This is a genomic window from Cryptosporangium minutisporangium (assembly GCF_039536245.1).
In the GTDB taxonomy this organism is placed as follows: Bacteria; Actinomycetota; Actinomycetes; order Mycobacteriales; family Cryptosporangiaceae; genus Cryptosporangium; species Cryptosporangium minutisporangium.
In genome coordinates this window covers 1-56,699 of the sequence record NZ_BAAAYN010000048.1, presented here as the reverse complement: position 1 = coordinate 56,699, position 56,699 = coordinate 1, and the positions used below count along the sequence as shown (strand labels likewise).

General features: G+C 70.9%; 54 protein-coding genes. 25 read left to right on the top strand and 29 right to left on the bottom strand.

Features of this window, described 5'->3' with window-relative positions:
- Nucleotide 1 precedes the first annotated feature (1 nt).
- Nucleotides 2-700 carry an HAD-IA family hydrolase gene (locus tag ABEB28_RS34225; protein WP_345732408.1) on the top strand — a complete coding sequence of 233 codons (699 nt, stop codon included), beginning with the start codon at nucleotides 2-4 and terminating at the stop codon, nucleotides 698-700.
- Between the two features lie 186 nt (nucleotides 701-886).
- Here ABEB28_RS34225 and ABEB28_RS34220 read toward each other — a convergent pair whose 3' ends face one another.
- The 5 genes from ABEB28_RS34220 to mshA all read right to left on the bottom strand — a co-directional run bounded on the left by ABEB28_RS34220 (nucleotide 887) and on the right by mshA (nucleotide 9,394).
- A complete protein-coding gene (locus ABEB28_RS34220) occupies nucleotides 887-1,642 on the bottom strand; it encodes a phosphoglyceromutase (RefSeq protein ID WP_345732407.1) in 756 nt (251 codons plus the stop codon).
- A gap of 23 nt (nucleotides 1,643-1,665) precedes the next feature.
- Nucleotides 1,666-3,909: a galactose-binding domain-containing protein gene (locus tag ABEB28_RS34215; protein ID WP_345732406.1), complete on the bottom strand. Its 2,244-nt coding sequence runs from the start codon at nucleotides 3,907-3,909 to the stop codon at nucleotides 1,666-1,668.
- A 1,211-nt stretch (nucleotides 3,910-5,120) separates the two neighbouring features.
- Complete coding sequence (locus ABEB28_RS34210) at nucleotides 5,121-6,902, bottom strand: MFS transporter (protein ID WP_345732405.1); 1,782 nt, start codon at nucleotides 6,900-6,902, stop codon at nucleotides 5,121-5,123.
- A gap of 642 nt (nucleotides 6,903-7,544) precedes the next feature.
- Entirely contained in the window at nucleotides 7,545-8,069 is a 525-nt protein-coding gene (locus ABEB28_RS34205) for a type III secretion system chaperone family protein (RefSeq protein WP_345732404.1), read from the bottom strand.
- 17 nt (nucleotides 8,070-8,086) lie between these two features.
- On the bottom strand, nucleotides 8,087-9,394 hold the full coding sequence (mshA, locus tag ABEB28_RS34200; RefSeq protein WP_376981586.1) for a D-inositol-3-phosphate glycosyltransferase: 1,308 nt from the start codon (nucleotides 9,392-9,394) through the stop codon (nucleotides 8,087-8,089).
- A gap of 167 nt (nucleotides 9,395-9,561) precedes the next feature.
- On the opposite strand from mshA, the gene ABEB28_RS34195 reads away from it, so the two are divergent.
- Nucleotides 9,562-10,320, top strand: coding sequence for an SDR family NAD(P)-dependent oxidoreductase (locus ABEB28_RS34195; protein ID WP_345732403.1), 759 nt, complete (start codon nucleotides 9,562-9,564; stop codon nucleotides 10,318-10,320).
- Nucleotides 10,317-11,120: a class I SAM-dependent methyltransferase gene (locus ABEB28_RS34190; protein WP_345732402.1), complete on the top strand. Its 804-nt coding sequence runs from the start codon at nucleotides 10,317-10,319 to the stop codon at nucleotides 11,118-11,120. Before ABEB28_RS34195 ends, ABEB28_RS34190 begins: the two co-directional genes overlap by 4 nt.
- A 198-nt stretch (nucleotides 11,121-11,318) precedes the next feature.
- On the opposite strand, the gene ABEB28_RS34185 is transcribed toward ABEB28_RS34190, so the two are convergent.
- On the bottom strand, nucleotides 11,319-12,368 hold the full coding sequence (locus ABEB28_RS34185) for a UDP-N-acetylmuramate dehydrogenase (protein ID WP_345732401.1): 1,050 nt from the start codon (nucleotides 12,366-12,368) through the stop codon (nucleotides 11,319-11,321).
- 230 nt (nucleotides 12,369-12,598) lie between these two features.
- Here ABEB28_RS34185 and ABEB28_RS34180 point away from each other — a divergent pair, with 230 nt between their 5' ends.
- The gene (locus tag ABEB28_RS34180; RefSeq protein WP_345732400.1) at nucleotides 12,599-13,357 is read left to right on the top strand and encodes a maleylpyruvate isomerase family mycothiol-dependent enzyme; all 759 of its coding nucleotides are present in this window, start codon (nucleotides 12,599-12,601) and stop codon (nucleotides 13,355-13,357) included.
- A gap of 6 nt (nucleotides 13,358-13,363) precedes the next feature.
- Entirely contained in the window at nucleotides 13,364-14,008 is a 645-nt protein-coding gene (locus ABEB28_RS34175) for a hypothetical protein (protein ID WP_345732399.1), read from the top strand.
- Here the strand turns inward: ABEB28_RS34175 and ABEB28_RS34170 are convergent.
- From ABEB28_RS34170 to ABEB28_RS34160, 3 genes are all read right to left on the bottom strand, one after another.
- Nucleotides 13,989-14,360 carry a DMT family transporter gene (locus ABEB28_RS34170; protein WP_345732398.1) on the bottom strand — a complete coding sequence of 124 codons (372 nt, stop codon included), beginning with the start codon at nucleotides 14,358-14,360 and terminating at the stop codon, nucleotides 13,989-13,991. The genes ABEB28_RS34175 and ABEB28_RS34170 overlap by 20 nt on opposite strands.
- Nucleotides 14,361-14,429: 69 nt before the next feature.
- Nucleotides 14,430-15,152, bottom strand: coding sequence for an alanyl-tRNA editing protein (locus ABEB28_RS34165; RefSeq protein WP_345732397.1), 723 nt, complete (start codon nucleotides 15,150-15,152; stop codon nucleotides 14,430-14,432).
- 5 nt (nucleotides 15,153-15,157) lie between these two features.
- Complete coding sequence (locus ABEB28_RS34160) at nucleotides 15,158-15,613, bottom strand: Lrp/AsnC family transcriptional regulator (protein WP_345732396.1); 456 nt, start codon at nucleotides 15,611-15,613, stop codon at nucleotides 15,158-15,160.
- 103 nt (nucleotides 15,614-15,716) lie between these two features.
- Between ABEB28_RS34160 and ABEB28_RS34155 the strand changes: the two genes are divergently transcribed.
- On the top strand, nucleotides 15,717-16,781 hold the full coding sequence (locus ABEB28_RS34155) for a Glu/Leu/Phe/Val dehydrogenase dimerization domain-containing protein (protein WP_345732395.1): 1,065 nt from the start codon (nucleotides 15,717-15,719) through the stop codon (nucleotides 16,779-16,781).
- 167 nt (nucleotides 16,782-16,948) lie between these two features.
- On the opposite strand, the gene ABEB28_RS34150 is transcribed toward ABEB28_RS34155, so the two are convergent.
- The 5 genes from ABEB28_RS34150 to ABEB28_RS34130 form a co-directional block, all read right to left on the bottom strand.
- Nucleotides 16,949-17,755 carry an alpha/beta fold hydrolase gene (locus tag ABEB28_RS34150; protein ID WP_345732394.1) on the bottom strand — a complete coding sequence of 269 codons (807 nt, stop codon included), beginning with the start codon at nucleotides 17,753-17,755 and terminating at the stop codon, nucleotides 16,949-16,951.
- Nucleotides 17,739-18,041, bottom strand: coding sequence for a DUF2516 family protein (locus tag ABEB28_RS34145; RefSeq protein WP_345732393.1), 303 nt, complete (start codon nucleotides 18,039-18,041; stop codon nucleotides 17,739-17,741). The genes ABEB28_RS34150 and ABEB28_RS34145 overlap by 17 nt, the downstream gene beginning before the upstream one ends.
- 58 nt (nucleotides 18,042-18,099) lie before the next feature.
- A complete protein-coding gene (locus ABEB28_RS34140; protein ID WP_345732392.1) occupies nucleotides 18,100-18,777 on the bottom strand; it encodes a DUF4352 domain-containing protein in 678 nt (225 codons plus the stop codon).
- Between the two features lie 87 nt (nucleotides 18,778-18,864).
- A complete protein-coding gene (locus ABEB28_RS34135) occupies nucleotides 18,865-20,553 on the bottom strand; it encodes an EAL domain-containing protein (RefSeq protein WP_345732391.1) in 1,689 nt (562 codons plus the stop codon).
- Between the two features lie 126 nt (nucleotides 20,554-20,679).
- Entirely contained in the window at nucleotides 20,680-20,880 is a 201-nt protein-coding gene (locus ABEB28_RS34130; protein ID WP_345732390.1) for a VanZ family protein, read from the bottom strand.
- A gap of 292 nt (nucleotides 20,881-21,172) precedes the next feature.
- Between ABEB28_RS34130 and ABEB28_RS34125 the strand changes: the two genes are divergently transcribed.
- Together ABEB28_RS34125 and ABEB28_RS34120 are read left to right on the top strand one after the other, a co-directional pair.
- The gene (locus tag ABEB28_RS34125; protein ID WP_345732389.1) at nucleotides 21,173-21,799 is read left to right on the top strand and encodes a DUF47 domain-containing protein; all 627 of its coding nucleotides are present in this window, start codon (nucleotides 21,173-21,175) and stop codon (nucleotides 21,797-21,799) included.
- Between the two features lie 4 nt (nucleotides 21,800-21,803).
- A complete protein-coding gene (locus ABEB28_RS34120) occupies nucleotides 21,804-22,799 on the top strand; it encodes an inorganic phosphate transporter (RefSeq protein ID WP_345732388.1) in 996 nt (331 codons plus the stop codon).
- A gap of 198 nt (nucleotides 22,800-22,997) precedes the next feature.
- Here ABEB28_RS34120 and phoU (ABEB28_RS34115) read toward each other — a convergent pair whose 3' ends face one another.
- The 10 genes from phoU (ABEB28_RS34115) to ABEB28_RS34070 all read right to left on the bottom strand — a co-directional run bounded on the left by phoU (ABEB28_RS34115) (nucleotide 22,998) and on the right by ABEB28_RS34070 (nucleotide 34,949).
- A complete protein-coding gene (gene phoU / locus ABEB28_RS34115) occupies nucleotides 22,998-23,660 on the bottom strand; it encodes a phosphate signaling complex protein PhoU (RefSeq protein ID WP_345732387.1) in 663 nt (220 codons plus the stop codon).
- 125 nt (nucleotides 23,661-23,785) lie between these two features.
- Complete coding sequence (gene phoU / locus ABEB28_RS34110) at nucleotides 23,786-24,439, bottom strand: phosphate signaling complex protein PhoU (protein WP_345732386.1); 654 nt, start codon at nucleotides 24,437-24,439, stop codon at nucleotides 23,786-23,788.
- Nucleotides 24,440-24,637: 198 nt separating this feature from the next.
- A complete protein-coding gene (pstB, locus tag ABEB28_RS34105; RefSeq protein WP_345732385.1) occupies nucleotides 24,638-25,414 on the bottom strand; it encodes a phosphate ABC transporter ATP-binding protein PstB in 777 nt (258 codons plus the stop codon).
- A 50-nt stretch (nucleotides 25,415-25,464) separates the two neighbouring features.
- Nucleotides 25,465-26,541: a phosphate ABC transporter permease PstA gene (gene pstA, locus ABEB28_RS34100; protein ID WP_345732384.1), complete on the bottom strand. Its 1,077-nt coding sequence runs from the start codon at nucleotides 26,539-26,541 to the stop codon at nucleotides 25,465-25,467.
- A gap of 2 nt (nucleotides 26,542-26,543) precedes the next feature.
- Nucleotides 26,544-27,578: a phosphate ABC transporter permease subunit PstC gene (pstC, locus tag ABEB28_RS34095; protein WP_345732383.1), complete on the bottom strand. Its 1,035-nt coding sequence runs from the start codon at nucleotides 27,576-27,578 to the stop codon at nucleotides 26,544-26,546.
- Nucleotides 27,579-27,708: 130 nt separating this feature from the next.
- Nucleotides 27,709-28,803 carry a phosphate ABC transporter substrate-binding protein PstS gene (gene pstS / locus ABEB28_RS34090; protein WP_345732382.1) on the bottom strand — a complete coding sequence of 365 codons (1,095 nt, stop codon included), beginning with the start codon at nucleotides 28,801-28,803 and terminating at the stop codon, nucleotides 27,709-27,711.
- Between the two features lie 412 nt (nucleotides 28,804-29,215).
- On the bottom strand, nucleotides 29,216-30,997 hold the full coding sequence (gene ggt / locus ABEB28_RS34085) for a gamma-glutamyltransferase (protein ID WP_376981584.1): 1,782 nt from the start codon (nucleotides 30,995-30,997) through the stop codon (nucleotides 29,216-29,218).
- 120 nt (nucleotides 30,998-31,117) lie between these two features.
- The gene (locus ABEB28_RS34080; RefSeq protein WP_345732381.1) at nucleotides 31,118-33,166 is read right to left on the bottom strand and encodes an IPT/TIG domain-containing protein; all 2,049 of its coding nucleotides are present in this window, start codon (nucleotides 33,164-33,166) and stop codon (nucleotides 31,118-31,120) included.
- Between the two features lie 73 nt (nucleotides 33,167-33,239).
- The gene (gene mshD / locus ABEB28_RS34075; RefSeq protein ID WP_345732380.1) at nucleotides 33,240-34,154 is read right to left on the bottom strand and encodes a mycothiol synthase; all 915 of its coding nucleotides are present in this window, start codon (nucleotides 34,152-34,154) and stop codon (nucleotides 33,240-33,242) included.
- A gap of 81 nt (nucleotides 34,155-34,235) precedes the next feature.
- Nucleotides 34,236-34,949: a winged helix-turn-helix transcriptional regulator gene (locus tag ABEB28_RS34070; RefSeq protein ID WP_345732379.1), complete on the bottom strand. Its 714-nt coding sequence runs from the start codon at nucleotides 34,947-34,949 to the stop codon at nucleotides 34,236-34,238.
- On the opposite strand from ABEB28_RS34070, the gene ABEB28_RS34065 reads away from it, so the two are divergent.
- From ABEB28_RS34065 to ABEB28_RS34030, 9 genes are all read left to right on the top strand, one after another.
- On the top strand, nucleotides 34,933-35,865 hold the full coding sequence (locus tag ABEB28_RS34065) for an alpha/beta hydrolase family protein (protein WP_376981954.1): 933 nt from the start codon (nucleotides 34,933-34,935) through the stop codon (nucleotides 35,863-35,865). The genes ABEB28_RS34070 and ABEB28_RS34065 overlap by 17 nt on opposite strands.
- Nucleotides 35,862-36,776, top strand: coding sequence for a hypothetical protein (locus ABEB28_RS34060; protein WP_345732377.1), 915 nt, complete (start codon nucleotides 35,862-35,864; stop codon nucleotides 36,774-36,776). Before ABEB28_RS34065 ends, ABEB28_RS34060 begins: the two co-directional genes overlap by 4 nt.
- A 62-nt stretch (nucleotides 36,777-36,838) precedes the next feature.
- A complete protein-coding gene (locus ABEB28_RS34055; RefSeq protein ID WP_345732376.1) occupies nucleotides 36,839-37,576 on the top strand; it encodes an LmeA family phospholipid-binding protein in 738 nt (245 codons plus the stop codon).
- A gap of 40 nt (nucleotides 37,577-37,616) precedes the next feature.
- Nucleotides 37,617-38,222: a TlpA family protein disulfide reductase gene (locus ABEB28_RS34050; protein WP_345732375.1), complete on the top strand. Its 606-nt coding sequence runs from the start codon at nucleotides 37,617-37,619 to the stop codon at nucleotides 38,220-38,222.
- A 113-nt stretch (nucleotides 38,223-38,335) separates the two neighbouring features.
- The gene (locus ABEB28_RS43260; RefSeq protein ID WP_376981956.1) at nucleotides 38,336-38,410 is read left to right on the top strand and encodes an Ms5788A family Cys-rich leader peptide; all 75 of its coding nucleotides are present in this window, start codon (nucleotides 38,336-38,338) and stop codon (nucleotides 38,408-38,410) included.
- A gap of 94 nt (nucleotides 38,411-38,504) precedes the next feature.
- Entirely contained in the window at nucleotides 38,505-38,960 is a 456-nt protein-coding gene (locus ABEB28_RS34045; protein ID WP_345732374.1) for a DUF4395 domain-containing protein, read from the top strand.
- Nucleotides 38,961-39,033: 73 nt separating this feature from the next.
- Nucleotides 39,034-39,867, top strand: a complete 834-nt coding sequence (locus ABEB28_RS34040; RefSeq protein WP_345732373.1) for a sulfurtransferase — start codon at nucleotides 39,034-39,036, stop codon at nucleotides 39,865-39,867.
- A 2-nt stretch (nucleotides 39,868-39,869) separates the two neighbouring features.
- Complete coding sequence (locus ABEB28_RS34035) at nucleotides 39,870-40,172, top strand: DUF1416 domain-containing protein (protein ID WP_345732372.1); 303 nt, start codon at nucleotides 39,870-39,872, stop codon at nucleotides 40,170-40,172.
- Nucleotides 40,173-40,305: 133 nt separating this feature from the next.
- A complete protein-coding gene (locus tag ABEB28_RS34030) occupies nucleotides 40,306-41,640 on the top strand; it encodes a hypothetical protein (protein WP_345732371.1) in 1,335 nt (444 codons plus the stop codon).
- A 79-nt stretch (nucleotides 41,641-41,719) separates the two neighbouring features.
- On the opposite strand, the gene ABEB28_RS34025 is transcribed toward ABEB28_RS34030, so the two are convergent.
- Nucleotides 41,720-42,082, bottom strand: a complete 363-nt coding sequence (locus ABEB28_RS34025; RefSeq protein ID WP_345732370.1) for a DsrE family protein — start codon at nucleotides 42,080-42,082, stop codon at nucleotides 41,720-41,722.
- 233 nt (nucleotides 42,083-42,315) lie between these two features.
- Between ABEB28_RS34025 and ABEB28_RS34020 the strand changes: the two genes are divergently transcribed.
- Nucleotides 42,316-42,852, top strand: coding sequence for a heme-binding beta-barrel domain-containing protein (locus tag ABEB28_RS34020; RefSeq protein ID WP_345732369.1), 537 nt, complete (start codon nucleotides 42,316-42,318; stop codon nucleotides 42,850-42,852).
- A 489-nt stretch (nucleotides 42,853-43,341) separates the two neighbouring features.
- Here ABEB28_RS34020 and ABEB28_RS34015 read toward each other — a convergent pair whose 3' ends face one another.
- A complete protein-coding gene (locus ABEB28_RS34015; RefSeq protein ID WP_345732368.1) occupies nucleotides 43,342-44,190 on the bottom strand; it encodes an aminotransferase class IV in 849 nt (282 codons plus the stop codon).
- Nucleotides 44,191-44,313: 123 nt separating this feature from the next.
- Here ABEB28_RS34015 and ABEB28_RS34010 point away from each other — a divergent pair, with 123 nt between their 5' ends.
- The 6 genes from ABEB28_RS34010 (at nucleotide 44,314) to ABEB28_RS33985 (ending at nucleotide 50,737) form a co-directional block, all read left to right on the top strand.
- Entirely contained in the window at nucleotides 44,314-44,796 is a 483-nt protein-coding gene (locus tag ABEB28_RS34010) for a Fur family transcriptional regulator (protein WP_345732367.1), read from the top strand.
- Nucleotides 44,793-45,821 carry a CAF17-like 4Fe-4S cluster assembly/insertion protein YgfZ gene (gene ygfZ / locus ABEB28_RS34005; protein WP_345732366.1) on the top strand — a complete coding sequence of 343 codons (1,029 nt, stop codon included), beginning with the start codon at nucleotides 44,793-44,795 and terminating at the stop codon, nucleotides 45,819-45,821. Before ABEB28_RS34010 ends, ygfZ begins: the two co-directional genes overlap by 4 nt.
- Nucleotides 45,822-46,240: 419 nt before the next feature.
- Entirely contained in the window at nucleotides 46,241-46,852 is a 612-nt protein-coding gene (locus ABEB28_RS34000) for an aerial mycelium formation protein (RefSeq protein WP_345732365.1), read from the top strand.
- Nucleotides 46,853-46,966: 114 nt separating this feature from the next.
- Nucleotides 46,967-47,383, top strand: coding sequence for a hypothetical protein (locus ABEB28_RS33995; RefSeq protein WP_345732364.1), 417 nt, complete (start codon nucleotides 46,967-46,969; stop codon nucleotides 47,381-47,383).
- A 284-nt stretch (nucleotides 47,384-47,667) separates the two neighbouring features.
- A complete protein-coding gene (gene sigJ, locus ABEB28_RS33990; protein WP_345732363.1) occupies nucleotides 47,668-48,639 on the top strand; it encodes an RNA polymerase sigma factor SigJ in 972 nt (323 codons plus the stop codon).
- A gap of 22 nt (nucleotides 48,640-48,661) precedes the next feature.
- Entirely contained in the window at nucleotides 48,662-50,737 is a 2,076-nt protein-coding gene (locus ABEB28_RS33985; RefSeq protein WP_376981952.1) for an ATP-dependent DNA helicase, read from the top strand.
- A 49-nt stretch (nucleotides 50,738-50,786) separates the two neighbouring features.
- Here ABEB28_RS33985 and ABEB28_RS33980 read toward each other — a convergent pair whose 3' ends face one another.
- Complete coding sequence (locus ABEB28_RS33980; RefSeq protein WP_345732362.1) at nucleotides 50,787-52,166, bottom strand: AI-2E family transporter; 1,380 nt, start codon at nucleotides 52,164-52,166, stop codon at nucleotides 50,787-50,789.
- A 114-nt stretch (nucleotides 52,167-52,280) separates the two neighbouring features.
- On the opposite strand from ABEB28_RS33980, the gene ABEB28_RS33975 reads away from it, so the two are divergent.
- The gene (locus tag ABEB28_RS33975; protein ID WP_345732488.1) at nucleotides 52,281-52,613 is read left to right on the top strand and encodes a GroES family chaperonin; all 333 of its coding nucleotides are present in this window, start codon (nucleotides 52,281-52,283) and stop codon (nucleotides 52,611-52,613) included.
- Here ABEB28_RS33975 and ABEB28_RS33970 read toward each other — a convergent pair.
- Together ABEB28_RS33970 and ABEB28_RS33965 are read right to left on the bottom strand one after the other, a co-directional pair.
- A complete protein-coding gene (locus tag ABEB28_RS33970) occupies nucleotides 52,604-54,043 on the bottom strand; it encodes a PrsW family intramembrane metalloprotease (RefSeq protein WP_345732361.1) in 1,440 nt (479 codons plus the stop codon). The two genes, ABEB28_RS33975 and ABEB28_RS33970, sit on opposite strands and share 10 nt — an antisense overlap.
- Nucleotides 54,044-54,053: 10 nt before the next feature.
- Nucleotides 54,054-56,153, bottom strand: coding sequence for an FUSC family protein (locus ABEB28_RS33965; protein ID WP_345732360.1), 2,100 nt, complete (start codon nucleotides 56,151-56,153; stop codon nucleotides 54,054-54,056).
- Between the last annotated feature and the right edge of the window lie 546 nt (nucleotides 56,154-56,699).

The window sequence follows — 56,699 nt, the reverse complement described above, 5'->3', positions numbered from 1 at the left end:
GATGGCCGCACGAACGCACCTGGATCGTCTTGCCCACCCGGAGACGTGGTCGACGACGCTCGCCGGGATCCTCTTCGATCTCGACGGCACGCTGGTCGACTCCACCGCGGTCGTCGAGCGCCAGTGGTGGACGTTCCTCGACTGGTACAACCTGCCGGCCAACGCGTTCCCGGAGCCGCTGCACGGCAAGCGGGCCGAGGACCACATCCGCAACCTCCTACCGGCCGATCAGGTAGCCGACGCCGTCGCGCGGCTCTCCGCGCTGGAGGCCACCGACATCGCCGGCGTAGCGGCCGTCCCCGGAGCGACACGGTTGCTGGACGCCGTCGCGGGCGTGGTGCCGTGGGGCATCGTGACCAGCGGGACGATGGCCGTCGCCACGGCCCGGCTGGCGGCAGCCGGGCTACCGACGCCGGGCGTGCTGGTGACCGCGGAGGACGTGCGGGCCGGCAAGCCGGACCCGGAGCCCTACGTGATCGGCTTGGAGCGGCTGGGCGCCGCCGGGCCGGTCGTCGTCGTCGAGGACGCGCCCGCCGGGATCCGCTCCGGACGGGACGCGGGATGCCCGGTGGTCGCGGTGACGACGTCTCACCCGGCGGAGGAGCTCGCCGAGGCGGACGTCGTCGTGCCCGATCTGACGTCGATCGATCTGACGGCCCCGGCTCGCGACGACAGCGCAGTCCTGACCGCGGCGCGCTGACACCCCGGCGGGCGCCCACCTCGAGCGGTTTCTCCTGAAGCGCCGCCACGCGCGGATTTGTACTGGTTACGGACCTGGAGCCCGCCCAGGACGAGGCTGGCGTCCGCGCTCAAGGCCGCCTCGACCTTGCTGTGGTCTCAAGGCCTTATGCGCGGCCGTCAGCCTCGTTCTGGGCGGGCCGTGCACTTAGCGGCCCTGGGAGGCTACGGCGGCGGCTGCGGTCGCGGCCGCCTCGGGGTCGAGGTACGTGCCGCCGGGGTTGGTCGGCTTCAGGGCGGCGTCCAGGTCGTACCGCAGCGGAATGCCGGTCGGGATGTTCAGGCCGGCGATCGCCTCGTCGCTGACGCCGTCCAGGTGCTTCACCAGCGCCCGCAGCGAGTTGCCGTGCGCCGCGACCAGCACGGTCTTGCCCGCCTGCAGATCCGGGACGATCGAGTCGTACCAGTACGGCAGGGTCCGCACGAGCACGTCTTTCAGGCACTCGGTCCGCGGCCGGATCTCCGGCGGCAGCGCCGCGTACCGCGCATCGTTGAACTGCGACCACTCGGCGTCCTCGTCGAGCGGCGGCGGCGGAGTGTCGTACGAACGGCGCCAGAGCATGAACTGCTCCTCGCCGAACTCCTCCAGCGTCTGCTTCTTGTTCTTGCCCTGCAGCGCGCCGTAGTGCCGCTCGTTCAGGCGCCAGCTGCGGGTGACCGGAATCCACATCCGGTCGAGGGCGTCCAGCGCGAGGACGGACGTCCGGATGGCCCGGCGCAGCACCGACGTGTGCAGGACGTCCGGCAGCAGACCGGCATCCTTCAGCAGCTCGCCGCCGCGCCGAGCCTCGTCCTCGCCCTTGGCCGTCAGGTCGACGTCGACCCATCCGGTGAACAGGTTCTTCGCGTTCCACTCGCTCTCGCCGTGGCGGAGCAGAACCAGGGTTCCGATCGCTGCACTCATACCCTCAGCGTGCCAGACCACGGTCAGGACTCCGCATGCACCACGGAGATGGAGTACGGCGGCAACGTCACCTTCGACGAGGACTGGTGGGTCTTGGTCGGCGGGAAGCTCTTCGTGGGCTTGCCGCCGCTCTCCTCCACCGAACCGGGCTTCCAGTCGTAGTGGTCCTGGGAGTACTGGTACATGTGGTACGGCCCGCTGAGGTCGCCGCCGGAGCCCTCCAGCTTGACCGAGACCTCCTTCTTCGGGTCCTTGTTGATCAGCAGGATCGAGATCTTGCCGTCCGGTCGCCGGACCGCCCACGAGGTGACCTGCGGGTTGCCGTCGGCCAGCTTGAGGTCGGACTTCGCCTTCAGCATCTGATGCTTCTCGTTGCCCGGCTTCACCCAGTGGCGGGTCACCAGCTGCGCCGCGTAGTACCCGACCAGCGGCCGGATTTTGAAGTCCTCGTAGAACTGCAACATCATCAGGTTGCCGAACGTGTTACACGGCTTGCCCTCTTCCTCCTGGAAGACCCAGTTGGGTTCGAGGCCGTAGAAGTAGCTGGTGTGGCCACCCACCTCGAGGTGCATCGCCGCGGTCTCGACGTTGACGATCGCGCCCGGGAACTCCAGCTCGACCTGCCCGGCGAACGACGAGTAGCCGTACTCGGTGATCACCATCGGGACGTCACGCGGCAGACCGTTCTTGTACTGCTTCTCGATCTGCTCGTAGAAGAGCTTGGGGTGCTCGGCGATCTGCTTGTCGTGCTTACCGCAGACGTCGTCGAACGGGTACCACTCGAACGAGAAGAAGTCGAAGTCCTCCATCCGGCCCTTGGCCTTCAGGTACTTCACGAACCGGCTCGTCCACGAGTTGTCCCCGTTGGCATCCCGCCAGTGGATCCAGTCCGGGATGACCGTCTGGTAGCCGGGACCGCCCATCTGGACGTTCGGATCGACCTTCTTGATCGCGTCGGCCACCTGCATGTAGAGCTGCGCGTAGTCCTCCGGCGTGGCCAGCTGACCGTCCGGCTCCTCACCCATCTCCACCTGGAAGAACGGGAACTTCTTCTTCTTGAGGTAGGAGACGAGCGCGGCGGCGTCGTCGGGGATGCCGTAGAGCACCGGCACCGGGATCATCATCGGCTCGTTGTTGGTCAGGCCACTGCCGTACGTGCGCTCGAAGCTCGCGTGCTCGTAGTCCTTGTCCATGTCGGTGGCCTTGTGCCACGGGTCGGTGGACGAGACCCACGTGGGCGACTGCTCCTGGTCCTTGCGGTGCACGAGGTGGTCGACGAACGAGCCGTCCTTCGTGTAACCGATCGAGAGCTCACGCACCGAGTAGCCGAGCCGGTCGCGGATGTCGGTGGAGCCGGCCGGTCCGGTTCCGGAGCCCTCCGACATCAAGATGCGGACGAACTGCGTGCTCACCGGCGAGTCGGCCACCGTGACGGTCTGCTTGCCGCCCGTGCCGTCGTGCGCGGCGTTCGGGAAGTCTTTCCAGTTCGCCGTCGGGTGCGCGGGGTGGATCGCGTCGTTACTGCCGGACCAGTACTGGACCTTGAACTTCGACGCGTACGGGTCGCCCCAGTTGATCGTGATGTCCTGCACCGGCTTCTCGTAGCCGAGGCCGATCATGATCCACTGCTGGTGCTCGGTGCTCGGCCGCTTGGTGAAGTGCGGGTCGAGGTACGGGTTGCTCTTCCAGAAGCTCGTCGGGTCACCGTCGGTGATCTTGGCGAACGCGTCGTTGTTCGCCTGGTCGATCGTGTTGCCACGACGCGGCAGGTGGTACCCGTACGAGACGCCGGCGTCCTTCTCGATGACGTCGCTGGACGTCCAGTACCCCTCCTTCTTGGCGGGGTTGCTCCAGGTGCCGACCGGGTTCCAGTGCCAGGCCTTGACGCCGAGCTCGGTACGGAGCCGGTAGCTGATCGCGCCCCAGCCGGCGGACTTCATCGCGGTGATGTTCTTCTGCGTCCAGACCTTGGCGATCTCACCGCCTTCCAGACCGTCGACGCCGGCGCCGAGCTGCTTGTGCGGCTGGAACTCGTTGATCGTCTCGTTCAGGGCGACGGTGACGGTGCCGTCGGCGGAGCCGCTGAGCAGGTGCAGCGGCGGCCGGACGTTGCTGTCCCCGGCCGCCAGCACGACGACGAGAATCACCGCGGCGAGCGAGATCAGCTTCGGGCGCTGCCAGAGCGGCCGCTCGTCGGGGAGCTTGCGGGCACCGTCGCGGCCACGACGGTGCCCGCCGCCGTGGATCGGAGTGCCACCGGGGCTCACCGGAATGCTGCTCACCGGCGCGGCGGCGGCGGTCCCCGCCGACCAGTCCACGTCGGCCGTCGCGGCGGCCGCGGGGCCTGCCGACCAACCGAGCTCGGTCGGGGGAGGCCCGGGCGGCACCGCTGACGCCGCAGGTACGGACGCCGGGCTGCTGACCGGGCGCGCGCTGCTCACCGGGCGCGCACTACTCACCGGGCGCGCACTACTCACCGGCCGTGCACCACTGACCGGGCGTGCACCACTGACCGGGCGCGCGCCGCTGACCGGGGCGGCACCGCTGGTGGGCGCGGACGACCGGCCGCCACGCGGTGGCGGGGGCGGCNCACCGGGCGCGCACTACTCACCGGCCGTGCACCACTGACCGGGCGTGCACCACTGACCGGGCGCGCGCCGCTGACCGGGGCGGCACCGCTGGTGGGCGCGGACGACCGGCCGCCACGCGGTGGCGGGGGCGGCGAGCCGTACTGGTCCTGCCCGGACCCGTATTGGTATTGGCCCTGTCCGGAGCCGTACTGGTACTGGTCTTTGCCGGACCCGTACTGGTACTGGTCCTGCCCGGAGCCGTACTGGTCCTGCCCGGAGCCGTACTGGTCCTGCCCGGAGCCGTACTGGGACGGCGACCCGTACACGGACCCGCCGCCCTGGTTCGACGAGCCGTACTCGTTCGAGCGCCCCCCGTACTCACCCGAGCGGTACTCGGAACCGCCGTACTCGGAACCCCCGTACTGGGAACCCCCGTACTCGGAACCCCCGTACTCGGAACCCCGGTACCCGGAGCCGCCGTACTCGGTTCCGCCGTACTGGGTCGGGGTATTCGGCGGGCCGTACTGCCGTGGGGGCATTGGCGCGCCACTCACCGGCGGCATCGGTGGGGGCGGCGGGGGGGCGGAAGCGGCACCGGCCGCCCGATCGTCCCACTCGTCGGGCTGGCCATTGTGGTTCCACCCACCTGGCCCGCCGGCACCGTACTGACCACCTGCGTTCACGCTGCTCCCTGCTCGACCGGCACAGGGCAACCGTCAACTGTTACCCCGTCGAGCGCGATCGTAGGCAGCACGCGCCGCTACAAAATCGCCCCGCCAGCCCGCAAAACAGTGCGAATCACTCGTGTTCCGAGCAAACTTTTAGGCACTAGCTAAGCATCCTTTAAGAGAATTCACAGGAACGCGATTCGGTCACTCGATCCCCACTAAAAGGCGGAAATCATCATCTTATGCAACCGAACCAGGTGTCCCACCTCGAACTTTGGCCTCGCCTGCCAGCCCAGCGGTGTCGTCCCGATCGTCGGCCGGATCCTCCGCCGAGTCGGCGGTCGGCTCCGATCCCGCCACAGCGGCGTCCGGCGCCGAACGTTCCGAGTCCCCGGCGGCCGTCTCCGTCCTGACCGTCGAGTTCTCGTCCTCCACCGCGGTACCTGACCCTGCCGCGGACGCCCCCGATGTGGGACCGGGCAGTGCGGACCCGGCCACCACTCGTCGGCGCTTCGGGAGGAACAGGATCGCGACGATCGCCCCGAGCCACGCCACCACTGCCGAGCCGGCGGCGGTCAGATGCATGGCGTCCACGAAGGCGTCTTTGGCAGCCTCGACCAACGCGAGCGCGTCGCCGGCCGACGAGGGCGCGGAAGCGGCCAACCGACCGGCCGCCTCCAGCGCACCACCGATCGACTCCCCCGCGTCGTCGCGGGCTGCCGGCGGCAGCACGTCGACGGCGTCGCCGAGGTGCGAGCGGTAGGACGCCGAGAGCAGCGACCCCATGATCGCCACGCCGAGCGCACCACCGACCATTCGTACCGTGTTGTTCACGGCGGATCCCGCGCCTGCCTTCTCCCTCGGCACCGCCGACATGACCGCCTCGGTGGCCGGCGCCATCGTGTTGCCCATGCCGAACCCGAGCGCGAACACGATGATCTCGATCGCCCAGATCGGGGTGTCCCGCCCGACGAACGAGTAGGCACCGAGCGCGAGCCCGACTAGCGTCATGCCGAACGCCACGACGACCCGCGTGCCGAACCGCTGGGCCATCGCGGCCGAGCGCGGCGCGGCCAGCCCGATCCCGACCGCGACCGGCACGACCAACAGCCCGGCTTCCAGCGGCGAGTAGTCCCGGACCGCCTGCCAGAAGTAGGCCAGGAAGAACGTGGCGCCTTGCATCGCGAAGAAGACCAGACCGATGCTGACCGCTCCGGCCGAGAACGCCGCGTTCTTGAACAGGCTGACGTCCAGCGACGGATGGCTGCTGCGCGCCTCGACGAACACGAACAGCCCGACCAGCGCGATGCCACCGACGATCGGCACGAGCACAGCCGGGCTACCCCACTCGGTGGTCTCGCCGCCGTGGATGATGCCGTACACCAGCAGCGACAGGCCGGCGATCGACAGCAGGACGCCGAACGGGTCGATCCGGCCGGGCGACGGGTCCTTCGACTCCGGCACCACCAGCGCGATCGCCACCACGCCGACCAGCACGAACGGGACGTTGACCAGGAAGACCGAGCCCCACCAGAAGTGCTCCAGCAGCAGCCCGCCGGTGACCGGACCGATCGCGATGCCGATCCCGGAGAAGCTCGCCCAGATACCGATCGCCTTGCCGCGTTCGGACGGGTCGAAGACGTTGGTGATCACCGAGAGCGTCTGCGGCTGCACCAGCGCGGCGCCGATGCCCATCAGCGCACGCGTGGTGATCAGCTGGCCGGGAGTCTCGGCGAACGCGGACGCCACCGACGCCAGACCGAAGACGATCATGCCGACGATCAGGAAGCGGCGGCGCCCGTAGCGGTCACCGAGGACGCCCGCGCTGAACATCAGCCCGGCGAAGACCAGCGTGTAGGAGTTGATCGCCCATTCCATCTGCGACTGGGTCGCGCCCAGGTCCGCCTGGATGGTCTTCAGGGCCACGTTCAGGATCGTGTTGTCCAGGATCACGACGAGCAGGCAGACCACCAGCACGCCGAGAATCAGCCACCGACGGCGATGGATGCTCTCTTTCTCCACGTCTCCGGACGCTACTGCTCGATCATTGCGCCCTGCAACTTTTCTGATCTACGCCTGCCTGGCGGGCGCCGGTCGCTTCCGCAACCGCCGTGCGAGACCTCGAGCCGCGACGCCCCGGCCCGCCCGTGCGTGGTTCCGGCCCACCCTCCCTTGCTGGGGGTATGCAGTGCGCGGCCCGCCGAGGACGACGCTGGCAGGCGAGCGCGAGGCCTCTAGACCACCCCAAGGTCGAGGCGCCCTCGCGCTCGACTGCCAGCCCCGCCCTCGGCGGGCTCCAGGTTCATACAAAGCACGCGCCTGACGGCGCTCCGGGGACGGGACCCCCGTGCGGCGCCCGTCGCTGTCACGCTCTCCGGGTGACCGCATATGGGGTGGCCGTGCTTCCGGTTGACCGCGCACACGGCCGTCGTCTTCTCGGGGCCAGGGCCTACATGGTTGTCGCGCTCTCGGGGTGAGCGCACGCATGGTTGTCGCGCTCTCTGGGTGAGGGCGCACGTGGTTGTCGCGCTCTCTGGGTGAGGGCGCAAATGGTTGTCACCGAGTCCGGGCTATGGCACGGAAAACGCAGCATCCATCGCAGGCCAGCACGGAAGGCGCGACAACCATCTGGGCGCCCACACTGGCCGCACCTACCGCCGCCGTTCAGTCCTCGGCGGCGGGACGGTCCGCCGGCGCATCGGATCCCGCCCAATCGGCGAAAGCTTGGAGGTTGGCGAGGGACTCGCCGCGCTTCACCCGCCAGGCCCACTCCCGGCGGATCGCCGTCGGGAAGCCGATCTCGAGCATCGTGTTGAAGCTCCCGTCGGAGTACTCGAGCACCGCGCCGAGGATCCGGTCGAGTTCGTCCGGCGTCACGGAGGACAGCGGCAGCCGCCCGGTGAGGTACACGTCACCGGCCTTGTCGATGCTGAACGACACCCCGTACATCCGCGCGTTCCGAGTCAGCATCCAGGCGTGCAACTCTTCCCGGTTCTCGTCCGGGTGCCGCATGACGAAGGCCTCGACCCGCAGCGAGTGATCGCCGATCGTCAGGTTGGCGAGCGTCTTCTGCTTCCGCGTCCCGGGCAACGTGACGACGAAGCCGCCGCCGGGCGTCCGCTCGTACTCGGCGTCCCGCTCCTTGAGGAACTCCTCGGCCAGCGCGCTCAACTCGTCCTTCGTCGCCACGAAACCCCTCCCAACGATCAGACGCCGGCGACGGTCAGATCACCCTGACGCTGGCGCATTGCGGCACGGTACCCGTCCAGAAGTCCGTCGGCAGTGCGCTGCCACGAGAACCGCGCAGCATGCCGCACCCCGCCTCGACCGAGCGCCGCCCGGTACCGCGGCTCGGCGATCAGCCGGCCGAGTACCCGGGCGTAGTCGCTCGGATCGTGCGAGTCCACCAGTACCCCGGAGACCCCGTCCGCGACCGCGGTTCGTAAACCACCGACCGCCGCGGCCACCACGGGTGTGCCGCACGCCTGCGACTCCACCGCCACCAATCCGAAAGACTCGTTGTGGCTCGGTACGACCGTCACGTCCGCGGCGCGATAGAGCCGGCCGAGTTCGTCCGGCGGCAGCGGATCGAGGAAGCGCACCAGGTCGGTGACGCCGAGCGCAGCCGCCAGCCGACGCAGCGCCGCGGGCTCCCCCATGCCGTTACCACTCGCACCACCGCACACCACCACGGTCAGCGAGCTCCGCAGCGCCGGGTAGAGCGCGACCAGCTCGGCCGCGGCCCGCACCAGGATGTCCGGTGCTTTCAACGGCTGGATCCGCCCGACGAACAGCAGCACGGTGTTGTCCTCGGGCAGCCCGAAGCGACGCCGGGCGACGCGTTGGTCACCGGGACGGAAGCGGCCCAGGTCGACGCCGGGCGCCACGGTGGCCACCCGGTCGGTGTCGGCACCGTAGAGGTCGATCAGCTGACGGGCCTCGGCCGGCGTGTTCGCGACCAGCAGGTCGGCGTCCGAGACGACCTGCTCCTCACCGAAGACGCGGCTGGCCGGCTCGGGCTTGTCGCCGTCCGCGAGCGCCGCGTTCTTCACCTTCGCGAGCGTGTGCGCGGAGTGCACCAGCGGCACGCCCCAGCGCATCCGGGCAAGGCTGCCGACCTGACCGGAGAGCCAGTAATGGGAGTGCACGAGGTCGTACCAGCCGGGCTCGTGGTGGGCCTCGGCTTCGAGCACCGCGCCGGAGAACGTGCAGAGCTGGCCGGGCAGCTCGTCGCGCCCCAACCCCTCGTACGGGCCTGCGGGCACGTGCCGCACCAGCACCCCGGGTGCCATCTCGACGATCGGCGGCAGCTCCGAGGACGTGGCCCGGGTGAAGATCTCGACCTGGACGCCGGCCGTGGCCAGACGTCGCGAGACCTCGGCCACGTAGACGTTCAGTCCACCTGCGTCGCCCGTTCCTGGCTGATCTAGCGGAGAGGTATGGAGCGTGATCGTCGCGACTCGTCGCGGCAACTCCCTACCGTCCGGCCGGCGACGGCGGGTGGAGAACGGCACCCGAGACTCCCCTCGACGAGGTACGACCTCTGCAGCAAGACTTCGTCGGTCTTCCCCGCGACCCGACCTTACGTAACACTCTCGTCTTCAAGTATCTTCCGCCCACCGTCGTGACCAGCGGCACTCGGTCTTCGGAGTGAGCCACGGCATGCGGCAGGATCGTGCGCATGAACACCCCCAGGCCGGTCGCAGTGGTCACCGGCGCCAGCAGCGGCATCGGAGCAGCGAGCGCACGGCGGTTGGCCGCCGAGGGATTCCAGGTGGCGCTGGGCGCCCGTCGTACCGATCGGCTGGTCGAGCTGGCTGCTGAGATCGACGGCGTCCCGTTGCCGCTGGACGTGACCGACGACGCGTCGGTGGCCGCGTTCGCAGATGCCGTCGCCGCGCTGCCCGGGCCGGTGAACGTGCTGGTCAACAACGCTGGCGGGGCGAAGGGCCAGGACCCGATCGAGTTCGCGGACGTCGCCGACTGGCAGTGGATGTACGAGGTCAACGTGCTCGGCACGCTGCGGGTCACCCGGGCGCTGCTGCCGGCGCTGGAGGCGTCGGGCGCCGGGCACGTCGTACTGATGTCGTCCACCGCGGGGCACGGCGTCTACGAGGGGGGCGCCGGGTACACCGGCGCCAAGCACGCGATCAACGCGTTCGCCCAGACGCTGCGGCTCGAGCTCAACGGGCGGCCGATCCGGGTGACCGAAATCGCACCCGGCATGGTGAAGACCGACGAGTTCGCGCTGGTCCGCTTCGACGGTGACCAGGCCCGCGCCGAGAAGGTCTACGAGGGTGTGGCCGAGCCGCTGACCGCCGACGACATCGCGGACTGCGTCGCCTGGACCGTGACCCGCCCGCCGCACGTCGACATCGACCTGCTCGTCGTCCGACCGATCGCGCAGGCCGCGAACCACAAGGTGCACCGGACCACATGAAGCGCCGGCCGCGGCTTGCCGCGGGCCGGGCTCGCGCGCTCGGGTTGCCCACCCGCGGCACCACCAACCCCAACCGACTGCGCCGGATGGACCGGTGGCTGGTCGCGACGCAGGCTCCCCTGCTGCGGGGTTCGCCGCTGGTCGTCGACCTCGGGTACGGGTCGTCGCCGGTCACGACCGTGGAGCTCTACACCCGGCTCCGGTCGGTCTGTCCGGACGTCCGGGTCGTCGGGCTCGAGCTGGACGCCGAGCGAGTGGCCGCCGCCGCCGAGGCCGCCGATCCGCCCACGCTGACGTTCCGGCGCGGCGGGTTCGAACTGGCCGGGTTGCGCCCGACGGTGGTGCGCGCGGCGAACGTGCTCCGGCAGTACGAGGAGGCCGCCGCGGCCGACGCCTGGCGGACGGTGTGCGGAGGGCTGGCGCCGGACGGGCTGTTCGTCGACGGGACCTGCGACGAGCTGGGCCGGATCGGCGGGTGGGTCGCGCTCGGGCCGGAGGGTCCACGGACGCTGACGTTCGCGGTGCGGGTGGCCTCGCTGGACCGCCCCTCGACGCTCGCCGAGCGGCTACCGAAGGCGCTGATCCACCGGAACGTGCCGGGCGAGCGCGTGCACGAGCTGCTCACCGCGTTCGACGCGGCCTGGGACGCCGCCGCCGCGATCGCACCGTTCGGGCCTCGGCAACGCTGGGTCGACGCGGTGTCCCGGCTCGCTGCGGACGGCTGGCCGGTGCTGGGTGACCGCCGCCGCTGGCGCCTGGGCGAGGTCACGTTCCCCTGGGGCGCCGTAGCCCCGAGGTGACGCGGTTCGCCCTGCGCCGCCTCTGGCCTCCCACGACACCCGCCCGGAAGGGCACCACCGCACACGGCCGCCCGCCACACCGGCCGCCCGCCACACCGGCCGCCCGCCGCGTTGGCAATCTTCCCGAAAATCCGCCCCGCGGCGGCGCGGGACGGGCGCTCTTCCCGAAAAACCGCCCCCGCGGCGGGCGGTCGGTGCTCAGGCGGGCACGGACGAGAAGTCCACGCCTACCAGGCGGGGTTCCGGGACGAGCGTCACGCCGAACGCGTCCCGCACCCCGGCGACGATCTCCTCGGCGAGCGACAGCAGCGCCGCCGTCGTTCCGTCGCCACGGTTCGTCAGCGCGAGCGTGTGCTTGGTCGAGATCGCTACCCCGTCGCGTCCGTATCCGCGGCGGAAGCCGGCGCGCTCGATGAGCCAGGCCGCGGACGTCTTCACCCGCCCGTCGGCGCCCTCCCACCGCGGCGGCGCCTCCGGAAGCCGCGCTTCCAGCTCCGCGAAGACGGCCGGGTCGAGCACCGGGTTGGTGAAGAACGACCCCACGCTCCGGGTGTCCGGGTCGTCCGGGTCCAGCACCATGCCCTTGCCCCGACGCAACGCCAGCACCGCGTCCCGGACGTCGCCGAGCGGGGCAGTACCGCCCGCGGGCACTCCCAGCACCCTGGTGAGCTCGCCGTAGCGGAGCGGCTGCGACTCGCGCTGCGGGGTGAGCCGGAAGCGCACCGACAGCACGACGTACCGGTCGGTCTCCTTGAACGTCGAGTGCCGGTAGCCGAAGCCGCACTCGGCCGCCGAGAGCTGCACGACCTGGTCGGCGACCCGGTCGTAGACGGTCACGTCGATGAGTGTCTCGGCGACCTCGGCCCCGTAGGCGCCGACGTTCTGGATCGGCGTCGCTCCGGTGGAGCCCGGGATGCCGGACAGGCACTCCAGCCCCGACCAGCCCTCCGCGACGGCCTCCGCGACCAGCGCGTCCCAGTCGTGGCCCGCCTGCACGGTGGCTTCGATCGCGTCGCCGCGGCGGGAGGCCACCACCCCGCCGGAGCGCACGAGCACCACCGTGCCCCGGAAACCCTGGTCAGCGACCACGACATTGCTGCCGCCGGCCAGCACCAGGAGCGGCTGGCCGGTGGCGTCGGCCAATCGCACCGCCTCGACGATCTCGGACGCGTCGGCGGCGGTGACCAGAGTGGCCGCCGGACCGCCGAGACCGAGCGTGGTCAGGGGCGCCAGGGAAGCGTCGCTCACGCAGCGAACGATACGGCGCGACGCCGGGTTGCCGACGGCCCGCCCGGGGTATCGGAGCGGTGCCCACGTGCCGTACACCGCTCTCCGTGCCGACGTCGTCACCCGTCGGGGACCGTCCGCGCGCCGCCGAGCGTCGGACCCCATAGGCTGGTGGACGAGCACCGCGGGTGTACCCGGCGACGTTGATCGATCGCGGGGCCGTCGGCCCCCACCACGACAGGACGCGACCCATGAGCGAGCACCGCTTGACGGCGGAGTTCTGGCTGGACAGTCTGCGGCGCGAGGGCGCCGCTTTCCGCGCGGCGGTGACGCCCGAGACGCTCGCCGCACCGGTGCCCTCCTGTCCGGAGTGGAACGTGGAGCAGCTCGTCGCCCACGTCGGCGAGGTCTACCGGTTCCACGCTGCCCACCTCGTTCGCGGCGTGTCCACCCCGCCGGACGAAGACGAGCCGGCAGCGCCGACCGGCCCCGCCGTGATCGAGTGGTGGGACGAGTCGTTCCGAACGATCGTCGCCGCGTTGGAGTCCACGGACCCGGCCGCCCCGGCGTGGAACTGGTCCATCCAGGAACCGGTCGCGAAGTTCTGGTTCCGCCGGATGGCACACGAAACCGCGGTGCACCGCTGGGACGCCGAGCTGGCGGCAGGTGCGGCGCTGACCGAACCGATCGAGACACGGCTGGCGGTGGACGGCGTCGACGAGGCGCTCGACACCTTTCTCCCGGCCGGACACCGCGCCGGGCCGGAGAACCTCCGCGGGGTCGTGACGCTGCGCAGCACCGACGCGGACGCGCACTGGGCGGTACGGCTGCGCGGCGCCGGCATGTCGCTACTCGACACCGGGACGGTGTTCGACGACCCGCCGCACGCCCAAACCGCGATGAGCGGCACGGCCAGCGACCTCATCCTCGCGCTCTGGAGCCGGGTGCCGCTCTCGGTGCTGACCGTGGAGGGCAACCCTGAGCTGCCCAAAGCACTGCTGATCGGCTGAGACCCGATGGCCGCGGTGGTGGGGGTCGCTGGTTCGGGCAGCCCGGAGCGGGACGAGTGGTCGGCCGCGCTCTCCCGCGGTGTGGCGGCCGCGGGCACGGTGGGGACGTTGCCTGCCCTGTCGATCGTCGCCGTCGGGGACCAGCCACTGCCGGACCCCGACGACACTGCTGTCCGACGCCTACTGGACGCGTTGGGCAGCACCGACCCGCTGCTGGTGGAGCTGGCCCGCTCCCTGCACGGCTACCTCACCGGGAACGCGTCGGCCACGATCGAGCGGGTGACCGCCGCTCTGGAGCCGGACACCGCGGTGCTGGTCGGCCACGGATTCGGCGCGGTGGTGGCCTTCGACGTCCTGCGTCGGGCGCGGACCAAGGGGATCCGCGGGCTGGTGACGCTGGGATCGCCGCTGAGCCTGGAGGCGGTTCGCCGGGCGCTGAACGTTCCGGAGCCGCTGACCGCGCCGGACGGCGTCCGATGGATCAACGTGCTCGACCCGGAGGACCTCCGCACCGGTGGAGAAGGGCTCGCCGACCTCGGCCCCGGGATAACCGATGAATATGTGGACAACGGCGCACCACCGCACTCCGCCCTGGCCTACCTCGCCCAGGGCCCGACCGGCCGCGCGATCCTCACCGGTCTGACGGGCTGACCGCCGGTGGTGGCGCGGCCTCGCTGTGGCTGGCGCCGCTGAGGTTCACCAGGACGACGCCCGCGACGATCAGCAATATCCCGGTGATCGCCGCAACCCCCAGCTTGTCACCGAACACCACCCAGCCGATGATCGCGATCAGCCCGGTGCCCACCCCGGCCCAGACCGCGTAGGCGGTACCGAGACCGAGCCCGGCCTTCAGCGCCTGGGAAAGTCCCACGAACGAGAAGCCGTAGCCGAGCACGACGACGATGCTCGCCCAGAGCACGGTGAACCCCTGCGACGCTTTGAGGGCGCTCGTGGCGATCACCTCCGCCACGATGGCCGACGCCAACCAGACCCAAGCGCCCACGACGTTCGCCCTCCTCAACCCGCCCGGAGCCTCGGATCGTACGTCGCCACCGGCCGGGCAGCTCGGGCGTCAGTCGGCCAGGCGTAGCCGAACTCGGCGGAAGCCCCGCCCCTTGTTCTCGATCTTCGCCACCGTGATCCGGCCGATCTGCTTCGTCGACGCCACGTGGGTTCCCCCGTCGGCCTGCGCGTCCAGCCCGATGATGTCGACGACCCGCACCTCGGCCAGGTCCGGCGGCAGCAGGTTCGTCGCGGTCCGGATGATGTCCGGGATCGCGAACGCTTCCTCGCGCGGGAGCACCTTCACCTCGACCGGCCGGTCGGCGGCGACCTCGACGTTGACTGATTCCTCCAGCGTCTGCTTGAACCCGGCCGGTACCTCGGTCAGGTTGAAGTCCATCCGCGCCTCGCCCGGCTCCATGTTGCCGCCGGTCACCAGTGCGCCGAAGTCCCGGAAGACCACGCCGCAGAGGACGTGCAGGCCGGAGTGCGTCCGCATCAGGAGCGTGCGGCGCTCGTCGTCGAGCGCACCGCGGACGGCCGTCCCGACCGGAGGGAGCGGGTCGCCCTCGGCCGGGATCAGGTAGAGATCGTCGCCCTTGCGGGTGCCGGCGATCCGGGTCTGGGTGCCGCCCCAGAGCAGGGTGCCGTGGTCCGGCGGCTGCCCCCCACCGCCGGGGTAGAACGCCGAGCGGTCGAGGACGATGCCCTGCTCCCGGTCGACGTGCAGGACGACGGCGTCCCACTCGCGCAACGTCGGGTCGAGAAGGTCGAGTCGGTGGGTATGCGGCATGACCGTCACGGTAGCGGCGTGATCACCGGGTTACGCGTGTGCTGGTAGATCACCGAACTGTTGAAGCCGACGACCTCGCGCCGCCCGCTCAGCCGGTCCATCAGGAAGTTGTGCATCGCGTCCACGTCCGGCACGGCGACGTGCAGCAAGAAGTCGTCCCGACCGGCCACGACGTAGACCGAGAGCACCTCGGGTAGCGCCGCCGCGTAGCCCTTGAAGCCCTCGATCACCTCGCGGTTGAGCGGCCGGACCTGCACCGAGATGAGTGCCTGCACCCGCCGGTTGAGCGCGGCCAGATCGACGCCGGCATGGAACCCGGTCAGCACCCCGGCGGCCCGCAATGCTCGGACCCGTTCCAGACACGTCGAGGGCGCGATCCCCACCGCTGCGGCCAGCTGCCGGTTGGTCTGCCGTGCGTCGCGCTGCAGGTGGGCCAGGATCGCCGAATCCAGTTCGTCCACGACCGGGATTATGCCGCAGGAGCCGAATTTCATTCGGCATCAGGTCCAAAGCTCCATACGGACGCCTAGCTTCGAGGCACTTCGCCGTGTTCTAGGGAGCGCCATGTTCACTCATGAAGAGGTCCACGTCACCACCGGACGGCGATCCGGATTGCCGATCGCGATCGCCGTGCACTCCACCGCGCTGGGCCCGGCACTCGGCGGCTGCCGACTCTGGACGTACCCCGACTGGCGGGACGGGATCGAGGACGCCCTGCGCCTGTCGTCCGCGATGACCGCCAAGACCGCGTTGGCGGGGCTGGCCAACGGCGGCGGCAAGACCGTCGTCGCGCTCCCGCCCGGCACGCACCTCGACGTCGACGACCGGCGCGCGGTGCTGCACGACGTCGGGGACGCCATCGAGGCATTCGGCGGCCGATACGGCACCGGGCCGGACGTGGGTACCGGGGTCGACGACATGGTGACGATCGGCGAGCGCACCGACCACGTGTTCTGCCGTCCCGCGTCGCACGGGGGCAGCGGCAGCTCGTCACCCGGCACCGCGGCCGGGGTTGTCGCGGCGCTGCGGGCGACGGTCGCCCACCTCTCCGGACCCGCCGATCCGGCTGAGCACTCTCCGCAGGCGCCGGTCGAGAAGAGTTCGTTCGCGGTGGTCGGTCTCGGATCGGTCGGCGCGGACGTCGCCCGCCGACTCGCGGTCGCCGGCGCGCGGCTGGTCGTCTCCGACGTCCGGCCGGACGCCAAGGCACTCGCCGACGAGTTGGGCGCCGAGTGGGTCGCGCCGGAGGAGGCGCTCACCGCCGAGGTCGACGTGCTGGTGCCGGCTGCACTGGGCGGGGTGCTGACGCCTGCGCTCGTGCCGCAGCTGCGGTGCCGCGCCGTGGTGGGTCCGGCGAACAACCAGCTCGCCTCCCCGGACGTCGCTGGACTGCTGCACGACCGGGGCATCCTGTGGGCGCCGGACTACGTGGCCAGCGCAGGCGGCATCGTCCACGCGGTCGCGGTCGAGCTCTACCGGGAGCCCGAGTACGTCGTCGCCGCGCGGATCGAGCGGATCGGCGAGACGCTGACGGAGGTTTACCGGATGGCTGCCGAGTCGGGGGTGGCTCCCGCTACCGCCGCCGAGGCACTGGTCGCCGCCAAACTGACCCAAGCCACCCACTCGTAACGCCGAGGCCGGGGCACCGACGCGGGCGGATTTTCGGGAAGACCACCTCACAGCGCGCCCAGAGGTGGCCTTTCGGGAAAACCACCCCGCCCACCACGCGGACACGTTGACTTCCGGGAAAAGCGCCCCCCACCCCCGAACGAGAGACGAGCACGCGCGCGAGCGGCTCAGCGGAGGAAGTGGGCGAGTCTCGACCGAAGATCGGCGCGCTGGTTCCAGAGCACGCCCGGCTCGTCGTACACGTGGAGCTCCGCGTTCGGCAGCGCGTCCGCGAGCTCCTCGGCGACGCCGGTGGGGTGGAGCGGATCGCCCACACAGCCGATCACCAGCGCCGGGGCCCGCACCGCGCACAGCGCGTCGGCTGCGGGCACGGCGGTCAACGTGGGCAGACGGCGCAGGGCCTCCACCATGCCGGGTGCTCGGAGCGCGGCCACCCGCTGCCGGACGTAGGTCCGGGCGGCCGCGCTCCCGGCGAAGCCCGGCGGCACCTCGAGCGCGACGACGGCGGCCAGCTGCTCGTCGTCCTGGCTCTCCAGCGCGTCCGCCAGTGCGGCGAACCGACTTCGGGCGTCCGGCGGGCGGGGCCGATCGAGCACGGCGGGCAGGAAGAACACCAGCCGATCGAAGCGGCTGGGAGAGTCGGCGACGAGCCGGGTGAGCGCGCCGGCGCCGAGGCTGACCCCGACCGCGTGGGTGGCGTCGTGAGTGTCCGCTACACGGCGCAGATCGTCGGCGAGGGTGTCGTAGGTCCAGTCCGCCGGCAGTGGCGCGGAACCGCCGTGCCCGCGGAACGCGAGGAAGACTCGGGTGCCGCCCACCCCGGAGCCGAGCGGACGGGTGTCGGCGATGCCGCCGCCGAAGCCGTGCGCGAAGACGGTGATCGGGTCGCCGCCGCCGGTGGCCAGCCAGTCGACGTCACCGACGCGACCGGCGAGCCGGGACGCGGTCAGGCCGTGCCTACCAGCGGCTGCCACCGCCGCTGATCTCCCGGATCCGCGGCCGGACGTCGAGCAGGTACACCAGCGCCGCGATCAGAGCGATCATCGCGAACAGCATGCCGAAGGCGTAGAACAGCAGCGACGCGAGCATCGTGCCGCCGATGAGCGCCAGCCAGACGCCCTTCTGCAGTGTCTCCACCGCCGGGAATGCCTCCGCTTTCTGCAGCAGCGCATGCACGAACGCCCAGGCCTCTAGCCCGAGGCTGACGACCAGGACCACCACATTGATGATCCCGATGACTTGGCCGACCCATCCACCCACGTGTCCAGCCTACGGGAGTGCGCGAAGTAAGGGGCGTTGACCCGATCAGCGGCTTGCGCTACTTCAGCGAGATCTCGACCTCGTCGTCGTAGTCACCCACCGGGTTCATCTTCAACGTGGCCGGCTTCTGGTCGGTCGGGATGTCGAAAACGATCACGCCGGTCGCGGACTTCTTCGGGTAGATGTTCTCGAACAGCGGCAGCTTGTCGTCCGGGTTGGCCTTGTACGACTGCCACTCGACGAGGGCCTCGCCACCGTTCTCGTCGATCAGCTTGGTACCGAAGTCCTTCGGCTTGACCGCTTTGGCGCCGGTGTTCTCGAACTTGAGGTCGATCAGGCAGAAGTGCCCCTTCTCGCTCTCATAGGCTCCGTAGCCACTGCCGACCGTCTTGGTGCCACAGCGAGGTGCGCTGGTCACGGTGATCAGCAGGTCACCCTGGCGGACCGGCTTGCCGATGACGCCCCGCCCGCTGGTGGGCGCGGTGGAGTCGGCGCCGGGATCGCTGCTGCTGGCCGGGTCTGCGGCCGCCGGGTCGGAGCTGCTGGCCACGGCCGGGTCGTCGGACGAGCCGCGGTTGGAGACGTAGACCGCGGCGATCACCCCTCCGGCGATCATGATCAGCACCGCGACCGCGATGATCGCGCCGACGATCAGACCGACCGAACGTTTCGGTTGCTCCGGCGGCGGAGGCGTCCCGTAGCCGGAGTAGTAGCCGGGCGCCTCAGGCTGTGCCATTGCGAAAAACTCCAGAGTCCGACGTCCACACGTGACCGCAGCATCCAACCACGCCGCCGATCCCGCTCGGAGCGGCTTCAGGATGCCTTAAGCCTGGCGCTCGTGGGTCGCGCTGAGGACGGGTCGGCTGGCGTACTGCACTCGGACGCCCGGGTCGGCGTAGTTCGCGGCCACCCACGCGGTGCCGCCCAGTTGGCGGGCGTAACGCATCAGCTCGGCGAGCCGTACCGAGAGGCCGGACGGGTCGGTCGCGGCGGACGGTGGGCAGTCCAGCGTGCCGACCGTGACGTCGACCGCACGTCCGTACCGGTCCTCGGGGCGGACGTCGAGCAACGAACGGATCGTCCGGTCCACCGCGGACCGATCGGTCAGCAGCACGAACGCCCCGGCACCGAAGTGCCCCAGCCAGCTGCCGCCGCCCATCGACGCGGCGACCCGACGCAGCACGGCCGCGGACTCGACGACGAGCGCGTTGCCCGCGAGGAACCCCTCGGCCTCGATCACCGCCTCGCGGTCGACCTCCACCCAGCTGATCGCCACGCCGGACGCCTCGCGAACTCGGCGCCGCACGGTCTCCTCGATGACCTTGCCGCTGGGGAGTTCGGTGAGCGGGTCCAGCGAGATCGCGACGTCCACCTGGTTGCGCTGGGAGGCGGTCAGCAGGTCGGCGACGCGCACGATGCCGACGCACCGCCCGTCGCGGTCCGCGACCACCAGGTCGTCGTAGACACGGCTGCGCGACCGGGAGGTGACCAGACGGATCGCCTCGGCGACCGGGGTGTCGGGCGCGACCAGCCGGGGCTTCACCGCGTGCTGCAGGACACTGCGCCGGGCGTGCAGCGCGTGCCCGAACGGGCCGCTGGCCGCGAGCATGAACGTTCCCCGAGGGATGACGCCTGCGATCTGACCCGCCTCGTCGATCAGGACGACGGTCAGCAGGTCCTCGTCCAGGCCGAACAGGTCGCGGATCTCGTCGCCGGACGCGTCGACCGACGCCGACATCGCCCGGCGCAGGAGCTCGCGGAGCGTCTGCCCCTCGAACGCCTCGCCGCCGGTGGCCGGGTCGGTCGCGGCCGCCGCGGGCAGGTCGTCGGCGAGCGGCGGTACGGCGACGACGTCGCTCCACTGGCTTTCCGGGCCGCCGAAGTAGGCGCCTTGCCCGTAGCCCACTCCGATCGATCGCAGCGTCGAGACCGTGGCCGCGGTGTCGACGCCGGTCGCCATCAGCGTCGCCCCGAGCTTGCGGGCGAACAGCACGGTCGCCTCGATCACCGCGGACGCCTCCGGGTACTCACCGAGCGCGGAGACGACCGTCCGGTGGACCTTGATCACCTGCGGGTGGATGGCGGCCAGCACGGAGAGCGAGCCGTGGAACGCACCGACGTCGTCGACGCCGATCGCGAACCCGTGCCTGCGGAGTGCCGCACATCGGCGACGCAGGCTCACCACGTCGCTCATGCAGTGCCGTTCGGCGAGCTGAACGGTGACTGTGTCGGGTGCGCGGCGGGTCGCGGCGCAGCGTTCCGCGAGCCGGTCGGGTAACCCGGGGTCCTGCAGCAGCGCGTCCGGGTGCAGCGGGAGGTGGACCGGTGTCGGTAGCCCGGCGGCCAGGTCCAGCACGCGGAGAGGCCCGGGGTCGGAGCCGGGCCGGGAGCCGTGCCTACCTGGGAAGACCTCGTGGGCCGGTACCCGGCCGCTGAAGAGGTCGACCACGGGCTGATAACCGATGTCCGCCCCGGCGACCGGCGCGTCGAAATGTTGAGTCGATTCCCCCACGCGATCAGTATTCAGTCGTCACCGCGGCCACAGCCATACCCGCTGACCAGCGTTAATCCCGCATCCGACCGCCGTTCACCCGGACGACGCCGCCGATTGTCCGCGTCACTTCCGGGTACTGGCCAGTCACCGAACGAGGCGCGCCAGCAGCCAGCCCAGCGCGATGCCGACCACGTCGGCCAGGGCGTCCCACACGCTGGCCGAGCGGCCGAGCGCCGGCACCGCCTGGACGACCTCGGAGGCGATCGCGTAGAGGGTCAACGTCGGGAGCAACCAGGCGGTCGGCACACCGGCGCGCCGGCCGGTCAACGCCAGCGCGGCGAACAACGCGCCGTGAACGAGCTTGTCGGTTCCGGGCGGAAAGCCGGATGGAACATCATCATTGGGTAGGAAAAGAACAAAGAAACTGACAATGACGACGACACCGAAGGACGCTTGCCAGGACCGCGTTCCGAACCTCCGGCGCACACCACCTGGCTGGCCGCCCTCATGAACGCGCAGAGCACACCACCGGTGACTCAGGGCACTGCAGTCGCCCGCTGCAACGGGTCCCGACAGCTTTACCTAGCATCACCACGCAGAACACCTTCCTGCCACCTCGACGCCATCAGGGGTTCACGTGCGTTTCCGGCTCCGCCCCACCGAGACCGCCTTCTACGACTTCTTCAGCCAGGCCGCGGACAACCTGGTGAAGGGCGCGGACATCCTGGGCGAGCTGAGCCTCCCGGATCCGGACTTCCAGTCGATCTCCGACCGGATGCGGGACATCGAGCACGCCAATGACGAGGTTACGCACGAGCTGCTGCGCAAGCTGAACTCGACGTTCGTGACGCCGTTCGACCGCGAGGACATCTACCAGCTGGGCTCGCTGCTCGACGACGTCATGGACCACATGGAGGGCGCGGGCAACCTGGTCTACCTCTACGGGTTGTCGCAGCTGCCGGCACTGCCGCGGGAGATGCACGACCTGATCGAGACGCTCGGCCGCGCGGCCCAGCTGACCGCGTCCGCGATGCCCCGTCTGCGGTCGCTCAAGGACCTCGAGTCGTACTGGATCGAGGCCAACCGGATCGAGAACGAGGGCGACCACGCCTACCGCATGCTGCTCGTCCGCCTGTTCAGCGGGGAGTACGACGCCTTGACCGTGATGAAGCTCAAGGAGGTGGCGGACGAGCTGGAGGCGGCCGCCGACGCCTTCGAGCACGTTGCGAACACGGTCGAGACGATCGCGGTCAAGGAGTCCTGACCCGGTGGAGATCCTCCCGGTCCTCGCGATCATCATCATCGCGCTGGCGTTCGACTACACCAACGGTTTCCACGACGCAGCGAACGCGATCGCGACGTCGGTCTCCACCCGCGCGCTCACACCGAGGGCCGCGCTGATCATGGCCGCGGTGGCCAACTTCGCCGGCGCGTTGCTCGGCACCGACGTCGCCAAGACCGTCGGCGAGGGCATCGTCTCGGCCCCGACCGGCGGCGAAGGCCTGCTGCTGGTGTTCAGCGCGCTCTTCGGCGCGATCGTCTGGAACCTCATCACCTGGTACTTCGGGCTGCCCTCGTCGTCCTCGCACGCGTTGATCGGCGGCCTGGTCGGTGCGGCGCTGTCGTCCGACGCGATCGTCAAGTGGGCCGGCGTCTTCGACAAGGTCGTCGTCCCGATGATCTTCTCGCCGCTGGTCGGCTTCGGCCTCGGGTACCTGCTGATGCTCGCGATCCTCTGGGCGTTCCGGCGGGCACACCCGGCGAAGATGAGCCGGGGCTTCCGGTACGCCCAGACCGTCTCGGCCGGTGCGATGGCGCTCGGGCACGGCCTGCAGGACGCCCAGAAGACGATGGGTGTGATCGTCCTGGCGCTGGTCGTCGGTGGCTACCAGACGACTTTCGAGGTGCCGCTCTGGGTGGTCACCATCGTCGCGTTGGCGCTCGCGGCCGGAACCTACGCCGGTGGGTGGCGGATCATGCGGACGCTCGGCCGCCGGATCATTCACCTCGACCCGCCTCGCGGCTTCGCCGCCGAGACGGCCGCCGCGGCGGTGCTCTACACGACCGCGTACGTGTTCCACGTGCCGATCTCGACGACGCACACGATCACGTCGTCGGTGATGGGTGTCGGGGCGACGAAGCGGCTGTCGGCGGTGCGGTGGGGCGTGGCGACGAACATCGTGACGGCGTGGGTTCTCACGATCCCGGCCGCTGCGCTGGTTGCCGCGGCTCTCGAGTCCGTCCTCCATCCGCTGTTCTTCTGAACCCCACTCATTCCAACGAGTTGCGCTGAATTGGCGTCGCCGTGGTTATCGTGGGCGCGAGGAGGAGTCGACATGATCGCGCTGCCGTATGACTGGCACCAGCCGCCGTCCGGTGTCTGGACCCTGCGCGATGTCGAACGCCTCCCCGAAGGCTCCCGGGTCGAGGTCATCGATGGAGCGGTCCAAATACAAGCGGTACTAGCTGAGCTTTTCGTCGCGTTCGCGGGGCATCTCGCCGGTGACGAGGTAAACGACACCGTCGGCGATCGAGACCGCGTGATCGGCGAAGCGCTCGTAGTACCGCCCGAGCAACGCCACGTCGATCGCCGACTCGACGCCGTACGGCCAGCTGTCCAGCAGCATGCGGAACAGCGTCCGACGCAGGCCGTCCATGGCGTCGTCGTCGATCGCGAGCCGCCCGGCGTCGGCGGCATCGGTGGAGTGCAGCACCGCACCGGCGCTCTGTGCCATCCGGGTGGCCACCTCGCCCATCCGGCGGATCAGCGGGAACAGTGGGTCCGGCACCGCAGAGGCGGGATGGCGCCGCACCGCGACCTTTGCGACGTGGTGGGCGAGCGACCCCATCCGATGGATGTCCCCACCGACCTTGATCGCCATCACCATCGTCCGCAGGTCGCTGGCGACCGGCTGCTGCAACGCCAGGACCTCGTACGTCTGGTCCTCCACGGCGCGCCGCGCAGCGTCCAACCGGGTCGCCTGCTCGGCGACCGCCTCGGCGACGGCCAAGTCCGCGCCGAGCAACGCGACGGTCGCCCGCTCCATCGCGGTCGCCGCCGTGTCCGTCATGTCGGCCAACGCTCCCCGGATCGCATCCAGCTGACCGTGAAACCCCTCGCGCACGTGGCACCCTTCGACCGGCCCCGACGCCGGTATCGGACGACAGGTTCCGCGAACATACCCGCGCCCGGTCCGCCGAACCGAAGATGGCGGACCGGGCGCGGGTAATGACGCGTCACCGGTCGGAATTACTCGGCGGCAACCTCGACGGCCACGCCGGTGACCAGGTACAGCACCGCGTCGGCGATCGCGACCGCGTGGTCGGCGAACCGCTCGTAGTAGCGACCCAGCAGCGCTGCGTCGGCCGCCGCTTCGGCGCCGTGCGGCCAATCGCCGGCGATCTGGCGGAACAGCTCCAGGCGCAGGCGGTCGACGGTGTCGTCCTCGGCCTCGAGGCGGGCCGCGTCGGCGGTATCCCGCGACCGCAGCGCCGCCGCGGCGTCCACCGCCATCTGCTGTGCCACCTCGCCCATCTGCCGGAACACCGGAACCAGCAGATCTGGGATGACGACTGCCGGGTGGCGCCGCTCGGCGGTCTCGGCGATGTGCGCGGCCAGCGATCCCATCCGCTCGATGTTGGCGCCCAACCGGACGACGGTCACCAGGACCCGCAGGTCCGATGCCACCGGCGCCTGCAGCGCGAGCAGGTCGTACGCCGTGCTCTCCAACTCGGTCAGGCGCTGCCGTAACGCCCGGTTGGACTCCTGGGACCGCTCGGCCGCGGCCAGGTCGGCTTCCAGGAGTGCGACGGTGGCCTGCTCGATCGCCGCGGCCGCAGTTTCGGCCAGTCCGGCCAGGGTGTCCTCGGCCGCCGCGAGATTGCGGCGGAATTCCTCACGCACGGGAATGTCTCCTCGCAGAACATGTCCTGCTGCCCCGGGAGGTCCGTCCCGCCGGGGTACGACTGTGCGATCGCCCGACCGCCGTTGCGTCGGGCGGAAGGCCGCTCGTAGCGGCCGGCCGGGTCCCGATCCCCGCCCCCGCGCGGGGACCGGACCCGTCGCGCGTCGCCCGACGTATCGGGGCGACCGCAAGGCCGGTCAGCCGAAGCGACCAGTGATGTAGTCCTCGGTGCGCTTGTCAGTGGGGTTGGTGAAGATCTTCTGGGTGTCGTCCATCTCCACCAACTTGCCGGGCTTGCCGACGGCGGAGAGGTTGAAGAACCCGGTCCGCTCGCTGACCCGCGCGGCCTGCTGCATGTTGTGGGTGACGATGACGATCGTGTAGTCGGTCTTGAGCTGCTGGATCAGGTCCTCGATCGCGAGCGTCGAGATCGGGTCCAGCGCCGAGCACGGCTCGTCCATCAGTAGGACCTCCGGCTCGACCGCGATCGCCCGGGCGATGCAGAGCCGCTGCTGCTGCCCGCCGGAGAGGCCGGCACCGGGCTTCTTCAGCCGGTCCTTCACCTCGTTCCAGAGGTTCGCGCCCTTGAGCGACTTCTCCACCGTGTCGTCCAGGGCACCCTTCTTCTGCCGGCCCTGGAGCTTCAGCCCAGCGATGACGTTGTCGTAGATCGACATCGTCGGGAACGGGTTCGGACGCTGGAACACCATGCCGATCGTGCGGCGGACGTTCACCGGGTCGACCGAGGAGCCGTAGATGTCCTCGCCCTGCAGGAGCACCTTGCCCTCGACGCGCGCACCCGGGATGACCTCGTGCATCCGGTTGAGCGTGCGGAGCACGGTGGACTTGCCGCAGCCGGACGGGCCGATGAACGCGGTGACCGAGCGCGGCTCGATCGACATCGACACCCCCTCGACCGCCAGGAAGTTGCCGTAGTAGATGTTGACGTCTTTGACTTCGATCGCCTTGGACATGGCGGGTGCCTCTTTCGGGTTACGTCCGGGGGTTGGCTCGGCGGCGAGACTCAGCCGCGGGCCTTGGTGAACCGCCCGACGAACCGGGCGAGCAGGTTGAAGACCATGATGATCGCGATCAGCGTGACCGCCGCACCCCACGCACGGGCCGTGCCCGGGGCGTCCGCGTTACCGGCCGCGCTGCCGAGCTGCGAGTAGATGAACGTCGGCAGCGTCGACATCGCGTCCGAGGTCGGGTCGAAGTTGATCTTCGCCTGGGTACCGACGAGCAGCAGCAGCGGCGCGGTCTCACCCATCGCGCGGGCGATCGCCAGCATGACGCCGGTGACGATGCCGCTGAACGCGGTCGGCAGCACGACCCGAACGATCGTCTTCCACTTCGGCACACCGAGCGCGTACGACGCCTCCCGCAGTTCGTGCGGCACCAGGCGGAGGATCTCCTCGGTGGACCGGACGATGACCGGCAGCATGAGGATGACCAGCGAGAGCGCCCCGGCGAAACCGGACTTCTGGAAGCCGAGCGTGAGCAGCCAGAACGTGAAGATGAACAGACCGGCGACGATCGACGGGATACCGGTCATCACGTCGACGAAGAAGCTGACCAGGCGAGCGAACTTCTTTCCCTCGCCGTACTCGACCAGGTAAACCGCGGTCAGTACCCCGATCGGCACCGCGAAGACGGTCGCGATCCCGGTGACGATCAGCGTGCCGATGATCGCGTGGTACGCGCCACCGCCGAAGCTGTCCTCGCTGATCGTGAACATCGAGTGGGTCAGGAACCCGCCGTCGATGACGCTCAGGCCCTTGGACAGCGTGTAGTAGATGATCGAGATCAACGGGGCGATCGCGAGGACGAACGCCGAGTACACGAACGTCGTGAACAGGCGGTCGGTCGCCTGCCGCCGGCCCTCGACCGCGAAGCTGGCGGCGGTCAGCGCGACGACGAACAGCAACGCGGCCAGCACCGCGAACCGGGCCCTGTTGAAGCTGTCACCGGTCACCGCGAAGATCAGCGCGCTGACCACGATGGCGCCCGCGCCGATCGCCCACGGCGTCCAGTTCGGAAGCTTCTGGCCGCGCAGGTTGCTCTCGCGGAGTTCGGACGGGGAAGCCTGGAGAGTAGCCATGATCAGGCCTCCTTCTTGCGACGCACGATGAGCTGCGACAGCGAGTTGACGATCAGCGTGATGACGAACAGGCAGAGACCGGACGCGATGAGCGCGCTGGTGCCGATCTCGCCGGCCTCGTCGTACTTGTTCGCGATGTTCGACGCGAACGTGACGCCGCCGTTCTCGGTGATGTGGATGCTCACGTTGTAGGCGCTGGCCAGGATGATCGTGACGGCGAGCGTCTCACCGAGCGCGCGGCCGAGGCCGAGGATCGCGGCGGAGACCATGCCTGCGCGGCCGAACGGCAGTACCGAGAGCCGGATCATTTCCCAGCGGGTGGCCCCCAGCGCCAGCGCCCCCTCCACGTGGGCCGGCGGGACCTGGCGGAACACCTCGCGCGTGATCGCAGCGACGATCGGCAGGATCATCACCGCGAGCACGACGCCGACGGTGAAGTCCGAGCGGTTACCGGGGATGTCGTCCGGCCGGTAGTCGAAGAGCGGGATCCAGCCGAGGTACTGGTCGAGGAAGAGCGTCAGGCCGGTCATGTTCGGCACGAGGAAGAACAGACCCCACAGGCCGTAGACGACCGACGGCACCGCGGCGAGCAGGTCGACCAGGTAGGCCAGGCCCTGCGACAGCCGCCGCGGAGCGTAGAACGTGATGAACAGCGCGATGCCGATCGCGACCGGCACCGCGATGACCATCGCGATGATGCCGGTGACGACCGTGTGGTACGTGAGCGCCGCAATTCCGAATATCGACGGACCACCCGGCTCGGACGCGTCCGGCGCCCACGTCTTCTCGGTGAAGAAGTTGCCGTCGTTCGACGTGAACGCATCGATCGACTTGTAGATCAGGAACGCGGCGATCGCACCCATGATCGCGAGCAGCACGGCCCCGGCGCCGGTCGAGATGAACTTGAAGATGGCGTCGCCGCCGCGGGTCGACTTCTGCCCACCGAGGCCGCCACCGGACTTATCCGGTGCGGGCGCCCGACGCTCAGGCGGCGCGGGGACGGTGGTGGTGGCTGGTTTCGTGGAGGGGTCAGCCATGACGTACTTCCTCTGGACTTCAGCGGCCCGGGGGCCTGGGGGCAAGAGACGGCCTGCACACGCCCGAGCCGGGCGAGGACGCTGTGGTCCTCACCCGGCCCAGGCCGACGGACAACTCAGGCAAAACTTGTCAGGCGATGGCGGCGGCGGCGGTCTGAGCCTTGGTCAGCAGCTCAGCCGGCAGCTTGGAGTAACCGGCGTCCGCCGCGGCGGCCTGCCCGGCGTCGCTGACCACGTAGCTGAGGAAGCCCTTGGCCAGCTTCGCCTCGTCTGCGGTGAGGCCCTTCTCGCAGGTGATCTGGTAGGTCACCAGCACGGCCGGGTAGGCACCGGCCTCCTTCAGCCCGTAGTTGAGCTTGAGCTTCAGGTTGTTGCCGTCGAAGTCCTGCTCGGCGGCGGCGATCGCCTTACCGACGGTCTCGTCGGAGATCTCGACGGCGCCGGCGCCGGTGTCGATCGCGGCGGTCTTCAGGCTGTTCTTCTTGGCGTCGGGGGCGTCGACGTAGGAGACCGAGCCGTCCTTGCCGGTCACCGCGGAGACGATGCCCGCCGAGTCGGGCGCGCCGGTGCCGACGGTGCCCTTCCAGCCCTTACCGGTGCCGAGCTTCCAGGTCTCCGGGGTCTGCGCCTCGAGGAACTTGGTGAAGTTGTCGGTGGTGCCGGAGTCCTTCGACCGGAAGACGACCGAGATCGCGGTCGCAGGCAGCGTCACGCCGGAGTTCGTCTTGGCGATCGCCGGGTCGTTCCAGGTCTTGATCTGGCCCTGGAAGATCTTCGAGATCGTGGCCGGGTCGAGCGTCAGCTTGTCGATGCCCTTGACGTTGAAAACGATCCCGACCGCGGTGGCCACACCGGGGATGTTGATGGCCTTACCGGTCTTGCAGCGCGCGTCGGCCGCGGTCTGCTCGTCGTCCTTCAGCGCCGAGTCCGAGCCGGCGAACGCGACCTTGCCGGCGGTGAACTCCTTGACGCCCGCGCCGGAACCGGTGGCGGCGTAGTTGATCTGCGCGCCACAGTCCTTGGCGTACGCGGTCGTCCACGCGTTCATCGCGGTCTTCTGCGCGGACGAGCCGGAGGCCGAGATCTGGCCCTCGGCACAGTTCGGGTTGCTGCTCGCGCTGGAGTCAGAGCTCGCGGTGTCGACGTTGTCGGAACCACAGGCGGAAATGGCGAGCAGGCTGGCAAGCGCAATCCCGGCGATGGCGCCAGTGCGGTGCAGCTTCACGTTCAGGTCCCTCCGAGGGGTTACTGCCCAGACCTCTGGGGCCGGCTTCTGTCGCCGGTCGTTCGGAACGCTAGGTAGCGAAGGTGACGCGCTCCCCGGGCCTAAATGAACGCACGGTGAACTCCGTTCGTTGCGGAATTAACCGTCTCTGCACAGCTCAGTGGCTATTAGGTGAACGAGATCACGCCCCGCGATCACGATCCAGTATCGCCCGACCGGCCTTTACTCTGAGTGATTACCGTCAAAACGGATCTTTCGCTCAGATGGCGGTGGCAGCGCCGCAGGTTACCCACCGAATGCCGAATTTGCACTAGGGGCGCCGATCACGGCAGCGAACGCCGTCAATGGACGGTGAACAGCGGTCGCGTCGCGGGGAGTTACCAGCACCACAGCGAGGGCGGGCGCCTGGAGACTACCGGCGAACCACCGCTGCGGACCCACCACCTCGGCGGGTGGGCTCGGCCGCCGCGAGCACGCGGCCGTCGGGCAGGAACTCGACCGCGGCAACCGCGCCGATCTCCGCCACCGACGCGAACCGCCACCCGAGCGCGGTCAGCGCCGTGGTGTCGAAGCCGGGCTCCGCGTCCACCGCGGCCCCGTTGCGTCCGGACGCGCGGGGAGCCGCGATCGCCGCCGGCAGCGTCAACCCGCGATCCAGCCGACCGAGCAGCACCTGTAGCACCGTCGTGATGATCGTGGCGCCGCCCGGCGATCCGAGCGCGAGCAGCGGCTTCCCGTGGTCGAGCACGATCGTGGGCGACATCGAGCTACGCGGACGCTTGCCCGGGCCTGGCAGGTTGGGGTCCGGGACGCCCGGCGTCACCGGCGTGAAGTTGAAGTCGGTGAGCTCGTTGTTGAGCAGGAAGCCCCGCCCGGGAACGGTGATCCCCGACCCACCGGTCTGCTCGATCGTGAGCGTGTAGGCGACGACGTTCCCCCACTTGTCCGCGACCGTGAGGTGCGTCGTCGACGGTCCCTCCTCACCCGCGCCGACCGGCGCCCCAGCCGGGATCGGGCACTCCGCGCCGGCCGCGCGCGGATCACCCGGCGGCTGTGGGGTGGTCAACGCCCTCGCCGGGTCGAACAGGCAAGCACGAGTGGCGGCGAACCGGTCGGAGAGCAGCTCCCGGACCGGCACGTCCACCGCTGCCGGGTCACCCACCCAACGGTTGCGATCGGCGAAGGCAAGCGTCGTGGCGGTCAGGTAACGGTGCAGGTACTGCGTCGGGTCGACGCCCTGGAGACCGATCCGTTCGAGGATGTTGAGCGCCTCGCCGACGGTGGTGCCGCCGGAGGACGGTGGCGCCATGCTGTAGACGTCGAGGCCGCGGTATCCGGTGCGGGTCGGTGCCCGGAACGGCGCCGTGTACCTGGCCAGGTCGGCCATGGTCAGCTGGCCCTTACGGACGATCCGGGTAGCCGCCGGGTCGACCGGGGGGTTCTGCGCGGTCCGGACGACGTCCGCGCCGATCGGGCCGGTGTACATCTGCTGCACGCCCCCGCGGGCCAGCTGCTCGTACGTGCGCGCCAAGTCGGGGTTGCGCAGCGTGGTGCCCACCGCCGGAGGCTGCCCACCCGGGAGGAACAACCTCCGGGTAGCCGGGAAGTCGGCGAAGCGGGCCGCGTTGGCGGCGGTCTGGTCGCGGAACGTCGCGTCGACGACGAAGCCCTTCCTCGCCAGTGCGGTCGCGGGCCCGAGTAACCGGGACAGCGATCGGGTGCCCCACGCGTCGAGCGCACGGTCCCATGTCCGCGGCGTACCGGGGACACCGACGGAGAGGCCGCTGGTGACCGCCTCGGCGAACGGGATCGGGGTGCCGTTCTCGGTGAACACGGTCGACGTGAAGCTCGCCGGCGCGGTCTCGCGGCCGTCGATCGTGCTGATCTTCTTGCGCTTGGCGTCGTAGAAGACGAAGAAGCCGCCGCCCCCGATGCCGGCGGAGTACGGCTCGGTGACGCCGAGCGCCGCGGCCGTGGCGACGGCGGCGTCGACCGCGTTGCCGCCGCGGCGCAGGACCTCGATGCCGATCGCGGTCGCGTCCGGGTCGACGGACGACACCGCCCCGCCGTGTCCGACTGCGGTCGGGCTTGCCTTCGGTGGGGCGGCTGCGGTCGCGGGGCCAGCGACGACCAGGGCTAACGCCGTCACCGCGCCTCCGGACAGAACACCCAGGAGCCGACGCTTCTTCGCCACGGGGGCCTCCCCAGCGCAGACGACCGTCCTCGGAGAAGCATCGTGCCCCGGCCGGCACGGGCTCGCCCCCGTAACGGAGGTTCACGCCCGGATGCGTCGAATGCCCCAACGCCCGGACCGTCACACGAGGAGGCGGCGGAAGGCTCGGTCGAAGTCCGGGTAGGAGCCGAGTCCGAGCGTGGCCGGCTCCGAATGCGCTGTCGCCGGGCGCCGGGGGCGGCCCGTCGCCGACACCCGTCTGGCCGGTTCCCAGACCATCAGGACGGCCACCAGGAGCAACGCCCCGATCAGGCCGGCGCCGGTGGCCGCGGCGACCCGTTGCGTGCTGTCGGAGACGGCGCCGGCCGTGCCGACGTAGATGAACTGGCCGGTGGCGACCCCGGCCTTGGTGACTACCCGCACCGTGCTGCTCCCCGGACGGCACGCCGGTGCGGTGAACGTCAGCGACGTCCCGTCGCCGCTCACCTCGACCGCGCCGGTCGGTACCTGCGCGCCGCAGACCACGACCGCGGTCTCGGCCCCGCCGAGGTTGGTGCCGGTCACCGTGATCGCCGCGCCGCCGTCGACCGGGCCGCGGGCGGGCATCAGGCGTGCGATCGTCGGGCCGGCGATCGCGGTCGCGCCCGGCGCGAGCGGGGTCGGGGTCCCCGGCGCGGGCGCACCCGGCGCTGGCGCGCCGACCGTCGGCAGGGACGGGGGCCGGAGGCCGCTCGCTGGGGGGCGGGCGAAGGTGAGCGGCGGCGCGGCGGCGGTGAGGCTCTGCGGGAGTCGGTCCACGGGTGCCGCGGGCGGGCCGATCAGCAGCGGGTTCGCGGCGACCTGCTCTTCGCGGGCGGGGGTGCCGCTCCGGCCGGCGCCCGCGCGCACGCGATCCGCCGCCTTCCCACCCGAGGCCGCCGCCGGAGCCGCCGGAGCGCCCGCCGCGGGCGGCGCCGCCTCCCGAACCGAACCCGGAGCCGTGCCGGGGGCGCTGGTCGGCGCCCGACCGCTCGTTGCCGGCCGCGTCGCGCCGCTGGGCGCGGCGGCCGCCGGGGTGCCCGCGGCAGGAGTGGTGCTTCCGGGTCGGTTGGCGGTAGGCGCGGTGGTGGTGACGCCGATCCGGCCCGTCCCGGCAGGCTCGGCACTGTCCGGGCGACGGGCAGACTGGGCGCCGTCCGGGCGGCCGGGCCCCACGTCACGGCCAGGCCCCACGTCACGGCCAGGCCCCACGTCACGGCCAGGCCCCACGTCACGGCCAGGCCCCACGTCACGGCCCACCGCAGGTGGGGTGTCCGAGCCGGTGGCGGCGGGTACGCAGCCGGCGGCGGCCAGCCGCAGCGTGCCGAGATCGACCGGTGCCTCGTCCCTCACCGTCGCGAAGATCCGGGCCTCGACCTCGGCGTGCGCGCCCTTGGCGTCCACGTTGGCGGTTCGGTGCAGGTCGACGCGGACCCGCAGGCCGCCGACGGTGGGCACCGTGGCCGTGCCGGACAGCGTGACGACCCGATCCGTGAACTCCGCGGGCCGTCCGGCGATCCGGAGCCCGGCGACGGCCGTGGCCGTGGTCGGCTCGGCCGAGCCGCGCGGCGGGCAGCTCACCTGGGCGCCGATGCGGTCGGCGGTCAGCACGCGAGTGCCGAAAGCCGTGAGCGTGAACCGGCCGAGTGCTGCGGAGGCGCTCGATCCGGACGTGTTCCGCGCTGCGTCGGCGGTGACGACGCCATCCGTGACCAGGCTGCCCGCGTCGACCTTGATCGGTACGCCGGTCACCGCGCTCTCGCCGCCCGCGGAGGGCGCGTCGGCCGTGACACCGTCGCTGGAGAGCTCGGCGAAGCTCACGTCCGCCGCCCGCACCTCCGCAGCGGCGAGCTCGACGCGCAGGACCCGCGCCGACGCCTCGCCGGCCGACTCGACCAGTCGGGTGTGCGCGCTCGCCGGGGTCGCGCCAGGGGCCAGTACGAGCGGCACGGCACACACGGCCACGAGCAACACCGCTCGAAGCCCGGTCGTCCGGGCCCGAGACCGCATCCGCGGCGAGCGACGGCCGGCACCGGCCGTGGTCCGGATGCGGAGAAGCGGCAGCGTCAGCCCTCGACCGCCCCAGACGCAGCCCGCGCCGAGGATGAGTAGGACGACACCGCCCAGCCCCGTCCCATCGACACCGGCCAGGTCCACGGAGACGGTATGCATACCTACAAAGGTACGAATGCCCCAATACGGGTGTTAAGGCGCCCCTCGGGTGCAGTTCGGGTGCAGAACCGGATCAACCCGTCCCGTACATCACGTGCGTCTCGCAGACCTCGAAGCCCAGACCGGCGTACATCCGGACGGCGCGCGCGTTGGACTCGTCGACGTACAGGGCGGCCTCGGTCGCGCCGGTGTTCTTGAGGTGGTCGAGCCCGGCGAGAGTCAGCGCGGTCCCGAGCCGGAGCCCCTGCGCGTCCGGATCGACCCCGACGACGTACACCTCGCCCTCCGGGCCGGGAGCGCCGTCCGCGGTGAGCTCCCGCTTCGTCCAGTGGAAGCCGAGCAACGTGGTGGGCTCGTCCGCCGGCACCGCGAGCAGGAAACCCGCGGGGTCGAACCAGGGTTCGCGCTGCCGCAGCTCCAAGTCGTGCCGCGTCCACTTGCCCTGCTCCGGGTGGGTCGCGAACGCCCGTGCGTTGACCCGCAGCCAGGCCGCGTCGTCGGCGCCGACCACGAACGGTCGCAGTCGGACGTCGTCCGGCAACCGAACGGGCGGCAGCGGACGCTCCAGCGGCCGGCACATCTTGAACAGCACCCGGGAGCGGACGAGACCGAGCGAACGGGCCAGTGCGAGGGCCGCCGGGTGCTCGCCGTGCGCCCAGATCGCGAGCGGCACACCGGCGTCGCGCGCCGCCGCGAGCGCCGACTCCACCAGACGCCGGCCGAGACCTTTGCCGCGGAACGCGGGATGGACCACGACTTCGCCTGACGCGTTCCCGGCGTCCTTCGCGACCTGTGCGTAGCCGACTACCCCGTCCGACTCGCGCGCGAAGAGATGAACGACGTCCGGATAGTCCGCGGGGTTCCGCAGCGCCAGCAGGGTCTGCTCGGAGAGCGGGCCGACGCCGTCGGTCGCGGTCGCCGCCGCTGCCAGGGCCAGTACGGCTTCGATGTCGTCGAGACCCGGAATCGCACGTTCGTCAGTCGCCACGACTTGGAACTTTAGGCCGGACTCCGCACCACTAAACCGGGGCCGCCCGGCGCGGGCGACTCCCGGTTCAAGGGACGTGGGTCAGACGACGCTCAGCACGGGGTCGACCTCGGGCAGCGTGCGCGGCGGCGGGGTGACGAACTTGTAGCCGACCTGACGCACGGTACCGATCAGCGCCTCGTGCTCGCTGCCGAGCTTCGCCCGCAGCCGACGGACGTGGACGTCGACGGTGCGGGTGCCACCGAAGTAGTCGTAACCCCAGACCTCGCGGAGCAGCTGGTCACGCGTGAACACGCGCCCCGGGTGCTGGGCGAGGAAGCGGAGCAGCTCGAACTCCTTGTAGGTGAGGTCGAGCGGGCGGCCCTTGATCCGGGCCGAGTAGGTCTGTGGGTCGATCACCAGCTCGCCGGCGCGGACGACGCCCGGCTCGTCGTCGGCGGCCTCGTTGCCGTTCTTGCCGGTGGCCAGGCGCAGACGGGCTTCGACCTCGGCCGGACCGGCCGTGGTGAGCAGGATGTCGTCGACGCCCCACTCGGCGTTGAGGGCGACCAGACCACCCTCGGTGAGCACGGCGAACAGCGGAACGGTGAGGCCGGTCGTACGGAGCAGCCGGCAGGTCGAGCGGGCGCCGGCGAGGTCGCTACGGGCGTCCACCATGACCGCGTCGGGGGTCGGCCCGCCGAGCAGCGCCTTCAAGTCGCGCGGCGCGGTCCGGACGGTGTGTCCAAGAAGATCCAGGGCAGGGAGGACGGTCGCAGCTTCCGCTTCGCCAGCCGTCATGAGGAGGATTTCCATGGGCCACCTCCGGGTGAATCGATCCGGCGGGCGGCGCTGCCCAGGTCCCGCCCCGACGCGTGCGGTCCGGAGCGTTACGGGCAGGATAACAACAGTGGACAGCGGAGAGCCGGTGCTCCTTCTCACAGAGGACCAAATTCAGCTTTTCGGTTCCTGGTGGCCAGCCACACCGGTAGCCGATGAGCCGGCGGTCAACGGCCGACCCGGGCGCAATTCCGACACTTTGATCATCTTCATCCCCGGCTTCACCGGCCACGCGCGGGTTGCGGCAGTGCGTCGGCTCGTTGTCCGGCTGCGACGCCGTGCGGACGTATTCGTCGTCGAACTGCGCGGACACGGACGTAGCGCCGGTGTGTCGTCGATGGGCGCCCATGAGGTCGCCGACGTCGCGGCGGCCGTGGAGTGGGCGCGCCGACAGGGTTACGCCCGGGTGGCGACCGTCGGCTTCTCGTTCGGTGCAGCGGTGGCGCTGTGCCACGCCGCGCTGCGACGCGGCCCCGACGAGCGGGTGGACGCGGTCGCAGCGGTGAGCACGCCGTCGCGGTCGTTCGTCCGGGACACCCCGGTCATGCGGGCGCTGCACGTCCTGGTCGAGACACTGCCGGGGCGTCTGGTGGCGCGCACGGTCTTCAAGGTGCGGCTCGCCCCACCGACCGAAACGCTCCCACCCGCACCCCTGGAGTTGATGTCGGCGCTCGCACCGACGCCGGTGTTGCTGGTGCACGGTTTGGACGACCACTACTTCCCCGTCGAGCACCCCTTGGCCCTCGCAGCGGCGGCCGACGGTCACGCCACCGTCTGGCTCGAAACCGGGTTCGCGCACGCGGAGAACCGACTGCCGGTGCCGCTCGCCGATCGGCTCGGACGATGGCTGGTGCAGGCCGCCGCAGCGGAACCGCCTCGGGTACACCCGTGACCACCGAGGACGTCAACCCCGTCTGGCACGATCGGGGCGTGCAGCCGCGTCCCCCTTCTGAACCGCTGGGCTCGGAGCCGCTCGGCGACGCGTTGGTCGCCGGCGGCACCCGCCCCGTGGCCGGTACGGCTGCCACCGCCGGCGTCACTGCGCTGGTCGGCGGAGCGGTTCTGGGCGGTGCCGCGTTCGCGGGCCCGCTGCCGTACGCGATCGCGATCCTCGTCGCCCAGCTCGCGCTGGTCGGTACCTGGTGCGTGGTGACCCGCCCGCCGGGGACGCTCGGCGCGGCCGTCGTCGGGGTGCTCACCGCGATCGCCGCCGACGCGGTCGCACTGGCCACCGGCGAACGCGGGGCCGGCGGACTGGTCGCGGTGCTGGCGTGCGCTTTCGGCGCGACAACGTTCACCCAGCTGGCCCGCGGCGTGAAGCGGCGCAACGTCACCGAGTCGTTCGGGTCGACGCTGACGGTGGCGGTCGCCGTCGTCGCGCTCGCCACGACGGTCGCGCTGCGCCGGGCCGACAACCCGGACCTCGTCACGCTGATCGTCGTCGCGGCCGCGGTGGCGATGGTGGTCGCCCGGGCGACCGATCTGGTGCTGCCGCGGCCGACCGCGCACCGGGACGTCCCCCGCGGTGTCATCGGGCCGGCGCTGGGGAGTGCGGTGGCCGCCGGAGCGTCGGCGCTCGGCGTCGGGCTCGGGCTGGACCTGCCGCTCGGCCCGGCGACACTCGTCGGCTGGCTGGTCGGAACCGCGGCGGTGCTCGCGGACCTCAGCGTCGACTTCGCCCGCGCGGGCCGGCTCGCGGCCGGCGGCCGGCCGACCGGAGGGCTCGCCGGCGCCGCCCTGGGCCCGCTGGTGGCTCTCGCTGTTGCGGCGCCGATCGGATACCTGGTCGGTCTGACGCTCTGACGCGGGCGGTAGCACCCGCCTGGTAAACACGGCGTCGGACATCGACTGGTGGAGGATGGGCAATGGCAGCCGGAAAGCGGCGAGGCACCGGCTGTCTCGTGCTGATTGTGGTCCTGCTCGTCGTGGTGTGCGGTGGTGCCGTAGCGGTCGATCGTGCCGTCGCCGCTGCCGCCGAGAACCGGTTGACCGACGCCGTCGCCCAGAACCTGCGCGACAACGGGACCCCGGCAGCGAGCACCGACGTCGAGACCGTCGGCTTCCCGTTCATCACCCAGTTGATCTCGGGGAACTTCGACGGTGCCGACGTCCGTCTGACCAACGTCACGACGCCGGACGGCAAGGTCGACCGGGTCGATCTGAAGCTTCGGGACGTCTCGATCCCGCAGGACGTCCTGCGCGGCGGCGCACTGCACGACGTCACCGCGGACAGCATCACCGGCACCGGGCGGCTGAGCGTCGCGGAGGTCTCTCGGCGGCTGGGGCTGGAGGGCCTGAAGCTGGAGAGCGCCGGGTCGGCGCTGCGGGCCACCCTGCCGGTGGAGGTACCGGTCGTCGGCGTGGTCGACGTCCGGGCGGACGTGACGCCGCGGCTGGAAGGCGACACGCTGACGTTCGACGTCGGCTCGGTCACCGCGGAGGGGATCGAGGTGCCGCCCGTGATCGTCGACCAGGTCACCGATCAGTTCGCCCAGCCGGTCACGCTGGCGCTGCCGTTCGAGGTGAAGCTCGACAAGGTGACCGCGAGCAACGGCTCTCTGACCGTGACCGGGAGCGCGACGAACGTTCCGCTGGTGCAGTGAGGCCGGGAAGTCTCCGGCGGCGGTAGGTGTTGGGCCGGTCATGGACGACGCCGGGCTGCGTGCCTTGATCTTGGTCGGGGTGCTGGTGGTGGCCACCGCTGCCGGACTGGTCTGGCGCGCGCGGACCGGCCGCGTCCGCCCGGTGCGCGACGTCGGTCCGGTGGTAGACGTCGGTCCGGTGGTCGACGTCGGTCCGGCCCCCGCCACCGCTCCCGCCGAGCGGGACACGGGCTCCGGGGACAACGCCGCCGCTGCGGCGGATCCGGCCCCTGCGGCCGGCCACGGCGACCGTGCGGCCCGGCCGGACGCCGCGGGTTCGGCGGACGCCGCCGGGGTGTGGGCGGAGCTCGGAATCGAGCCGGCGAGCGCCGCCGTCACGCTGGTGCAGTTCTCCTCGGCGTTCTGTGCGCCGTGCCGCGCCACCCGCCGAATCTTGGATGACGTGGCCAGTCGGCTACCGGACGTCGTCCATGTGGAGATCGACGCCGAATCACACCTGGACGCCGTCCGCGCGCTCGACGTCCGGAGTACACCGACAACGCTGCTGGTCGACCGGGCCGGGCGAATCACCGGTCGCGCCGTGGGCCAACCACGCCGCAACGACGTCCTCGCCGCAGTCGGACCGTATCTATCTCCGGACACATAAATCCTTCTTTACGGGTAGGAAATCCTCGCCAGGCCCATCCTCATCCCGTACACCAGGAGTGACGTCCCGCATTTCGGGAAGCGTTTCCCGAGGCGTTTGCTACGCTGGCGCCCATGAGCTCCCTGCTCACGAAGCGCCGCGCGGTAGACCTCTGCCGTGTCGGTAGCTGCCTGTGTCCCCCGGCCTGACGCCGGGCGATGCGCGCTGAGCAGCTCCGCTGACCGCGTGACCGTCGCCTGACAAACCCCAGAACCTGCCAGCGCTCTGGATGTCAGGAGATCCATGCCCTCTTTTTCGTTACGACCGGCCCAGGTCGACCCGCGCGGACCTCGATTCGCCGCCTGGGTGACCACCGTCGTCCTCGCAGTCGTCCTGCTCACCGGCAGCGGCTGGCTGCTCGCCGCCCAGACGGTGGTGTTCGCGCTCGGCGCGTTCGTCGGCCTGGGCGCCGCCCCGTACGCGGTGCTCTACCGCGTCCTGGTCGCACCGCGCCTCGCGCCGCCCACCGAACGCGAGGACGCCGCCCCGGTGCGCTTCGCACAGGGGGTCGGCTTCGTGTTCGCATTGGTCGGCGCCGTGGGCTACCTCGCCGACGCACCGCTCGTCGGGCTCGTCGCCACGGCGGCGGCCCTGGTCGCGGCGTTTCTCAACGCGGCGTTCGGGCTCTGCCTCGGCTGCCTCGCGTACCTTCGCGGGCGACTGCTTCTTTCCCGTATCACCCGGGCTCGCGCGGCATGACGCCCCGCCGAGCACGCGTGCTCCCACCTTTCACCATCCCGGCTGACCCCCACACACACGAAGGAGTGTCTGCATGAGCCGCGAGTCCGCGCTCGTCTCGACCGACTGGGCCGAGAAGAACCTGAACGCCGAGAACACTGTCTTCGTCGAGGTCGACGAAGACGTCTCGGCGTACGACAACGGGCACATCCCCGGCGCCGTCAAGCTCGACTGGAAGAGCGAACTCCAGGACCCGGTGCGCCGCGACTTCGTCAACAAAGAGCAGTTCGAAGCCCTGCTCTCGCGCAAGGGCATCAGCAACGACGACACGGTCGTCCTCTACGGCGGCAACAACAACTGGTTCGCCGCGTACGCCTACTGGTACTTCAAGCTCTACGGTCACGACGCCGTGAAACTGATCGACGGCGGCCGCAAGAAGTGGGAGCTGGACGGGCGTGAGCTCGTCAAGGACGTGCCCGAGCGGGCCGCCACCTCCTACACCGCCAAGGAGCAGGACACCTCGATCCGCGCCTTCCGCGACGAGGTCGTCGCCGCGATCGGCGTCCAGAACCTGGTCGACGTCCGCTCCCCCGACGAGTTCTCCGGCAAGCTGCTCGCCCCGGCGCACCTCCCGCAGGAGCAGTCGCAGCGCGGCGGCCACATCCCGACCGCGGTCAACGTGCCGTGGAGCAAGGCCGCGAACGAGGACGGAACGTTCAAGTCCGACGACGACCTCCGTAAGATCTACGGCGAGGCCGGCCTCGACGACAGCAAGGACACGATCGCGTACTGCCGGATCGGCGAGCGGTCGAGCCACACTTGGTTCGTGCTGCGTGAGCTGCTCGGCCACGACAACGTGAAGAACTACGACGGTTCGTGGACCGAATACGGTTCGCTGATCGGCGTTCCGATCGAGAAGGGCGCCTGAGCATGTGCGGAGCACCTGAGCAGGGCACCGACCTGAGCACCCAGGGCATCGACACCACCAAGGAAACGGTGATCCAGGGCATCGTGACCGCCGGTGACGGTTCGCCGGTGCCGAGCGCGTTCGTCCGGCTGCTCGACTCGAGCGGCGAGTTCACCGCCGAGGTGGTGTCGTCGGCGACCGGTCAGTTCCGGTTCTTCGCGGCGCCGGGTGAGTGGACGGTCCGTGCGCTGCACGCGAACGGCACCGGGCAGGCCGCCGTCTCCGCCGACAAGGGCGTGAACCAGGCCAGCTTGGTCCTCGCCTGATCGCTGCCACACCGAAGGCCCGTCCGGCGTGCCGGACGGGCCTTCGTCGTACGCGCTCGCCTCGCGCGCGCTCGCGTCAGGCCGGTCGCCACGAATCCTGGTTCGACGGTCAGCGAGCTTCTACCCTGTTCCCATGCCCCGGCGGCCCGGTGACGCGCCCCGGGACGGTGCCCACCCGGACGACTTCGCCCCCGTAGCTCCCACAGACCGCTCGGACGAGACGGCTCGCGACTCCTCGCGCCACCACAGCCGAGCGCCCGCTTACTGGGACGACCTGGACGACTCCGGCGCGACGCCCGTCCCGGGCCCTGACGTGCTCAGTGCCGGAGGCTGGGACGCGTCGGCGGCGCCGCGGTGGTCGGCGCAGGAGCAGCTGATCTCCGCACCTCGTCGGCCCGGAGCGGAGGAGTTACCCGGGCTGGACCCGGAACCGCCACCGGACCCGATGCCCGAGCCGGAACCGTTGTCCGAGCCGACGGAGTCGTCGCCTCACCCGGACGCGCCGACGAGCGAGGCGCTGGTCACCGACGCGCTCGCGGAGGAAGCGCCGGCGCGGCGACGTCCGGTCGTCGTCGAGCGCGTCGAGCGGTGGGCGCGACCCCACCGGGCCCGCCTGCTCTGGATCGCCGCGTTCGTCGCCGGGACCGTCCTGGGTGGCGTCGCTGTGCACGAGTGGGACACCCAGCAGGCCGAGGCGCGGCGCCGGGACACCGTCCAGCTCAGCGCCCGCGTGGCCGAGGACGCTGCCAGCAGCGCCAACTGGACCGGCGACCGGCAGCCCTGGACGCTCCGCGTCGTCCTGACGAACAGCGGACCGACGGACGTCCGGATCGGGGCCGCCCGACTCGACGACAAGTACCTGCGGTCGAAGCTCCGGACGGTGAGCCGCGATGTGCGGGTGCGGGCCGGTCAGGAAACCTGGATCTCGGTGGACGTCACGAATTCCTGTTCGGTCAGTCGGCCGATGACCGCGCCGTACGCGATCATGCTGACGATCACGCCCGACGGTCGCCCCGAGCGGGACGTCCGGGTCCGGCTCGCCGACGACACCATGCTGCTCGTCGACACCGCCCGGCAGAAGTGCCAGAACTCGGCGAACGACATGTGGATCACGGCCGAACTAGAGGGCGAACCGGCCGACCTGGACACCGAACTGGCAACGCCGATCCGCATCCGCCAGCTGGACGAACGGGCGCTGGCAGTCCGGGAGATCCGCACCCCCACGCCGGGGCTGTCGGTGGTGGCCGCGCCGCTTCCGATCGGCTTCGAGCAGGAGGTCACGCCCGCGACGACGTTGCGCTGGTCGATCGCCGACTGCGCGAAGGCCAGGGTCATCGTCTACGCGGAGGTGGGCATCTCGGCGACGATCCAGCTGGTGGAGCGCGGCGAATCAGTGCGGGTGCCGATCGTTCTGGACGCCAACGCGGTGCTGGCCATCGTCCGCTTCATCACCCGCACGTGCGGCTGACAATGAACTCTTTTCGACCGGAGCCTGCTGAGATCGCTTGACCTCGACGAAGGCCGGAGGTTGAAAAGGGTTCGACACGTCAATAAACGAGCGCCTGAGTGCCGTCGGTGAGGACCTCTTCGACGAACACGGCAGCGCCGGCGATCCGGACGCCTGGCAGCACGTCGCTCTCCCCGATCGACCGACGGGCGGCGCACTGGGTGCAGAGCGTGACCTGACCCGCCGCCAGCAGGGCAGAGAGTAGCTCGGACAGCGGCGCGGAGTGCGGGAGGTCGAACTCCGCTGCCCGGCCGGGCAGCGCGAACCACGACGATTCGCCGGTGAGCCAGAGCGAGACGTCCGCGCCGGAGGCGAGCGCGGTGGCGGCGACCGTGAACGCCTGGGCACAGCGCTCGGGAGCGTCCGCGCCAGCTGTCACCTTGACGACCAGTGAGCGGCTCATGAGCAGACCTTAGGGGGCGGGCACCGTCGTCGGCGCCCCGGCACGCTCGTAGCGACGGGCGCGGCGCTGCCGACCGCTGTGCGGAAGGCCACCCGCACGTAGGCGGGGCACTCACCCTAGACTCGACACGTGCTCGAGACCTTCTTCTTGGTGCTGCTGATCGCGGCCTTCGCCCTCATCACGTGGTTCGGCGTCTACGTCGTGTACCGGCTCTACCAGGGCCAGCGCTGACCGTGACGGACCCCGCCGGCTACCCGTACGAGGAGACCCACGACCTCCGGTCCGGGCCGAACCTGCACGAGTCGCTGCTCGGCCTGCTCCCGTTCGTCGGGGTCTGGCGCGGCACCGGCAAGGGCGGGTACCCCGGCACCGAGGACTTCGACTACGCGCAGGAAGTGCGGCTCAGCCACGACGGCCGACCGTTCCTCGCGTACGAGTCGCGGGCCTGGATCATCGACGCCGAGGGACGCCCGGTCCGCCCGGCGGCCCGCGAGGTCGGCTGGTGGCGTCCGCAGCCGGACGACTCGATCGAGGTGCTGCTCGCGCACCCGACGGGCTACGTCGAGGTGTACGTCGGCGAGATCGACGGGCTGAAGGTGGAGCTGAGCACGGACGCGGTAGTGCGGACGGCGAGCGCCAAGGAAGTCTCGGCGAACCACCGCCTGTACGGCATCGTCGAGGGTGATCTGCTCTACGCGGTCGACATGGCGGCGATGGGCCGCGATTTGACGCCGCATCTCTCCGCCCGCCTCAAGCGAATAGCGGGCTGACGGCCCGTCCAGAACGACGCGGACAGGCGAGCGAGCCTCTTATGACGGCCCCCTGATGTCACGACGCAACGGGGACAGGCCTCGCGTGCGAGCATGCCCGCGACCGGTCACGACTGAGCTTGGGGACTCGCTCGACTGTCAGCCCCGCCCTGGACGGGCTCCAGCGCCGTTGTACAGACAAAAGCAAAAATGCCGCGCGTAGCGCGGCATTTAAAAGCCCCCCGGGCTATGACTCCCGCGATTGCTCGCGGGGCTGGTCGGACGAGTCCAGCAGCCCGAGGGGTCGGTGGTTACCTTGGTTTGCCTTACCGCCGCTACGTCTCACAAGGCGACGGTTCGGACCGGAGTCCGATGGGCGGCTAGGAAGTAGCCACCTCACGAGTCCGATAAGTATTCAACTTTGGACCACCTCCCCTCTCGTGTACCTCGAATCTACGTCGGTCCGCGGAGGTCGGCAACGCTATTTTTCGGTGTTCGTCGAGAGCGAACTCAGACCGGAAATCCAAGGATTCGTTGCACCCCCGCGGTGAGGCCCCGCTCCCCGATCGGCTTGCCGTCGAGAGCTTTGATCCGCGCGGCTCCACGGACGCTGGAGCACAGCCACGCCTCGTCCGCCGCGAACAGGTCGTCCAGGTGCGCCCGGGTGCGCTCGGCCCGCAGTCCCAGCTCGTCCGCGTGGTCGAGCAGATAGTTCACGGTGGTACCGGCGAGGATTCCGGTGTCCACCGGCACCGTCCGCAGCGCCCCGCCGGCGGCCCACACCACGGTTGCGGTCGGCGCCTCCAGCACCGTGCCCTCGGTCGACAGCATCAGCGCGTCGTCCGCGCCTGTTTCCGCTGCGTATCGCAGCGCGGCCATGTTCACCGCGTAGGAGAGCGTCTTCGCGCCGCCGAGCAGCCACGGGGCCCCGGACCGGACGTCGGCCGGCACACCGAGCGAGACGGTCACCACGGACACGCCCTCCCGACGGCCACGCTGCGCGGCGGGCGGCACGTCGAACATCGTCGCGAACACGGTCGGCGGCTCGGGCTGTCCGGTCTCCGGTCCCCGGGTGCAGACGATCTTGACGCCGACCTCCTCGTCGCCGTGTGCGTCCACCAGGACGGACTCGACGAGAGCCGCCAGCTCCTCGACCGGCGGCAGTGCGATCCCGAGGATCCGCGCCGAACCCGCCATCCGGACCAGGTGCTCGTCGAGCTGCCAGGGTTTGCCGTAGCGGACGTGGACGGTCTCGAAGACGCCGTCGCCGCGGGTCAGACCAGCGTCGTCGGCGCGGGCGATGGGGGTGTCGACCGGAAGGAGACCCCGGCCGAGGACGGCGAGCGCACGGGTAGCCATGCGGGAAACCGTAGTGAAGTTGTTCCCGGTCCGGCGCCCCGCGGTTCGTCTTCGCGGATCTGCGGGCTGAACAGCGAAGGGGCGAACCGAGCCGGAAAAATCTTCAGTGAATACGATGGGGTCATGGCGCTCCCGTCACTGACCGACGCGCTACGGTCCCGTGGGCTCCGGATGACCGTCCAGCGGCAGCTCGTCATGGAAGCCGTCGAGCGGCTGGGCCACGCCACCCCCGAGCAAGTGCACGCCGAGGTGACGCAGACCGCGGCGGGGATCAACTTGACCACCGTCTACCGGACGCTGGAGCTGCTCGAGCAGATCGGCCTGGTCCGGCACACCCACCTCATCGATACGGCGACGACCTACCACCTCGCCGCTGACCAGCACTTCCACCTGGTGTGCCGGATGTGCCGCACGGTCTCGGAGGCGCCCACCGGGATGCTCGCCGAGCTCGCAGGCCGGCTGGCCGACGAGCGCGGGTTCAGCATGGACGTCGGGCACGTCGCACTGTTCGGCGTCTGCGGGAACTGCAGTGACGGAAATACCTGCGAGCCCGACGCCGCTGCACACTCCGGAAGCACTGCCGAAGCTCCGGAGGTCTTGTCGTGACGAGCCCGCTCAGCCTGCGCCCCGGCGCGGTACTCGCCGAGGGTGTCGACGCCGGCGTCGCGGCTCACTACGGCGACCCGTTCCGCGAACAGCGGCGCCTCACCGAGGACGTGGGTGTCGTCGATCGGAGCAACCGCGGCGTCATCGCGGTTCCCGGCGCCGACCGGCTGGCCTGGCTGCACAGCCTCACGTCCCAGCACCTGTCCGCGCTCCCGGCCGGGCACGGCACCGAAGCGCTGGTGCTCTCGCCGCACGGGCACGTCGAGCACCACCTGCTGGTCGGCGACGACGGGGGCACGACCTGGCTGGACGTGGAGCCGGGAACCATCGGCGACCTGCTCGGGTACCTGCAGAAGATGGTCTTCTTCATGCGGGTCGAGCCGGCCGACGTGTCCGCCGACTGGGCGGTGCTGTCGGTGATCGGGCCGAAGACCGGTGAGGCGCTCGCGCAACTGGGGGTGGCGCTGCCGGCCGAGCCGTACCGCTTGGCGTCGCTGCCCGACGGTGGACTGGTCCGCCGCATGCCCTGGCCCGGTGAGGTGGCCGCCGACCTGCTGGTGCCGCGCGACGCGTTGGAGGCCACCGTCGACCGGTTGGGCGCTCCGCTGGCGGGTACCTGGGCGTACGAGGCGCTGCGGGTCGCCGATCGTCGTCCGCGGCTGGGCTTCGAGACCGACCACCGGACGATCGTCCAGGAACCGGAGTGGATCCCGACCGCGGTGCACCTGGAGAAGGGCTGCTACCGGGGTCAGGAGACGGTGGCCCGGGTACACAACCTCGGTCGGCCACCCCGTCGTTTGGTGCTGCTGCACCTGGACGGGGTGAGCGAGGAACTGCCCGCGCAGGGCACGCCGATCACCGCGGGGCGCGACGGCCGCGCGGTCGGCTTCGTCGGCACCGCCGTCCGCCACCACGAGCTGGGTCACATCGCGCTAGGGCTGGTCAAGCGCTCCACCCCGGACGACGCCGACCTCTGGATAGGCGAAACCAAGGCCGCCGTAGACCCAGCGCTAGAGACAGCCTGACGCGCTAACGCGTCCACAGTTGCTCGAACGAACCTGGAGCCCGTCCAGGGCGGCGCTGGCAGTCGAGCGCGAGGCCGCCTCGACCTTTAACTGTGGTCTCAAGGCCTCGCGCTCGCCTGTCAGCGTCATTCTGGGCGGGCCGCAATCCGAAACGTGAGAAGTTGTCTCATATAGCGGGTTGGCCGTAGGAGTTTGTCGCCGGAATGTGACTGTTTAGGCATTGCATCCGTGCCAAAAGCTGGCTCAACCCGCGCCGGATCGGCTCCCGCATGCCAGGATGCTCCAAACGCGGTGGGCAACCGCACACCGACTGAACCCTTTCGACCGGTGCCCACTGAGCTCGGTTGACCTGGGAAAAGGCCGGAGGTTGAAAAGGGTTCACCGGCCTGCGAATCCGCGCCGTGCGAAGGAGCAGAGGCATGACGGATGTCGTACCAGGAGGGAGACGGCGGATCGACCGCGTGCTCGACCCCGGTTACCTGCGGGACCTCACCTGCCTGCAGACACCGGACGTACGCCACCGCCGTGACGAAGCGCTCGCCGAACTGGCCGAACTCAACCGCCTCGGGCACATGCTGGACGAACGGATCGCGATGGTCACCGCCGAGCAGCGGCGGCGAGCCGCGATCGTGTTCGACGGCGCCCCCGTCCCCGCGCCGAACCTTCCGCCCTCCGAGGAGCACTCACCCGCGGGTCGACTGGCGCGCGTGTTCCGCCTCCGCACGGACCCGGACAGCCCGCCGACCCATCGGCGACGACGACGGGTGGAACGGCTGGTGGCCGACGTCGATCTCGCCGACGTCGCCCGGCGGACCGACGACGAGCTGGCCCGGGTGCTCCGCACGTTCCGGCACGAGCGACGTCAGGTCACCGACGTGTCCGGTCGGGTGCGCGGCGTCGTCGACCAGTGCGGTGACGACCTGGGGCGACGCCGGGTGGCCCCCCGGGGCACCAGCCCGGCGGAGAACCCGGAAACGGTCCCACCGGACGAGCACGTGACCGGCACCCTCGGCGCGAATCGTCGCCCCTGAGCCTCCTCAGGGTCGGACCCCTGAACGCACCCTGAAGTGCTAGCTGAGCGCTTGCAGGTGTTAGCGCTGGCGACCTACGGTGGAGACACGGACGTCGTCAGCGAGAGGACCGACATGTCTACTACTACGGGGTCTGGGCCGGAGCCCACGGGGCCTGCCGAGCTCGGCCCGGGCACGGGCAGCAGCACCGGAACCAAGCCGTGGCCCGAGCCCCTGTACGCCGTGGCCGGCGTCGGCGACCTGCTCGCCGAGCAGATCCGCCGGTTCCTGGCCAATGCGCCGGAGATCTCGGCGCAGTTCCAGCGGAACGCCGCGACGCTCCCGGACGACCTGCGCAGCCTCCCCAACGAGCTGCGGACGCTCGCGTCCGACCTGCCCTCGTACGCGGTTGGGCTGCAGACCCGCGCTCGCGACCTGGACAGCGAGACGGTGAAGCGGAACGTCGCGAGCGCACAGAGCCGCGCCCAGGACGTCTACCGCGACCTCGTCCAGCGCGGCGAGCAGGCCGTCAACCAGCCCGCGGAGAGCTGACGCGACAATTGAGTGCGGCCCCTCGGCCGTGTTTCAAAGGTTCAGGCCGCCGTGGGCGTGGTCCAGGCGGCGGTCCGGCAAGGCGGAGGTTCGTCCGGATACCGCTGTTGTATCCGGACGGGCCGACAACGCGGCCGGTCGTCGTCTGGGCCGCGGCCACGGTGGGCTGCTGGCCTTTGAAGCACGGCCTGGGCCCGTCCAGTTTCATGCTGGGCGGGCCGGGTCACGTTCCGCGGGGCCGACTCGTCTGTAGTGAAGTGCATCCGGCGACAAGGGGCAGGGCGATGGGCACGGTCGAGGTCGACGAATTCACACCCCATCGCGAACACCTGGTACGCGTCGCCTACCGCATGCTGGGCAGCCTGGCCGACGCGGAGGACGCCGTCCAGGAGGCGTGGTTGCGCTGGCAGCGCGCCGACCGCTCGGACATCGTCGATCCCCGGGCGTGGCTGACGCGGGTGACCGGCCGGATCTGCCTCGACGTCCTGCGGTCGGCCCGGGTCACCCGCGAGGCTTACGTCGGTCCGTGGTTGCCGGAGCCACTCGTCGAGCGGCTCCCCGCGGAGTCGGCGTCCGCATCCGGTGCGGGCGCCGACCCGGCCGACATCGCGGTGCTGGACGACACCGTCCGGATCGCGCTGCTGCACCTCCTGGAGCGGCTGACGCCGGAGCAGCGGGTGGCGTTCGTCCTGCACGACGTGTTCGGCATCCCGTTCGACGGCATCGCGTCCGCGCTCGGCACGAAGGTCGACACCGCGCGCCAGCTCGCTTCCCGGGCCCGGCGCCTCCTGCACAGCAGTGCGCCACCGCCGCTGGCACCCCTGCCGGAGCAACGCGCGACCGTGGAGGCGTTCTTCGAGGCCTGTCAGGGCGGCGACCTGGCGCGGCTGACCTCGCTGCTGGCGCCGGACGTCGAGTTCCACTCGGACGGTGGCGGCAAGGTGCGGGCCGCACTGCGCCCGATCGTCGGTATCGAGAAGGTCATCCGGTTCCTGCTCGGCATCCTCGAGCAGGCCGGAAACGCGGTGGTGCCGGAGCCGGCCCTGGTCAACGGCCAGTACGGCGTCGTGCTCCGGCTCCGGCCCAACTACTCGGCCGACGCCGAGTACCGCGCCTGGGTGGCCGGCCGCGAGACCCTCGGTGTGGTGGTGCCGGACGTGTCCGCCGACGGCCGCATCTCGCGCATCTCGTTCGTCGTCAATCCCGAAAAGCTTCGTCACCTGCCACCTGTGGACGACGGGAGCGGGGTGTCGTAGGGGGCGGGTACCGTTGCCGCCCGTGGCCCCAGTGACCGAAGCGACTGAAGCACCCCCGGCGCGGAGCGAGGCTGACCAACGCCAGACCGATGAGCTGCTCGCTGCCGCGATCGGCGCCGTACCCGGCGGAATGGATCGCCCCGGGCAGCGGACGATGGCGCACGCGGTCACCGAGGCGGTGCACAGCGACGAACACCTCTTGGTGCAGGCGGGCACCGGAACCGGGAAGTCGCTGGCCTACCTGGTACCGGCCCTCGCCACCGGCAAGCGCGTCGTCGTCACGACCGCGACGCTCGCGCTGCAGGCGCAGCTGGTCAACCACGACTTGCCGCGTCTGGTGGAGGCCGTCGCCCCGGTCCTCGGTCGTACGCCGACGTTCGCGCTGCTCAAGGGCCGGCACCACTACGCGTGCCTGGCCCGGCTCGAGCCCGGTGCCGCGGACGACGACGACGGCCTGTTCGACACCGACACCCAGTGGCTCGGCGCGGCGGGCAAGCTCGTCCAGCAGGTCACCCGGGTCCGGGAATGGGCCGAGGAGAGCGACACCGGCGACCGCGCCGACCTCGACCCCGGCGTCGACGACAACGCCTGGCGGCAGGTGAGCATGCCGGCCCGCGAGTGCGTCGGTGCGGCGCGGTGCCCGTTCGGTGACGACTGCTTCGCCGAGGCGGCGCGCGCCAAGGCCCGGCAAGCCGACATCGTCGTCACCAACCACAGCCTGCTCGCGGTCGATCTGCTCTCCGGACGCCACATCGTTCCCGAGCACGCGCTGCTCGTCGTCGACGAGGCACACGAGCTCACCGATCGGGTCACCAGCGCCGCGCAGGCGGAGTTGACCGCCGAGCTGATCAGCCGAGTCGGCCGCCGCCTACGCGCGTTCGTCGACGAGAAGCTGCGCGACGACGTGGAGGGCTCCGCCGACCTGCTCGAACGCTTGCTGGACGGAATGCCGACCGGCCGGCTGGAGCGGCTGCCGGAACCGCTCTACGACGCGCTGTTCCTGGTTGACTCGTCCGCCAGGGCCGCGTTGGACGCCCTCGGCGGTGAGGTCGGCCCGGAAGAGGCGGACGCCGTCAAGCGGAACCAGGCCAAGCAAGGCCTGACCACGCTGGTCGACATCGTCGAGCGTCTGCTCGCCCAGTCCACGCACGACGTCGCGTGGTTGTCCCGCGAAGACCGGCGTCCGCCCACGTTGCACGTCGCCCCGCTCTCGGTCTCCGCGGCCCTGGGCAGCGGCCTGTTCCGCAACCGGGTGGTGGTGGCCGCCTCGGCGACGCTGGCGCTCGGCGGGCGCTTCGACACGGTGGCCCGTTCGCTCGGCCTGGACGTCGAGTACGGCCGCACGCCCGACACCGGCGACGTCCGGCCGGTCGAGCCGCCGGAGCCCGACGACGATTCCGACGACCAGCCGCCGCCGCGCTGGCGGGCGCTGGACGTCGGCTCGCCGTTCGACTACCCGAAGCAGGGCATCCTCTACGTCGCCGCGCGGCTGCCGAAGCCCGGCATGTCCGGGCTCTCCGACGGCGCCCAGCGGGAACTCGTCGAGCTGGTCACGGCCGCGGGCGGGCGCACGCTCGGGCTGTTCTCGTCCCGGAAGGCCGCGACGGCGGCCGCCGAGGCGCTCCGGGCCGCCACCGACCTCCCGGTGCTCCTCCAGGGCGACGACTCGATCCACCTGCTGGTGCGGCGGTTCCGCGAGGAGCCGCAGACGTGCCTGCTGGGCGTCGCGTCGCTGTGGCAGGGCGTCGACGTACCCGGCGATGCGTGCCAGCTGGTGGTGATCGACCGGTTGCCGTTTCCGCGGCCCGACGAGCCGCTGACCGCCGCCCGGTCCAAGGCCGTGGACGACGCGGGCGGGTCGGGGTTCATGGCGGTGTCGGTGCCCGCCGCCGCGATTCGGCTCGCGCAGGGCGCCGGGCGGCTGATCCGGGCGGCCGGTGACCGTGGCGTCGTCGCGGTGCTCGATCCGCGGCTGCACAACGCCCGCTACGGCGAGTTCATCCGCCGGACGCTGCCGCCGTTCTGGTACACCACGTCGCCGGACGTCGTCCGGGGTGCGCTCACCCGGCTCAGCGAGACGGCGTCCGCCCGCGTCTGACCCGCAACGCAACAGCGCCCCGCGTCGCAGACGCGGGGCGCTGTGGTCCTCAGCCGGTGGCCACCGGGCCTGGGGGCTCACCCGTCGGGGCGGGTGTCGACGGCGGTGCGGCCTGCACCGGAACCGGCGTCTCGGCGCGTCCGGCCGCTCCGGCACCACCGTTCTCCACCAACTCGGCCCGCTTCTCCTCCGCCGCGGCTTGGTCGTCGTCGGTCGGCACCGTGCCCGGTGGAGCCTGTGGACCGGCCGGCGCTGGTCCGCCCTCCGGCCGCACCACCAGGTAGCGGATCGCGGTGTTCAGCACCGCGAGGATCGGTACCGCGACCAGACCACCGACGATGCCGGCGACGGTGATACCGATCGCGATCGCGAGGATGACCGCCAGCGGATGGAGCGAGACCGCGCGTCCCATGATCAACGGCTGCAGCACGTGGCCTTCCAGCTGCTGCACGCCGATGACCACGGCCAGAATGATCAGCGCGGAGACCGGGCCCTGGGTGACCAGCGCGACCGCGACCGCCACCGCTCCGGAGAGCGTCGCACCGATCACCGGGATGAACGCGCCGAGGAACACCAGCGCGGCCAACGGCAGCGTCAGCGGCACCTTGAGCACCGCCAACCCGATGCCGATGCCGACCGCGTCGACGAACGCGACGAACACGGTCGCGCGGACGTAGGAGGTCAGCGTGTGCCAGGAGTACTGACCGGCCTGGCGGACGGCCGGGCGCGCCGCCCGCGGGAGCAGCCGGGTGAGGAACCGCCAGATCCGGCTGCCGTCCTTCAAGAAGAAGAACAGCGTGAAGAGGACCAGGAAGAAGCCGGTGACGACCTCACCGAGCGTCGTCGCGGTGCTGACCGCGCCGGACGTCAGCGAAGAGCTGTTCTCCGACAGCCAGGTCTGGGCCCGGTCGACGTACTGGTCGATCTGGTCCTGGGAGATGTGCAGCGGCCCGGAGAGCAGCCAGTCGCGGCCCTCGTTCAGCGCCTGGTTCACCTGGTCGGTCAGGTCCTGCAGACCGTTGATGAACGCCTGGATGACGAGGTACAGCGTGCCGAAGACGCACACGAGCCCGAACACCAAGATCGTGGTCGCGGCCAGGGCGTTGGGCGCGCCGCGCTTGCGCAGCCACCCCGCGGCCGGCTCCAGCAGCGCCGCGAGCAGCAGCGCGACCATCAACGGGATCACGACGAAGCGCAGCATCGAGATGATGTGGAACAGCCCGTAGAGCACCACCGCGACGATGACCAGACGCCAGGCCCAGGCCGCCGCGACCCGCAGCGCGACCGGCACGCTCTCGTTGTCCGGCTCGCCGGCCGGCAGCAGCACGACGCCGGGCGAATCGGGACGCTCAGGAGGCAGGTCTTCGCTCTCCCTCGCGGCCGCGAGCCTCTCGCGCGCCTCGTCGCGCACCCGCAACAGCCAACTCACTCGCGTACCCCCTCGCCCGGTTCGACATGCGCACGGTACCGGCGCGCTCCTACCCACCCCACGGGTGGCGCACACTCGGCGCTACCGTGTGGTGCTGTGAGTACCGAACCCGGCCTGGTCAACTCCGCGAGCGGCGGACTGCCGATCCATCTCCTCCACGACCGGGTTCTGGTGAAACTGGAGGGCGCGCTCGGCGAACGGAAGTCGAGCGCGGGCATCGTCATCCCGGCGACCGCGGTGATGGGCCGTCGGCTGGCGTGGGCGACGGCGGTGGCCGTCGGACCGCACGTCCGCTCGGTGGAGGTCGGTGACCGGGTGCTGTTCGATCCCGACGAGAAGTCGGAGGTCGAGCTGCAGGGCACCGACTACGTGCTGATGCGCGAGCGCGACGTGCACGCGGTGGCCGCCTCCCGCGTCGATTCGGAAGGCACCGGCCTCTACCTGTGAGGTTCTGAGCCCGGCGCGTGCTGCGGCTGGTAACCGGTGTGGTGACCGCCGCCGTAGTAGGTCGGGCCGTACGTGTGATTCGGCACGCCGCCGCCGTTCTGGCTCGGGCCCGGGCCCGGGCCCGGGTAGCTGCCGCTGACGTAGTTCGGGTTGTGCCCGCCGGGGTACAGGGACACCGGCGCGGTGGCCCACGGCATGGAGGAGCCGGGGCGGGCGTGCTGCAGGATGTACTGCCTGCGGGCATCCACCGTCGCGAGCAGCTGCCGCTCTTCGTCGGCGAACTCCTCGTTGCTCATGCCCCGAGCCAGCGAGTCGCGTGCGATCGCCAGTTTGGTCGCGGCGAACTGGTAGTCGGACATCGCCTTCGCGCCGATACCGCCGGCGATCTGCCGTGCCCACTGCCGCCCGGCCCGGCGCGTCTGCATGGTGGCGAGCGCGGCGATCTCCTGCGGCGTGAACCAGCCGGCCTCGGCGTAGACCGGCAAGACCCGGCCGACGACCTTCGCCTCCCGGCCACGCAGCACGATCGCCACCGTGACCATCACCGCCAGGATCGGCAGCATGATCACCACGTAGCCGGTCAGGATGATGCCGAAGTCCTGGCTGGAGGCGAGCAGGTTCCAGGTGCCGTGCAGCAGGATCGCCAGCACCAGGCCGCCGATCGGCGCGACGATCCGGACCCAGGTCTGCCTGCTGCGGACCGCGAGCCCGATCCCCACCCCGGTCATCGCAGTGAAGAGCGGGTGCGCGAACGGGGAGAAGATGCCTCGGAGAACGAACGTGACGATGAGGGCGGTGATGCCGCCCGGCATGTCCTTCTCCTCGTCGCCGAGGTAGGCCGAGCCGAAGTAGAGAACGTTCTCGGTGAACGCGAAGCCGACCGCTGACATCCCGGCGTAGACGATGCCGTCGACCACGCCGTTGATCTGCCGCCGCCCGGTCAGCGCGAGGCCGAGCAGGACGAACAGCGGAACGGCCTTGAAGAACTCTTCGGTGGGCGGCGCCACCAGCACGGCCGTCGTCGACTCCGACCCGCCCGCGCCGGTGATCACCCGACCACCGAACGAGTTGATGATCAGCGCGGCGAACGTCGCGACGCACGCGCCCCAGCCGAACGCGAACGCCAGGTAGCGGCGTGGCTCCGGTTCGTACCGGTCGAGCCACCAGAAGAACGCCAGCAGGATCGGGACCGGCAGCACCGCGGTGCCGAGCGCCAGGATCAGCGCAACCGGCCCGAGGCTGTAGCCGAGGATGCCGTAGATCCCGAGACCGGCCAGACCGATGATGCCGACCGCCAGGACGGCGATCGCGATGCCGACCCAGCGACGTTTGTGCCAGGGCACCATCGGAGCTGCCTTGGCCATCCCCTCCGACGGGTGGGGAACGCCCGGCTGCCCGGGCAGACCCGGTGCCGCGGGAGGGTGAACCATGGATCGCAGCTTATCCGGGGTGCGCGTCAGTTGCCTTAGCGTCCTGCCGGAGCAGGTGGTTCAACGTTCCAATTCCGTCGGTCAGCCGGTCGGCGGCGGTGGCGAAAGTGGCTAGTCGGGCATTCGGGGCCACTGCGATGAGTTGGTCGACATCCGCCCGGAGCGACGGCAGCGACCGGGGACGTTCTCCCGTGCGGAGTGCGGTGGCCACGATCGCGAGTGCGGCATCGACGTGGGAGGCGAACGCGCGGGCCTCGGGACGAGTGAGGCCGTCGGCGTGCGCGTCCCGAGCGGCCTCCAGCGCCATCCCGCCCTGGACCAGCCGACTCGCGTGCACGGTGACGCCGTGGGCGAGGTCGACCAGCCCTGGCGGCGTCCCCGGCTCGTCGGCGAGCCGCTTGGCCGAGTCCCGGGCGTTGCTCAGCGCGACCCTGGCCACCGTGCGGGCGGCGTCCACGTCGGTGTCGGACGCGTCCGGGTCGGCGGCCGTTCGCAGGTAGCCGCGTGCCCGCTCGATACTCTCCGCGAGCGTCTCCCGCGCCGTCGCCCGCTCCCAAGTGGGCCAGGCCAGGTAGGCGGCGAGCGCGATGGCTCCCGCTGCGACGGTGTAGGTGAGCCGCTCCGGGATGAGCGACCCGGCGGAGGCGCCGAGCAGGTCGGCGATCAGCACCGCGTTACCGGCCATCGCCGCGGCGCCGAGGGCGAAGTTCGCGGTCAGCACGGTCCGCAGGAGGAAGTAGAAGACCGGGACCAGCGCCATCTTCTGCCAGGTCTCCGAGACCACCCACTCCAGCAGCGCGGAGACCACCAGCATGCCGAGCAGGGTCCCGGCCACCCGGTCGACGACCTGCTTGACGGTCGCGGAGAAGTCCGGCCGGATCGCCACCGCGACCGTGAGCAGCAGCCAGTAGCCGCGCGGCAGTCCGAGCACCGCCAGCGCCGCGGCCACCGCGGCGAGCGTGAAAGCCAGCCGCAGCGCGTGCCGGAACGCGGCTGACGAGGGTCGCAGGTTGGCCCGCAGTACGGTCAGCGGCTCGTCGGCCGGCATGACGAAGATCGGACCGCCGCCGTGGACCTCCGTGGGCACTTCGGGGGCGGTCGACTCGACGATCCGCCGCGCGGCCCGGAGCTGCCCGGCCAGCGCCGCCGAGCGGGTCGCGGCACCGCGTCGGGTGAGTGGCGCCCGGCCTTGCCCGTCGGCGCGCGCCCGGACCGCGGCGACGGCTCGCTTCAGCGCGTCGTCGAGCGCCGGTGGGACGTCGGGGTGCAGCGCGTCGGGCTCGTCGCCGAGCCGCTCCGCGATCGCGGCGCCCACCGCGGCCGCAGCGTCCAGCACCGCGCCCACCTCGGCGGCCGCGTCGTCCTGGCCCATGTCCTCGAGCCGGGCGCGGAGCCCGGCCAGCGCGACCACCTCGCCCCGCGCGCGCTCCACCTCGTCGAGCAGGATGCGCAGACCGGCGACGGTCCGGTTGCGCTGGGGATCGAGGCCTTGTAGCGCGGCGTGCGCCTCCAGCACCACCGGGTAGGCCGGGCCGTCTCCGCTGGGGTCGACCTCGGTCAGCTGGCGGTACGCGGCGGCGATCGCGGCCCGCTCGGGCGCGTAGCCGCGGACCGGCCAGGGCGCGATCGCCAGCAGCGTCTGGAGGCCCGCGCCGACGAACACCGCGACTGCGGCGAGCAGGGCTTGGCTGAGTTCCTGTGGCTGCTCGCCGAGCACGATCAGGACGATCAAGCCGGTGATGCCCACGCGGGTGCCGGCCGGACCCAATGCGGTGAGCAGACCGGCGAGGAAACCCCAGAGCGCCACCAGTAGGACCGCGAGCACCGTGTGCGGCTGGGCTAGCGCTCCGAGCAGCACCGACAGCGCGCCACAGACGGCGAGCGCGAAGCCGAGCCGCAACCGACGGCGGTAGGGACCCGACAGGTCCGCGAAGCCGGTGAAGTACGCCCCGAGCGTGGCCGCGACCGCCGGCAGGACGGCGCCGGCGAGGCCCCCGATCAGCAGGGGCAACGCGACCGCGAGCGTCCCGCGGGCGGCGACCCGGGGACTGAGCTTCGCCCGGGGGACTGTCACCAGGCCGCTGAGGGCGGCGCGCAACGTTCGCCCCATGACCGCCCCGGATGCCGCGTGATCGCCGACCCGCTCCTCGGGCCGGGTTACGACCTTAACGGGCGACTCGCACGGCGGCCCGCGACGCGCGGGTGTACGCCGTTCGGCACACACGGCGGCGCCCCGCGGAGAACCGCGGGGCGCCGGAAAGTTTGGACGGGCCCTGTTCTCTCCGCCGCGTTGCGGCGTTGTCGAGAGGCGGGGCCCGCAGAGGAATTTGTACCCTCCGGCCGAACCGAAGGCAAGGGATTCGTGCTTTCGAATACAGAAGCGGGGTGTAACCGCAGGTTCACCTTCCGGTGGCCGGAGGTGCCTTCGATCCGACGGCACGACGAACGGCTGTCACCGGGACGGCGAAAGCAGGGGTACCGAGCGTCGGCCAGCTGACATTTGCCCGCGGAAAGTCCACTGGGCTGGCACATTCTGGGGATACCGGCGCGGCCGCCGCTCCCTAACGTTGACTCCATCAGCGGCGGCCCGCGCAGAGCACGGCCCCACCAGACGCGGAAGGACGCGAAACCCGATGAGCGACTACGAGACCAACGT

Bases quoted from the DNA above. Each gene is read 5' to 3' on its own strand.
- ABEB28_RS34225 (WP_345732408.1), top strand. From the start codon at position 2: ATGGCCGCACGAACGCACCTGGATCGTCTTGCCCACCCGGAGACGTGG.
- ABEB28_RS34220 (WP_345732407.1), bottom strand. From the start codon at position 1,642: ATGAGTGCAGCGATCGGAACCCTGGTTCTGCTCCGCCACGGCGAGAGC.
- ABEB28_RS34195 (WP_345732403.1), top strand. From the start codon at position 9,562: ATGAACACCCCCAGGCCGGTCGCAGTGGTCACCGGCGCCAGCAGCGGC.
- ABEB28_RS34190 (WP_345732402.1), top strand. From the start codon at position 10,317: ATGAAGCGCCGGCCGCGGCTTGCCGCGGGCCGGGCTCGCGCGCTCGGG.
- ABEB28_RS34180 (WP_345732400.1), top strand. From the start codon at position 12,599: ATGAGCGAGCACCGCTTGACGGCGGAGTTCTGGCTGGACAGTCTGCGG.
- ABEB28_RS34175 (WP_345732399.1), top strand. From the start codon at position 13,364: ATGGCCGCGGTGGTGGGGGTCGCTGGTTCGGGCAGCCCGGAGCGGGAC.
- ABEB28_RS34165 (WP_345732397.1), bottom strand. From the start codon at position 15,152: ATGCCGCATACCCACCGACTCGACCTTCTCGACCCGACGTTGCGCGAG.
- ABEB28_RS34155 (WP_345732395.1), top strand. From the start codon at position 15,717: ATGTTCACTCATGAAGAGGTCCACGTCACCACCGGACGGCGATCCGGA.
- ABEB28_RS34140 (WP_345732392.1), bottom strand. From the start codon at position 18,777: ATGGCACAGCCTGAGGCGCCCGGCTACTACTCCGGCTACGGGACGCCT.
- pstB (WP_345732385.1), bottom strand. From the start codon at position 25,414: ATGTCCAAGGCGATCGAAGTCAAAGACGTCAACATCTACTACGGCAAC.
- pstA (WP_345732384.1), bottom strand. From the start codon at position 26,541: ATGGCTACTCTCCAGGCTTCCCCGTCCGAACTCCGCGAGAGCAACCTG.
- pstC (WP_345732383.1), bottom strand. From the start codon at position 27,578: ATGGCTGACCCCTCCACGAAACCAGCCACCACCACCGTCCCCGCGCCG.
- ABEB28_RS34080 (WP_345732381.1), bottom strand. From the start codon at position 33,166: ATGCATACCGTCTCCGTGGACCTGGCCGGTGTCGATGGGACGGGGCTG.
- ABEB28_RS34065 (WP_376981954.1), top strand. From the start codon at position 34,933: ATGAGGAGGATTTCCATGGGCCACCTCCGGGTGAATCGATCCGGCGGG.
- ABEB28_RS34070 (WP_345732379.1), bottom strand. From the start codon at position 34,949: ATGGAAATCCTCCTCATGACGGCTGGCGAAGCGGAAGCTGCGACCGTC.
- ABEB28_RS34055 (WP_345732376.1), top strand. From the start codon at position 36,839: ATGGCAGCCGGAAAGCGGCGAGGCACCGGCTGTCTCGTGCTGATTGTG.
- ABEB28_RS34050 (WP_345732375.1), top strand. From the start codon at position 37,617: ATGGACGACGCCGGGCTGCGTGCCTTGATCTTGGTCGGGGTGCTGGTG.
- ABEB28_RS34045 (WP_345732374.1), top strand. From the start codon at position 38,505: ATGCCCTCTTTTTCGTTACGACCGGCCCAGGTCGACCCGCGCGGACCT.
- ABEB28_RS34040 (WP_345732373.1), top strand. From the start codon at position 39,034: ATGAGCCGCGAGTCCGCGCTCGTCTCGACCGACTGGGCCGAGAAGAAC.
- ABEB28_RS34035 (WP_345732372.1), top strand. From the start codon at position 39,870: ATGTGCGGAGCACCTGAGCAGGGCACCGACCTGAGCACCCAGGGCATC.
- ABEB28_RS34030 (WP_345732371.1), top strand. From the start codon at position 40,306: ATGCCCCGGCGGCCCGGTGACGCGCCCCGGGACGGTGCCCACCCGGAC.
- ABEB28_RS34025 (WP_345732370.1), bottom strand. From the start codon at position 42,082: ATGAGCCGCTCACTGGTCGTCAAGGTGACAGCTGGCGCGGACGCTCCC.
- ABEB28_RS34015 (WP_345732368.1), bottom strand. From the start codon at position 44,190: ATGGCTACCCGTGCGCTCGCCGTCCTCGGCCGGGGTCTCCTTCCGGTC.
- ABEB28_RS34010 (WP_345732367.1), top strand. From the start codon at position 44,314: ATGGCGCTCCCGTCACTGACCGACGCGCTACGGTCCCGTGGGCTCCGG.
- ABEB28_RS34000 (WP_345732365.1), top strand. From the start codon at position 46,241: ATGACGGATGTCGTACCAGGAGGGAGACGGCGGATCGACCGCGTGCTC.
- ABEB28_RS33995 (WP_345732364.1), top strand. From the start codon at position 46,967: ATGTCTACTACTACGGGGTCTGGGCCGGAGCCCACGGGGCCTGCCGAG.
- sigJ (WP_345732363.1), top strand. From the start codon at position 47,668: ATGGGCACGGTCGAGGTCGACGAATTCACACCCCATCGCGAACACCTG.
- ABEB28_RS33970 (WP_345732361.1), bottom strand. From the start codon at position 54,043: ATGGTTCACCCTCCCGCGGCACCGGGTCTGCCCGGGCAGCCGGGCGTT.
- ABEB28_RS33965 (WP_345732360.1), bottom strand. From the start codon at position 56,153: ATGGGGCGAACGTTGCGCGCCGCCCTCAGCGGCCTGGTGACAGTCCCC.